The organism is Terrisporobacter hibernicus (assembly GCF_020809405.1).
Classification (GTDB): domain Bacteria; phylum Bacillota; class Clostridia; order Peptostreptococcales; family Peptostreptococcaceae; genus Terrisporobacter; species Terrisporobacter petrolearius.
The window spans coordinates 2,537,545-2,595,215 of record NZ_CP081135.1 but is presented as its reverse complement, the minus strand read 5'-3'; the positions used below and the strand labels follow the sequence as shown (position 1 = coordinate 2,595,215).

Sequence of the window (57,671 nt, the reverse complement as noted above, 5' to 3'; positions counted from 1 at the left end):
TTTCTGTTTTGATTTATTTATTACTAGGCGGAATAGGCTTGCCAGTATTTGCTCAATTTTCAGCTGGCTTAGGTGTTTTATTTGGACCAACAGGAGGATATTTATTAGGACTTCCTTTAATGGTTTATATAGTAGGTTTTGGCAAAGAGAAATTTTCATCACCTATAGTAATTTTTTTATCTCTAGTAATAGGATTAATTAGTGTTTATATAACAGGAACTTTAATGTTTTCAGCAATTACTGGAAATACAATTTACCAAAGCATACTATATTGTGTAGCTCCTTTCGCTTTTGTAGATTTAATAAAATTAGTATTGGCCTACACTATAGGCTTATCTGTTTCAAAGAGAGTATCTTTCAATCCTACATTTTAATAGAAAATAATTTAATCAAAATTTATATATGATATGCTCCCTTCACAGTGACAGTTTTACTATTTCAACTGCCTACTATAAAAGGAGCATATCATTTTTTTATTATTATTTAATATACTTATATTAAAGATTTATTTTAGAAGAGTAACACGATTAAAACTCTTATGCATATATTAAATAATAAGTTAATTAATACTAGGCTAAATATACAATATTTGAACATATAGTTTGCAAATCTAAATAAAAAGTAATATGGAAAGGAGTTTGCTATGAAGAAAGTAGATCCAAAGACTCTTGAAAAATTCGCTAAAGAGAAAAATATTGATAAAAACAAAGTTGAAAAAATAGCTGAAGGTTATAAAGGAAAATCAGAGGATGAACTTATTGATGAACTTGTAAAAATCGGTAAAAACTTAAAGGGTAAAGATGAAGTAGTCTCTAAATTCAAAAACTTCTTAGATCCAAAACAGCAAGAGAAGCTTGACACTATAATGAATAAAATAACAGATGCTGAAGTACAAGAAAAAGTTAAGAAAAATACTAAAAAGACTAAGTCTATTAATAAAAATAATAATACCCAGGTTGAAGAAAGTACACCTGCTACTAAGAAAAAGGTTAAAAAAGTTAAAAGAGTTAAAAAATCATCTAGAGATAGCTCCTCTAACAATTAAATTATCAATAAATAGAAAAATCCAACAATATTTATATTGTTGGATTTTTTATATTATTCCATTAGATTACTAGTTACATCTTATATCCTTAAATTGAAGGATGGGTTTTCTATATTATTCTATTGCACCGTGTACCTTATCTAATATTTTATCTCTTACTTCTTTTCCTTGCTTTAACATTTCTGCACAACTGTCAGCATATTTTTTTGCAAGCTCTTTATTTTCTAAGCCCATAAGGTTAACTTTCACATTTAGTATGGCACCCTCAAGCCCTGTACAAAGCATCAATGTTCCCACACCAATGTCAGTAATAGCATTTTGGTTTCCATTGTCTACTAAAAATTCTAACTCTTTCATTGCGTCTAATGACAATGAAGCTGTCTTATATGGTACTTTTATAGAGTATAATGTTGCATCAGCCATAGCCTGTTGTCTTTCTGTTATTTGTTTAAAAGTATCCTTTGGCATTTTTAAAGCTTTCATAAACTCATTGAAAGACTGAGTGTCTTCATCTATAAGCTTACTCATTTCTTCTCTTATTTTTCCCAATTTATTAAACTTAACTTCAAATTCTTCTTTTACAGCCTGATCTAAAGCTTCGTATTTCTTTTTACCAAAGCTTAGATGAGCCATCATTCTAGAAAGACCAATACCTATATCAGAAGCAAGAGCAGCCACTGAACCACCACCTGGTGCTGGCGAATTTGAATCTACTTCATTTGTAAAGTTTGTAACTGTCATATCTATTAATTTCATATACATCCCCCTAAAAAATTTCCATGCTCATGCTTTTGGAAATGTTTTAATAAACTACATGCTTGTTTTTAACCACAAGTCTTCCTTCTTTATAAACCCTATCTATATGGTTTATTCCAAAGTGGTACATTAAATATTCCACATTTGGTGCATCAAATACAGCAATATCAGCTTTTTTACCTACTTCAATAGAACCTATTTCTGTTGCTCTATCTACACAGTGAGCTGCATTTATTGTTACTGCTGTTAATACTTCATTTGGCGTCATTTTTAAATTTAAGCATCCAAGCTGCATTACAAGTTGTAAGTTTTCACTTGGACAACTTCCTGGATTATAATCACTTGATAAGCTTATTGGAACATTTAAATCAATCATTTTTCTTCCATCTGCAGATGGTTTATTTAGATTAAATGATGTTCCTGGAAGAATATTTGCTATAACACCCTTCTCTGCCATGTCTTTTAGGCCTTGTTCACTGGCAGCCATTAAATGATCTGCCGATATGCACCCAAGCTTAGCAGCAAGTTCTGCTCCACCTATAGGAACAATTTCATCAGCATGAATCTTTAATTTATAGCCCATTTCCTTTGCTTTGCTAAGTATGTAGTCACTTTCCTCCACTGAAAATACTCCTTCTTCACAAAATACATCGCAAAATTCAGCTAAACCCAGTTCTTTAACTTTCGGCATAATTTCTTCCACCAATAATTTAATATATGCATCACTGTTTGACTTATATTCCACTGGTACTGCATGTGCTCCTAAAAATGTATGTACTAAATCTACAGGGTGATCTTTGTCTAATTTATGAGCCACTTGAAGTTGCTTAACTTCTGTTTCAAGTTCTAGACCATATCCACTCTTTTCTTCCACAGTAGTTACGCCAAACTCTAACATTCTATCTAAACTTTTTTTTGCTTTTTTATATAATTCATCAAAGGTAGCTTTCTTTGTAGAGTTTACTGTGCTTAGAATTCCTCCACCCTCTTGTAAAATCTGAATATAAGGTACACCATTTAGTTTTTTTGAAAATTCATTTTCTCTAGAACCTCCATGAACTAAATGAGTGTGAGAGTCAACAAGACCAGGAGTCACAAGCATTCCACTTGCATCATCTATTATAGTATTTTCTCCTACTAAGGCTTTATAATCTTCACCAGTTCCAACTTTGAAAATTTTACCTTCAACTACTGCAATATAAGCATTTTCCAATATTGTTAGCTCATTCATTTCCTTTCCTGTTTTAGGCAAGAATGAACCTTCCATAGTAACTAATTTTCCTATGTTTTTTATAATTAAATCCATTTTCATTTTGATCTACTCCCTTTAACTAGATTATAGTACTTTGTCTAAAGAGAAGTTTTCCAGACCTAAATAATAAGCTGCTGTATCTATTAAAGCTTCCATTGGGCAAAGTCCTACTATTTCACTTCCTGTAACATTTACACCATATCTTCTAGCTTCCATTTTTACAGCTTCAAAAGCTCTATATATGGCAGTTTTACTATAATCAGTTAAGTTCATAGTAACTTGAGTTATATTTCTTTCAGGAACTTCTACTGGTCCTGCTTTTATATATCTATATCCACCACTAGAGTGTCTTATAGTTTTTGCAATCTTACTTGCTATTTCTATATTTGGTGTATCTAGGTTTATATTATATGCTATAAGAGGTTTTCTAGCTCCTATTGCTATGGCACCAGCAGTTGGGTGTTTTTTGTCAGGTCCAAAGTCTGGCTCCCAAGCTGGATCTTTTAATTTTTCATCTAAACCTTCGTACTCTCCTTTTCTAACAACTGCTAAGTTTTCTCTTTCAGGTTTTGTTGCAGAAGCTTCATAAAGAAATACTGGTATATTGTAAGATTGTCCTACCATTTCACCTAATTCTTTTGAAAGAGCAACTGCATCCTCCATAGTCATTCCTTTTATAGGAATAAATGGACAAACATCACAAGCTCCAAATCTAGAGTGTTGTCCCTTATGATTGTTCATATCTATAACTTCTGATGCCACACCTATTGCTTCAAAAACTGCTTTTTTTACAGCTTGTGGCTCACCTATTACAGTAACTACTACTCTATTATAGTCTTTGTCTGCTTCATAGTTTAATAGTTTAACCCCTGGAACTCCTCTAAGTGGGTTTACTATTTTTTCTATTTTTTCTAAGTCTACACCTTCACTAAAATTTGGTACGCATTGTACTATTGCCATATTTTTTTCCTCCTATTTACGATAATTATTTTAGTTAATATTTTATATATTTATAAACAAAGTCTATACTTCTAGTAATAAACTGCATAGACTTTGCCTTATAAACCTAATTAATTTTAAGTAAGATTTATATCTTCAGTGGATAAAGCTTTTATTCAAATATTTTATCTCCAACTAAATCCTCAATCATTTCATCATCTGCTATAAATGGAAGTGTTAAATGGTCTTTTCCTTCACACATTTTATTGTATTCTATAACTGTAGTTATAGAGTTTTCATTTCTAGCCCAAGCACGTCTAGCAACACCACTCATAACATCCCAAGGCATAGAAGTTCTTAGTATATCATCAACTCTCTGAGATCCATCAAGAACCATACCAAAACCACCATTTATAGATTTTCCAATTCCTACTCCTCCACCATTGTGAAGAGCTACTAAACTCATTCCTCTAGCACAGTTTCCTGCAAAGCAGTGAGTAGCCATATCAGCCATTATATTACTTCCATCTTTTATGTTTGAAGTTTCTCTAAATGGTGAATCTGTCCCTGATACATCATGATGGTCTCTTCCCATCATAACTGGGCCTATTTCTCCACGTCTTACCATATCATTGAACTTAAGAGCAATGTTTGTTCTACCCATAGCATCTTGATATAATATTCTTGCTTGTGTTCCCACAACAAGATTGTTTTTAACTGCATCTCTTATCCATATCCAGTTATCTCTGTCTTGATATCTCCTTTGTGGATCTATACAGCTCATAGCTGCTTCATCAGTTTTAACTAAATCTTCATGCTTACCACTTAAACAAACCCATCTAAATGGACCATATCCATAATCAAATAATTGAGGACCTAAAATATCTTCAACATAAGATGGGAATATAAATCCGTCTTTTTCGTCTACACCATTTTTAGAAATTTCTTCGCATCCAGCATCATAAACGGCTTTCATAAAACTGTTACCATAATCAAAGAAGTAAACTCCCCTATCATGTAATATCTTAATTAATTCAAAGTGTTTTCTTAATGTTTCATCCACTAAACGAGCAAATTTCTGTGGATCATGAGCTAGTAATTCTGTTCTTTGTTCAAAAGTAATTCCAACAGGACAATAACCACCATCATAAACTGCATGACAAGAAGTTTGGTCTGACAATAAATCTATATGAATATTTTCATCTACTGCATATTCAAGCAAATCAACTATATTACCACGGAAAGCTATAGCGCAAGGTTCTTTTGCATCCATTTTTTCCTTAGCAAGTTTAAAAGCATCTTCTGGCGAATTACTTACTTCACTTACCCATCCTTGATCAAATCTAGTTTTTATTCTAGATATATCAACTTCTGCAACTATTCCAACACCACCTGCTATTTCTACAGCTTTACCTTGGGCACCACTCATTCCCCCAAGGCCTGAAGTAACAAATAATCTTCCTTTTAAATCTTCATTTTGTGGTATTCCAAGTTTTAATCTTCCTGCATTTAATACTGTTGAGTAAGTTCCATGAACTATCCCTTGTGGTCCTATGTACATCCATCCTCCTGCAGTCATTTGACCATAGTTTGCCACACCTATGGCAGTTGCTCTTTTCCAGTCATCTAAATTATCGAACATACCTATCATAAGTGAGTTTGTAAGTATAACTCTAGGTGCATCTGGTTTAGATTTGAAAAGTCCTACAGGATGACCAGATTGTATAACTAAAGTTTGGTCCTGCGTTAAAACTTCCAAGTATTTTTTTACAAGTTGATATTGCATCCAGTTTTGGAATACTTGACCTGTTTCACCATAAGTTACAAGTTCATAAGGATAAAGTGCCACATCAAAATCTAAATTGTTATCTATCATAACTTGAAAAGCTTTTCCCTCTGTACATCTTCCTTTATACTCATCTATTGGCTTTCCATAAATCCTTTCTTCTGGTCTAAATCTATAGCCATAGATTCTTCCATAAGTCATTAATTCATCTAAAAATTCTGGTGCTAAATCTTCATGATACTCTTCTGGTATATATCTTAAAGCATTTTTTAAAGCTAATTTTATATCAGCATTGCTTAGTTTTGCTTCTCTTCTTGGAGCTCTTCTTATTCCTTTTTCAAATGTGGGTATTTCTTTAGGTATGTCAGTTAATTTGATTGTCATAGCATTTTTAATATCTTCATTATTAAAATTCAAAGTCTTTTCCATTTCGATTTCCCCTTTAAAAGTTTATTTAATCAGAATAAATATATAATTTATTTTTTTATAAAACTATATATTTTCTGATAGCTGTCCCTTTGTTTCTATATCTTCAAATAACAATATTTCTTGTTCTAAAGCTTCTTCAACAGCTTCAACTATCAAATTGTCTTTTATAAGGTCTTCACAAATATTTATATCTTTGTACATTATTCTATCTTTATCTATAAACGGAGTATGTTCCCTTACAATATTGTAAGCAGCTTCTGTTCCTAATCCTAATTTTTTCTTTCCTCTTAAGTCTATTGCTTGAACGCTTGTTAGTATTTCCATGGCAATAACTTTTCTCACATTATCCATAATATCTCTAGCTTTTCTAGCTGCTATTGTTCCCATAGAAACATGATCTTCTTGATTTGCAGAAGAAGGAATAGAGTCTACACTTGCTGGATGAGCTAGAACTTTATTTTCTGAAACAAGTGATGCTGCAGAATACTGAACTATCATAAATCCAGAGTTTAAACCACCATGATTAACTAAAAATGCTGGTAAACCATAACTTAAAGCTGGATTTACCATTTTTTCTAATCTTCTTTCTGCTATATTTGCCATTTCTGCCAAAGCAATTCCAAGGAAATCAAAACTTAAAGCCATTGGTTGTCCATGAAAATTACCTCCAGAAATTATTTTTTGATCTTCTCCTGGGAATATTATTGGATTGTCTGTAACTGAGTTCATTTCTATTTCTAATTTATTTTTTACATATTCTAAGGCATCTTTGCTAGCTCCATGTATTTGTGGCGAACATCTTAGAGAATATGCATCTTGAGTTCTAAGTTGCCCTTGCTTAGTAACCATTTCACTACCTTCCACCATAGTTAACACATTTTTTGCAGTATTGAATTGTCCTTTGTGAGGTCTGACTAAATTAACTCTTTCATCCATGGCACAAGTTATACCATTTAATGCTTCCATTGTTAAACATAAAGATATATCAGCAGTTTTCATTAAATTTAGTGCATCATGAATAGTTATCGCACCAACTGCAGTCATACATTGAGTCCCGTTTATTAATGCTAAACCTTCTTTTGCACCTAAGTACTCAAGAGGTTTTATTCCTGCTTTTTCCATAGCATCTTTGGATTCCATTCTTTTACCTTTATAAATGGCTTCTCCAAGGCCTAACATAGTAAGTACCATATGAGATAGTGGGGCCAAATCTCCCGATGAGCCAAGTGATCCTTTTTCTGGAACTATTGGATGAACTCCTTTGTTTATCATAGAAGTTAATACTTCTAAAGTTTCACATCTTGCTCCCGAATATCCCTTAGATAAAGCATTTGCTCTAAGTAGCATCATAGCTCTTACGATTTCTTCACTTAAGGGGTTTCCCACACCACATGAATGAGACATTATAAGATTAGTTTGCAATTGTCTGCACTCATCTTTTGATATTGCCACATCAGAAAACTTACCAAATCCAGTAGTTATTCCATAAGATATTTGGCCTGCATCTACTATGTCGTCAACTATTTGTCTAGAAGTTTTCACTTTTTCTAGAGCCTCTTTACTTATTTCTACAGGAAAATTGTATCTAGCAACATTTACTAAATCATCTAATGTAAGACTATTGCCATCGATTATTATTTTTTTCATATAAACCTCCCCAAAACCTATAATTAAATCTTATTGTTTATACTACATACTAAAAATTGTTAAATAATATTTATTCTAAATATTCTACATTTTCCGAGAAGTCTCCTTCCATATGTTACCATAATGTTTTTATTTAAAATATAAATTAAAATATATAGGAAAATATACTTCTATCATTTAGGTAATCCCCTTTTAAAAATGCACATTTTATTTTGTCAAATATATAATTAAAAGCTGAAATTTACATATAAAAAGGGTGTATCAAAAAAGATACACCCTTGGATTTTAATATTTAATTTCTATTTTTTTATTACAGATTCTCTTTCCATAATTTGATATGGTAATTCTATTTTCTTCTCTTCTACAGATTCACCATTTATTATTTTAATTAAAGCTCTTATTGAAACTGCCCCCATATCGAATAATGGTTGATAAACTGTTGTCAATTTTGGTCTATATATTTTTGCAAGTTTTGTATCGTTAAATCCTGCTACAGAAATATCTTCCGGAACGCTGTAACCTGAATCAAAGATGGCATTTATTGCTCCAACAGCTGCTTCATCACCTGTAACAAAAACTGCTGATGGTATTATTTTTTCATCTATAAGCTCTTTCATTGAGTTATATCCGCCCTCGTAATCAGTATTTCCATACTTAATTAGTTCATCTCTAACTGATATATTGTTATCTTTTAGAGCAGCTTCATAACCTGTTCTTCTTTCTATTTCTAGTATAGTATCTTCCTTACTAGTCATGATTAATGCTATTTCTTTGTGATTACTTTCTATTAAATACTTAGTCATGTCGTAAGTAGCTTTTTCGTTACTTGTACTTACACTATATATGTCATAATCTCTTGCTGTTTTACTTATGTACACTGCAGGAATACGACTTTCTTTCATAAAGTTTACATGATCTTCATCTAATATCCAAGATATCATAACTATACCTTCAACTTGCTTAGTTTTAAGTAGTCTTATACTATCTAGTTCTTGCTCTTTATCTGAATAAGTATTCACTAAAAGTATATCGTAGTCATACATCTTAGCAACTGCTTCTATTCCGTTCAATATTTCATTAACAAAAGAGTCTGATACTTCCGGAACTATGACTCCTATTAATTTACTTTTTTTAGTAACTAAGCTCCTAGCAAGAGGATTAGGTACATAACCTGTTTCTTTAATTACTTCTAAAACCCTTTGTTTAACTTCGTCCGTTACTGGTTTTGAATCATTTATAACTCTTGAAACTGTTGATATGGATACACCAGCCAGTTTCGCAACATCTTTTATCGTTACGTTATTATTCATTTCGTGCCTCCTATTATTACTATCAGTACGATTTCTTTGTCTAATCTCTTCATTTTAACATAACTTACGTATTTTATAAATACATATTACAATTTATTTCTATGCCAAAATGCTAAAAAACTTTTTGTTAGAATTATCAACTTATACTTATTATTTACATTTAATTTATTAATATTTAAAATCTCATTAATTAAAGAGAATAATAAAACAAAAAATATAAAAAATACTACTAGGAGGAGAACATTATGAACAAAAAATTAATAATCTTAAAAACATCTACCTTTGTTTTTGTAGTATTTTTTGTAGTTATATTTAAACTAATATTTGGTGAAGAAAATACTTTAATTGGTGTTTCTACCATAACAGCCACACTAATGTTTTTAGACCAAGACTTAACATTGTCTCCTGTACGAAGCGCTATAAAGCTTATACTTATTAATTTATTGATTGGTATTAGTTCTTATTTAGTGATTTCCAATATGTATTTAGGAGTTCTACTTAACTTTTTTACCCTATTTATAGTTAGCTATAATTTTTGCTATAATTTTAGAAATCCACTATATATACCATTTACATTACAATATATATTTTTATTATCAAATCCAGTAGATAGCAAGGGTTTTCTTGTTAGAATTCTTGCCTTAATTTCTGGAGCTTTAGTTATTGTACTTACACAAATTTTAGTCAATAATAATAAGTTATCAAAATCAGGAAATAAATTGCTAGAAAATGTATGTGATTCTATAGAAAATAAAATTGAATATAAAGAACAATATGATTTAGTTGATGATGGTATAGAAAAGGTAAATCAGTCTATAGATGCTTTTAGAACTATGGTTTATGACAAAAGAGAACATAACTATTATTTGACAGAAGAAGGACGACTAAAATTAAATTTATCAGTTGCACTTGAAAGTATACATACTATGATTCATGATATTGATTTAAACATTATAGATGAGGATATATTAAATACTTTAGAATTTTTAATAAAAGAAGTTAAAATGCTTCTTATTAATTCTGATGATAATATTAATGAAAATAATATTTCCATTTACATGGAGAAACTATTAAAAATTTGTGAGCAAAAAAATACAAATGACTTGTTAAATTTACAATTGCTAGATAGTATGATTTTATTATCTGATACTATAGAATCTTTAGAACTGCTAGATAAAAAACAGTATAATCTTGTAAATAGATCTCATGAAATATCTGAACTTTTCTCAGATAGTAAAATAAAATTATTCCTTACAGATAGAAAATCCATAAGATTTTGCTATGCTATAAGAGTTGCTATTTGTATAAGTATTGGTTCATTTATTATACAGTATTTTGACTTATCAGAAGGTAGATGGATTTTATTTACTTTATTTTCTTTAATAAATCCTTTATATGAAGTGTCAAAATCTAAGACTAAAGATAGATTATTTGCTACATTAATTGGTGCCCTTATTATATTTGCATTGTTTACTATTTTCAAAGACCCAACAGCAAGAATGTTAATAGTACTTATAGCTGGATATCTAAACGGATACGCTACTGAATATAAATATGCAACTATATTTGTCACAATTTCTGCAATAGGTTCAGCAGCTTTAGTTGGAAATGTGAAGGTTCTTACAATAAATAGAATTTTATTTGTTTTAGTTGGTACAGTAATTGCCCTATTAGCCAACAAATATATTTTCCCTTACAAAGTAAAAGACTCTATGATACAACTTAAAAATATGTATCATGAAACTATTATATCTATGCTTAAAGAAGTGAAAAATTTGATAGAGGGAAATAAGCAACCTACAACTATGAAAAATCTAATTATTTTAACTTCTTTAATAGATGCAAAAGCAAGAACCAATGAAAAAATGACAAACTCGCCACATTATAGTCAAATAATTAGTGGAAGAAGATTTCTCACTACAAGTATTTATGAACTTTATATGTTAATATTAAGGGGCAAAATAAAGTTCCAAAACCAAAAGGAAATCTTAAATGATTTAAATAACCTAATTTATTGCTCTAATGAAGATGTTAGTACAAAAATCAATCATATTGAACAAGGAATAAGCATGTCTAAAGATATTAATACTAAGATAATATTAAGTAGTATTATGATTATATTAAGAGAGTTAAGCTATTTAAACGAATTAAATAAATCAATATAATAAAGAATCTTAAGCTATAAAAGCTTAAGATTTTTATTTGCCAATGACTAATCATTTGACTTTGTTACTCTTCTTGATTCAAATATACATAAAGCAATACATAGTAAGTATGGAATAATAGGAACTAAAAGATTCTTTCCAAAGCTAATATTTGTAAAACTTTCTATTATGGAAGGAATGTACATTAAAAATGGCATCATTAAATACCACGTATCTATTTTTTTTGATACAACAAAACATGCTATAAATAAAACACCAATCATTATACTTACTATTGATTTATTAATAACTATAGATTGTTCCATGTTTCTTCCTATTAGTCCTATAATAACCATAGTTACTATATTCATGAAAAATAATACAAATATTCCTATAGTAAATTTTTTATCCTTAAATGCAAATTTTCTAGCTAAAATCACTAATAAAACAGTCATAATTATATAGTCTAAGGGAGTTAATATCGCTTCCATAATGGACATAGTAACTATTCCACTTTTTATTCCACTTAAAAATATCCATGTTCCAAAACCTAAAATAAGCATTAAGACTGTTTCTATTAATTCTTTTTTACTAAAAGATAGTTCCTCAGCCACAGATTTAGCATATTCTTCAGGTGAATTACCAAAAATATCTTCTACGCTTTTCCCTTCTTTCTCTCCAAGCATTAAATGCTCTTCTGCTTCAGCGATAAACTCCTTAATCTCATTTTCACTTTTTCCTGTACTTATTAAATACATATTTAAATTTAATATGAACTCTTCCCCTTCTTTAGATATTGTGTAATTATAATTTTTGCTCATAAACTACTCCTCCTTATTTCCCTTCCAACAATTTATTTACACTAGTAGATATGCCTTGCCATATTACCATAAAATCATCTAACTGCTCCCTACCTTTATCTGTTAAAGAGTAGTACTTTCTCTTTGGACCACTTTCTGATGATTTAGTAGTTGTTGTAACTAACCCCTCTTTTTTCATTCTTATTAATAATGGATATATACTTCCTTCACTAACCATATTGAATCCATATAACTCTAATTTTTGGGTCATTTCATATCCATATACTTCTTCTTCTGATATAACAGCCAGCAAACATCCTTCTAAAATGCCCTTTAACATTTGTGTTGAATTCATTTTATACCTCCTATGTTGTAGTACAAGATAGCGAGGTAACTTGTATTACAACCTACTATAATTATAATATACTCCACTCTATCTTGTTTTGCAATATAGTTGTAATAATTTTATTATTTTTTCCTTAATACTAAAAAAGTAGAAGATAAAATAATTATCTTCTACTTCATACTTGTCTAGTTTAATACAGTTTTATTATATTCTATTAAGTAGCTTTCTATTAAATCTTCTAATGCTTCTTTTGTGAAAATCTCTGCTGCTTCAACATGTTCTTCATTTACTGCTAAATTGATGTAAGATGAACACAATTCTGATACTGCATAGCCTAAAGCTTGTGTAAATCTCCTTGCAATAGAATTATTAATACCTATAGATATAATAGTAACGCCTCCAGGTATCAATCTTAATATTTTTCCAAGAAGCATTTTGTAAATAAATTTTTCTCTGTTCAATAAAATATTTTCACTTAAAATCTGCTCAGCATCTAAATTGTATTTATTAATTTCCCAAGTATTTAGTATTTTTAAGCACATTTCACTCTCTAAATCCATAAGTATTGAAGAATCTGACATAGATATTGGAGTAGATGCCTTTTTAGCCGCTAATTGTCCGTAGTGTATCAATATATTTTCTTTTATATATTCTTTTTTTGAAGTAAAATCTAGTTCTTTATTTGTATACTTTATTTTAATTTCCACCATTATTTTCCTCCATCTATAGAAAATTAACTTAACTTGAGACAGCTACAATTTATATAGCCAACGAGGCAATTTCGTTACTAATTCAGGCCACCACAATGCTCAAATAAGTTCTTTAGACATATTATTCTATAAATGTTTATAAATACCTTTATTTGTATAAGTTGTTTTATATCACTTGTTTTCTTCCTCACAAATCTCTTCTTTTGTTAAAATCTTTTTCCTAGATATGATCATATTGCACTCCTGGCAATAATAGCTTATACTTCCTCATCCATCTAAAACTTCTAGTTTGCTTTTACAATGTGGGCAGTAATATTCTTTCATTATAAATAGATCTCCTTATTTTTCATTTATACTTTCATAACTTATTTTTTCTCAATATTATTACTATAATACAAAAATTATTATACCCTATTATATATTAATCTAAATTTGTATTTTCATATAAAAAAGACTCTGAAAACATGTTTTAATATGTTTCAAAGTCTTTTTTAACAAGTATTAATTTAATTCATGGCTACATTCTTTTACTATAATTTGGTATACATCTTGATATGGCTTATTGTGTTTTTTGCATAGTTCTATTACACTGTCATACTCTGGATAAATTCTTTTTCCTCTAGATATGTGACAGATTTTTACTGCTACTTCTCCTAGTGAAGTTTGAACTTTTTTAATTTCTCTTTTTAAAATACTTCTTTCCATTCTTTGTTTTCTAATTCCAATAGTTGTAGTTTCTTCAAAGATAATATCTTCTAATTTAGGTACATCTTCTTCTTTACAAACAACATTTAATTGATAAGCAGGACGATTTTTTTTCATAAATACTGGCATATAGTGAACATCTCTAGCTCCTGCTTTATATAAACGTTCCATTACATATCCTAAAGCTTCTCCTGAACAATCATCTATATTACTTTCTAACTTTACAATAAAGTCCTTATATTCACTTTCATCTTCTATAAGCATGGCTCTTAATATACTTGGTCTTTCGTATGTTCTTTTACCTGCTCCTAAACCTATTTTTTTAATAGAAAACTCTTTTGGGAGCTTATCTTCAGTTTTAATAGCTGCCACAATAGCAGCACCTGTAGGTGTTACTAATTCTGCTTCTATATTTGTAAGACGAAGTTTTAGATTATTATTTGCTACAATTTTAGAAACTGCTGGCACTGGAACTGGTATTACCCCATGTTGGCAACGAATAAACCCACATCCTTCATATAGTACTGGTACAACTACTTCTTCTATTTCTAAATTATCTAAACACACTGCTACAGCTATTATATCTACTATAGAATCCACTGCCCCAACCTCATGAAAATGCACTTCATCTATGCTAACTCCATGAGCTGCTGCTTCTGCTTCCCCTAATATATTAAAAATCTTCACTGCAATTTGTTTTGCATTATTTGTAATATCAGCTTTTTCAATAATAGAAATTACATCTGATAATCCACGATGTTCATGATGGTGGTCATTGTGTTCATGAGAATGTTCCTCTTCATGACTATGATGATGATCTTGTTCATGTTCATGGTGATGGTCATGACTGTGGTCATTGCCACCGTAAAGGTAGTTCATATCATGATCATGGTTTTCATGTTTATCATCTAATATTACGTTAAAGTCGCAAGCGTCTAATCCACTTTTTATTACTCTACTTATTTCTGTTTTAAAACCTTTAACTGGTAAACTTTTCAAAGCTTTATTTAAAACCTCTTCACTAGCCCCCAAATCCAATAAGGCTGCAACTGTCATATCTCCACTAATTCCACTGTAACATTCTAAATACAATTTATTACTCATTGTCTTCCCCCTAGTTTGTTAATCTATATTGCCATTTTATAATTTTTTTAGATTTTTTTCCACTTTTTTATTCATTAAATTTTAATTCATTGGCAATTTCTTTTAAATATGTTGTTATTGGAAGATGTTGCGGGCAAACATTTTCGCATTGTTTGCATTCTATACACTGTGATGCATCTCTATGTTTTTCCTTTAAGTTTTCATAGCACACCAGTGAAAAGTTAAGTTGTAATGATCCAAACCTTTTAAGATTATTATATATTGAAAAACATTCAGGTATTGCAACATTTTTAGGACAATTTTCTGTACAGTAATGACATGATGTACAAGGAATTGCTATACTTGACTTTATTATAGCACCTGCTTTTTCAATAATTTTTTTCTCCCTTTCACTCAATGGTTGAAATTCTTTCATATAACTTATATTATCTTGGAGTTGTTCTTTATTACTCATTCCACTTAATACAACCATTACATTATCAATGGATGCTGCATATCTTATTGCCCAAGATGCTGTGGAAAGTTGACTATTCTCTTCCTTAAATAGTTTCTCTGCCTCTGGTGAAATATTAGCTAAAGAACCTCCTTTAATTGGCTCCATAACAATTACAGGCTTATTGTGTTTTTTCGCCACTTCATAACATTTTCTTGATTGAACAATATCGTCTTCCCAATCTATATAGTTAATTTGTAATTGTACATATTCCACTTCTGGATGATTCCTAAGTATTTTATCAAGTACTTCTGCGCTATCATGAAAAGAAAAACCAATATGTTTAATTTTTCCTTCTGATTTTTTTTCTTTAATAAATTCAAAAGCACCCATTTCTTCTGATAATAAATATGTTTGGTCTCCTATTCCATGTAACCAGTAGTAATCAAAATATTCTACTCCACATTTTATCAACTGCTCATTAAATATTTTAGGGATCTGAGACTTTTCATTTATCATAAACATTGGTAATTTATCTGTAATAGTATAAGCATTCCTTGGATATCTTTTTACTACTGCCTCCCTAAATGCTATTTCACTATTTCCATTATGATAAGGATATGCTGTATCAAAATAAGTAAATCCATTTTTCATATATTCATCTATCATAGAAGTAAATTTGACCATATCAATGCTTCCCTGGTCATCCTTATCAATAAGTGGCAAACGCATAAGACCAAATCCTAGTTTTTTAGTTTTCATTATACTACCTCCAATTGCTTATTTTTTATTATCCGTATTATAAATAGTATTCATTTAAGTTCTATACAATTCAAAATATGCCTTTAAAAATAAACATATGGAAAGAGCCTCGATACTTAGTAGCTAGGCTCTTTAAATTATTGATTTTTTTCTCTTAATTCTTTTTCACTCATTATTAAACCTTTTTCATATAAATCAATTTTGTAATCTAAACGTTCTAAGGTTTTGTTCATTTCTTCTATTTTTTCAGCTAAAGCTCTACGTTGGTCTATTAGTAATGCTTTTCTCTCATCAACAGTTGAATCCCCTTGCTGAAACATAGTAACATAATCTATTAAAACTTCTATTGGAAGTCCTGCTCCTCTCATACATTTTATAAACTCAACCCAGTTGCAATCTTCCTGAGTATAATCTCTTATACCACTTTTATTTCTATTTACTGTTGGTATTAGCCCCACTCTTTCGTAATATCTTAGTGTATCTGCTGATAATCCATATTTTTTACTTACTTCTGTAATTGTCATAAGCATGTTCCTTTCATATTCTTATAATTTACATATTTTATAATTTTTTTCATAACTTTAATTATTTATTTTATCACTTTATAAAATTTCACTATTTTAATTTTATGATAACCCTTGGAGTAGACTCCAAGTCAAGGTAAATTTATATAAAAATTAAAACCCGGCTAAATAGATTATTTATATTATCTACTTAGTCGGGCTTTTATAAAAAAATATATGATAATGTATATCTACTTTTTACCAGATTCACCTATTAAAAATCCAATTGAACTACACATTAAATCTCTAATTTGAGATATAGTTTGCATATTTTCTAAATTATTAGTTAGCATTAAAATACTTAAAACAGATATACATATTATAGATATTCCCAGTGCTATAGTTATTTGAACTAGATTAATATCTTTATAACTGTAATATGGTTCTAATTCACATTGTGTATTTTCTTTTCCTAAATCTTCATCTAAATTATCTAGTTCTTGTTCTAGCTTGTTTAGTTCACCTTTTATCTCTTCAATTTTTATTTTTTTCTCTTTTTTATTAAACTTAATATTAGAACTTAAGAGAAATCCAAATACGGAGGCTAAAGTTGATCTAAATACTACTTCCAATGAATTTTTAACTCCATTACCTCCATCACTAAAAAAAGCAATTAATACTACCACTAAAAATAATACTATTCCCACCATAATTAGTGATTTAAAGGATATATTTAGTTCATCCCAATCATGTTTAAATTCTTTAATCAGGAGATTTTTTCTATTACAATTTTTATTTGACATAATATATCACCTTATTATTTAGTAGCCTAATTATATATACTACTAAATAGTAAATAATGTGACTAAATTTGTCGTATATATTTTTATTTATCCAGCTTGCCAACCACCTTTGCTTAAATAGCAAATCAAACTATAATTTTCTAACATATAAAAAAGAGTGTAAATTACTCTACACTCTATCAGTACTATACTAAATATTTGTTTATTATTTTATCTAAATCTTCTCTATTATTTTTTATAAATTCTTCATATGTTGTTTTTGAATTATCTATTTCCAAAGCTAAATCATATAAGAACTTAGGAATATCTTCTTTTATTATATCTCCAACTTTTTTACCTAAAACTGCTCCATCTTTTCCATGTCTTCCATCCATATGAAGTTCAAATGCTTCTTTTGAAACATCATTGACTCTTTTTTTCTTACCAGCAAAACCAAGAGTTCCTATTTGGTGTGTTCCACATGAATTGTTACATCCAGAAATACGAATTGATGGTAATATATCTTTTTCTAAACCTTTTGATTTAAAATACTCTAATATTTCATTTAGTAAGTATTGACTATGACCAATACCTATTTGACATGTTGGTACACCTATACATGCTGTACTTTGAGCTAATAGAGTTTCTCCACCTAAGTTTTGAGTAGTTTTTATTAATTCTTTTGCTTCAATTCCATTTAAGTTTCTTATATATATACCTTCACTCATTGATAGTCTTATTTCAACATCTTCTACATTTTCTATATTGTGGATTATTGATTTTAGAGTATCTAATTTTAAGATTCCTCCAATTGGATGGAAGTAAACTGTATATAGTCCTTCTTGTTTTTGTTCTATTAATCTAGGATGAACTAAATCAGTTTTTATACCTTTTTTGTTGTATTCTTTTTTATTTACAATTAAATCTAAATTTTCTTTTTCCATAACCTGAGCTAAATGTTTTTTATAACACTCTATTAATGCTTCTTCACCCATTCTTGCTTGTATATATCTAGTACGAGCTTTATTTTTATTTGAGTAATCCCCTTGTTCAATAAATAAGTTAGTCATAGCTTCTACATGATATAAAACTTCCTCTGGTTTTATTAACTCCCCAAATTCAGCTGATTTAAGAGGATTTTTTCCAAGTCCACCTGTTAAATAAACTTTAAAAAATTCTTTGTCATCCTTTTTAGTAGCTATAAATCCTAAATCTGCTATTTGAGCATTACCTCTATCACTTTCACTACTCGAAAAAGATACTTTTAACTTTCTAGGTAATTTGTAAGTAGTTATTTTTTTCATAAAATGCTCGTTTACTGCTTTAGCATATTGGCTTACATCAAAAGCTTCTTCTTTATCAACTCCACTTAGGGGTGAAATAGAAACATTTCTTGGGAAGTTTCCTCCTCCACCTCTTGTATACATGTTGTGTTGAAGTGCTTCTTCCATTATATCGCAAACTTCGTCCATACTTAAGCCATGTAATTGAACAGCTTGACGTGTAGTAGTATGTACACTATCTAAGTTTCTTTCACTGGCAAATTTATAAATTAATTTTAGTTGCTCAACGTTTAATATTCCAGATGGTATTCTAAGTCTTATCATGAACTCTTCTCCACCACGATGTGCATATACACCCATTCCACCTGAAGTACCCTTAAATTCTAGGGCAGATATTTCTTTTCTTTCAAATCTGTGACCCATTGATCTAAAATCAGCTATTTCAGCTAATAACTCTTCGTTTAAATTATTCATTGCGTTCACTCCCTTTTATAGTCCAGTTTACTTCAATTAGTAAATTATACCATAGCACACCCCCTATTTTCACATAAAAAAGGATATTTATACATCGTAAGTTCTTATGACTATTATAGGTTTTACCTATCATTAATTTTGTGTGAAAACAAAAAAATAATGATGATAATTAAAAATTATCATCATTATTTTTTATATTAATTCATCGTATAGATTTTTAACTGTTGGATAGATTTTTTTAAACTTATTATATCTATCTTCATATTTTTCTACTAATTCTTTTTCTGGTTCTATAGTCTCTGTTACTTTTACTAATTTATTAACTGCATCTTCAATACTATCAAACTCATTACAAGCTACAGTTGCAAGTATGGCCCCACCTAAAGCTGGACCTTCTTCACTTTCTATCATATCAACTTTTAAATTAAGTACGTTTGAAATAATCTTCTTCCATAATGGACTCTTTGCTCCACCACCACAGATTTTTGTTCTTTCTATATTTATACCTAGTGATTTTGCCACTTCTAATGAATCCCTAAGAGCAAAGGCAACACCTTCAAGAACTGCTTGAGTCATATCACTTCTAGAAGTATCCATGCTCATTCCTATAAATGTTCCTCTAGCATTTGGATTATTGTGAGGAGATCTTTCACCCATTAAATATGGTAAGAAGTAAACATTGTTTTCTCCTAGTTTAGTAATATCTTCTTGCTCCTTAGCATAATCCTTTGTATTTAAAATTTCTTCACTCCACCATTTATTACAAGAGGCTGCACTTAACATACATCCCATCAAATGATAATTGCCATCAGCATGATCAAAAGAATGTAGAGCATTATTTGAATCTACCCCAAAGTTTTTAGAAGATATAAATATAGTTCCTGATGTCCCAAGAGATATATTACATCTACCATCTCCCACAGTACCTGTACCTATGGCTGCCGCTGCATTGTCCCCAGCTCCTGCCACAATTTTTACTGTATTTGGTATTTCTAGCTCTTTAGCTATTTCATCAGTTACATTTCCCACAACTTCATAGCTTTCATAAACTTTTGCTAACTGCTCTTCTTTTATTCCACAAATGTCTATCATTTCTTTTGACCAACATCTATTTTTTACATCAAATATTAACATTCCTGAAGCATCTGACACATCTGTGCAGTGAACACCACTTAATTTGTAAGCTATGTAATCCTTAGGTAACATTATCTTTTTAATTTTTACAAAGTTTTGTGGTTCTTTATTTTTCACCCATAATATTTTAGGTGCAGTAAATCCTGTGAAAGATATGTTTGCTGTATATTTTGACAAAGTTTCTTTACCTATTACTTCATTTAAATAGTCGCATTCTTCTTTTGTTCTTCCATCATTCCAAAGAAGAGCTGGTCTTATTACATCATCATTTTCATCTAAAATAACAAGTCCATGCATTTGCCCTCCAAAGCTAATTCCACCTACCTGGCTTTTATCTATATCTTTTATTAATTCTTTTAAGCCTGCCATAGTTTGTGCATACCAATCTTCTGGATTTTGTTCAGACCATCCTGGCCTTGGAAAATATAGTGGATATTCTTTTGATACAATATTGCATATTTTGCCACTACCATCCATTAAAAGCAATTTTACTGCTGAAGTTCCCAAATCTATACCTATATAATACATAAGCATCCCCCTGCACATTATTTTCTAAAGTTTTACATTCTAAATTTATATTACTTAATTTTACCTAATTTCCTAATAAATAAAAAAGGTTGTAGTAAAGAAAGCAGAAGCCATATTTATTACAACCTTTAAAATACTTTACTATTTAGTTTCCATTATATATTGATTTAGTCTACTTTCCAATAATTCTTGTCTTCCTGAAACATTTGGAGTTACTCCATTTTCTAGAGCATAAGCTTCTAATTCTTTAAATCCAACTTTTCCATCTATTATATCTTTTCCTAAACCTTCTTTATAAGAAGCATATCTTCTTTCTTTGAAATCTTCAAACACTCTATCTTCTATTAGTCTAGCTGCAACTTTTAACCCTCTAGCAAAAGCATCCATACCTGCTATATAAGAATAGAATAAATCAGATTCTTCAAAAGAAGCTCTACGAACTTTGGAGTCAAAGTTTAATCCACCTTTGTCAAATCCTCCGTCTAATAATATTTCATACATAGCTAATGTAGTATCATAAATGTTTGTTGGGAATTGGTCTGTATCCCATCCTAACATTAAGTCTCCTTGGTTAGCATCAACACTTCCTAATACTCCATTTATTCTACATTGATTTAATTCATGTTGGAATGTGTGCCCTGCAAGTGTAGCATGGTTAGCTTCTATATTTAATTTAAAGTCATTTTGTAAGTTATATTTTCTTAAGAATGCTAAAACTGTTGCAGTATCAAAATCATATTGATGTTTAGTTGGCTCTTTTGGCTTTGGTTCTATTAATAATTGTCCCTCAAATCCTATTTCTTTCTTATAATCTACTGCCATTTGTAAAAGTCTTGCTAAGTTATCAAGTTCTAATCCAGTATCAGTGTTTAGAAGTGTTTCATATCCTTCTCTTCCACCCCAGAATACATAGTTAACTCCACCTAATTCCTTAGTTACATCCATAGCTTTTTTGATTTGAGCTGCTGCATAAGCAAATACTGTTGCATTGCAAGAAGTTCCAGCACCATGAACAAATTTATCATCACCAAATGCATTTGTAGTTCCCCATAAACATTTGATTCCTGTTCTTTTCATTTCTTCTTTTATTACTTCAACTATTTCATCAAGGTTAGCATTAGTCTCTGCTAAAGTTTTTCCTCTTGGAGCTACGTCCACGTCGTGGAAGCAGAAGAATGGTATTTGCATTTTTTCCATAAATTCAAAGGATGCATGTACCCTTTCTTTTGCTATTTCCATAGCATCTTCTCTTTGATCCCAAGGTCTATGCATAGTTGCTCCACCAAATGGGTCATTTCCCATATATGTTAATGTGTGCCAATAACTCATAGCAAATCTACAGTGTTCTTTCATTGTTTTACCCATCACCACTTCATCTGGATTATAGTATTTGAAAGCTAAAGGATTTTTGCTTGTTGGCCCTTCATAATTTACTTTTTCAATTCCTTTAAAATATGTTTTTGTTTCCACTATTGTACTCATAATTAACATTCCTCCATTTGTTTATTGATTGAACTAATTAAATAATATTTTAAAATATAATACTTATTTATAAGATATTGAAATCTTTTTTGCCCTTTACTTGCTATTTTCTAATTTATCCTATATACCTTCTTTATGTGATAAAATAATATTAAACATTATATTTAGTAAAAGGAGATTAACATGGCTGCTGCAAGTCAAGAATTAATTAGAAATATTAATAACAATCTTATACTTGAGTCTATTTTAAACTATGGTCCCATATCTCGTGCAGATCTTTCTAAGAAGCTGAATTTAACTAAAGCCACTATTTCTGCAATTGTACAAGATTTGATTGATCATTCTTTAGTAATTGAAATTGGAAGTAAAGATACTCACGTGGGTCGTAAGCCTATACTTTTGTGCTTCAACCAAAAATGTGCTTATGCTATTTCCATAGATTTAAACGCAGAGTATATTGCTGTATGTCTTTCAGATTTAAAAGGTGAGAAAATTTACTCTTCTCATTATAAAAATAATTTAGATTCTGAAACACTTTTAGAAAAACTTAAAGCCATAATAAAACATATTATAACTTTAGTTCCTGATTCAAAATACGGTGTTGTTGGAATAACTGTTGGTATTCATGGTATTACCTTTAATAATGAAATTATATTTACACCTTATTACAATTTAACTGGACTAGATATAGCTTCTGATCTAAACAATACTTTTAATATTCCTGTGTATATAGAAAATGAAGCTAATCTATCTGTTATAGGTGAAAAAGCTTTCTTCAATGATTATTCCAATATAGTAAATATAAGTATACATACTGGAGTTGGTCTTGGTCTAATTATAGATAATAAACTTTATACAGGTTATAATGGTTTTGCCGGTGAGTTTGGTCATTCTATTGTGGTCCCAAACGGAAAACCTTGTCCATGTGGTAATAATGGTTGCTTAGAGCAATATGTATCTGAAACATCTCTTCTTCGACATTACTCTCAACTAAAAGGTTCAGAGATAAAAGATATTGATGTTCTAATTTCAGATTATTTATATGGAGATATAGAAGCTAATCAAGTTATTAAATCTTTTATTGATTATATGTCTATAGCTGTAAATAATATTTTAAATACTTTCAACCCTCATATTATTATCATAAACAGTGCCGTAACTACTTATCTTCCTAACATAATAGAAAAGATAAAAAATAGTATGAACAGCCGTATGTCTAAGTATATAAACATAGTTCCAACAACACTTCAAAATAATTCTATTTTATTAGGTGGCGTTTACATTATTAGTAAAAACTTCCTTAAAATTGATAACTTAGCTCTAAGTAGCAAATATGATTAATCATATTTGCTACTTAGATTCTTTTCTTTTCTTAGATATAACATCAAATGCTACTGCTGCAAGTAAAACTAAACCTTTTACTGCTTTTTGCATATTGGCATCTATACCCATTATTGACATACCATTATTTAATACACCCATAAATATAGCACCTATTACTGCTCCTCCAACTGTTCCTGTTCCACCATAAGCTGATGCTCCACCTATAAAACAAGCTCCTATTGCATCTAATTCATAGTTCATACCTGCTGTAGGTGCAGAAGAGTTAAAACGAGCAACACACATTAATGCAGCCATTGCACTTAAAAATGCCATATTTACATAAGATTTAAATAATACTTTATTTGTATCTATACCACTTAATTTTGCAGCTTTTTCATTTCCACCAACTGCATATAAGTATCTACCATTAACAGTTCTTGATGTGTAATATGAGTAAATAAGTACTACTGCTGCTAATAAGATTAGTATAGTTGGTATACCTTTATGATTTGCTAACTTGTATCCTGCAAATACTATTAATGCACAAATTACTACTAATTTAATTAAAAGTTGTGCCATACTTCCTGTACAATAACCTTTTTTAACTCTATTTTTTCTACTTATAAGTTCAGCACATACCAAGACAACACAAACTACTATAGCCACTATCATACACATCATGTTGATCTGACCACCAAAAGGATCTGGTATATAACTATTAAATAAATTCAAATATTTTTCTGGGAATGGTGAAATAGTTAATCCACCTAATATCATTAAGGCTACACCTCTCCAAAGTAACATACCTGATAGTGTTACTATGAAAGCAGGTATTCTAACGTATGCAATCCAAAATCCTTGCCATATACCTATCAATATACCTACTGCTAAACATATGGCAATAGCTAAATATACATTCATGCCTTTAGTTACTATTAATGTTCCTGCCAATGCTCCAACTAAGGCTACTATAGAACCAACAGATAAGTCTATGTTACCGCCTGTTAGTATACACATTAACATCCCAACAGCAAGTATAACAACATAACCATTTTGAGATATTAAGTTTGTAACGTTTCTTGGTGCTAGAAGTGTTCCTCCCGTTTTAACTTGGAAAAACAACGTAACTATAACCAAAGCTATCAGCATAGTATTTTTTTTCATAAAAACTTTCAATTTGTCCATACTATTAAATTCTTTTGCTTTTTCCATAACTCTACGCTCCTTGACTTGATTTCAAAATACATGACATTATAATTTCTTGGTCTGCTTCTTCTTTGTTAAGCTCTCCCACAATTTTACCTTCATTCATAACATAAATACGATCGCTCATTCCTAGTATCTCTGGTAATTCAGACGAAATCATAATTACTGACTTTCCTGCTGCAACTAATTTATTGATTATACAGTAAATTTCGTATTTTGCTCCCACGTCTATACCACGAGTAGGTTCATCAAGTATTAGAATATCTGGCTCTGCAAACATCCACTTACTCAATAATACTTTTTGTTGATTTCCTCCACTAAGATTACCTACGTTTTGTTCTATAGTGGTGCACTTTGTTTTCAGCTTTTGTTTATATTCTTCAGCTACCTTAACCTCTTCATCTTTATTTATAACATTGTGATTACTAATTTTATCCATTCTTGCCATAGTTGTATTAACTCTAATAGGATTTGATAATATTAGTCCATTTCCTTTTCTATCTTCTGACACATATGCTAATTTGTTATAAATAGCATCTTTTACAGTATTTAACTTAACTTCTTTTCCATTAATAAAAATTTGTCCACTAATATTGGTTCCATAACTTTTTCCAAAAACACTCATTGCAAGTTCTGTTCTGCCAGCTCCCATAAGCCCTGATATTCCTACAACCTCACCTTTACGTACATTTATAGAAACATTATCTACTACTTTACGCCCCGAGAATTGTTCATGATGTACGTTCCAGTTTTTCACTTGAAAACAAACATCTCCAATTGGAATATTCTCTCTTACGGGGAATCTATTAGTTAAATCTCTACCAACCATTCCTTTAATTATTCTTTCTTCACTAAAATCATCCAATTTTTTATCCAAAGTTTCTATAGTGGATCCATCACGAATAATTGTTATCTTGTCGGCAACATAAGATATTTCATTCAATTTATGTGAGATTATTATGGAAGTCATTCCTTTTTTCTTGAATTCCAATAATAAATCTAGTAATTTTTGAGATTCTTGTTCATTTAATGATGCTGTTGGCTCATCTAATATAAGAAGTTTAACACTCTTTGATAAAGCTTTTGCTATTTCAACTAACTGTTGCTTTCCTACACCTATATCTTTTATTAAAGTTTGTGAAGATTCTTGAAGTCCTACAACTTCTAATAATCCTTCTGCATCGGAATAAGTTTTATTCCAATCTATTGCCATTTTTTTGCCTTGTTCATTACCTAAAAATATGTTTTCACCTATACTCATATAAGGTACTAGCGCTAGTTCTTGATGTATAATTACTATACCTTTTTTCTCACTATCTTTTATTTCTTTAAAATTACAAACTTCACCTTTATAAACTATATCTCCCGTATAACTACCATAAGGGTACACACCACTTAGTACATTCATTAGAGTAGATTTACCAGCTCCATTTTCTCCAACTAAAGCATGAATTTCTCCTTCCTCAACTTGAAGGTTTACATTATCTAAAGCTTTAACTCCAGGAAATTCCTTGGTAATATTCCTCATTTCTAATATTATTTCAGCCAATTACCTCTCCCCTTTAACTTAGAAGGGTAAATATAATGTCTTATATCTACCCTATTTTATTTGTCCTATAGTAATAAATTAAAAATTATCTGCTTTATGAATAATTTTTAATCCTAGCCTTATCTACAGCAAAGCCAATTTTATTTTAATTTATCTTCAGTGTAGTATCCTGAGTCTATTAATAACTCTTTATAGTTTTCTTTATCTGCGAATACTGGCTCGCATAAATAAGTTGGTACTACACCTTTTCCATTGTCATATGATTTTTCATCATTTACGTCTACTTTTTCACCTGACATTATTTGTCCAACCATTTTAACAACTTGAGTTGCTAATTTACGAGTATCTTTGAATACTGACATTGATTGAGTTCCCTTTAATATATTTTTAACAGAAGTTATATCACAGTCTTGTCCTGTTAATACAGGGAAGTTATCTTTTGTATATCCAGCAGCTTTTAAAGCATTTGTTACACCATTTGCAACAGAGTCATTAGAAGATAATACAACGTCTACTTTTTTATCTCCTGTGTAGTTTGCTGTTAATATGTTATCCATTCTTTTTTGAGCTTCTTCAGTTGACCAGTTTGGAGTAGCAACTTCTTCTAATTTTGTTTGTTTAGATTGAACAACTAATTTTCCCTCATCTATGTATTTTTGTAATACCTCCATAGCTCCACCAAAGAAGAAGCGGCAGTTATTATCATCAGAAGAACCAGTGAATAATTCTAAGTTAAAAGGTCCTTTTTCTTTATCTAATTTTAAAGTATCAACTATATACTGACCTTGTATTTGGCCAACTTTGTGGTTATCAAACGTAGCATAATAAGATACTGCATCTGTATCCATTATTAAACGATCATATGCTATAACAGGGATTTCTTCATTTTTAGCTTCTTGTAAAACTGTACTTAAAGAACCACCATCTATAGATGCTATAACTAAAAGTTTGCATCCACCAGTTATCATATTTTCAATTTGTGAAACTTGAGTAGCTATATCATTATTTGCATACTGTAAGTCTACCTCATATCCTGCTTCTTCTAATTCTTTTTTCATGTTTTCACCATCTTGGTTCCAACGTTGTAAATCTTTTGTAGGCATAGCGACACCTATTTTTCCACCTTCTTTTTTGTCTCCAGATCCTGAACCAGAACTAGAACATGCAGTTAGTGATAATACTAGCATCACACTCATTGATAATGCTAATATTTTCCCAAAAATTTTTTTCATCAGTGCTTTCCCCCTAAATTTTTTAATATTTTATAATAATAGGTTATTTTATTTGACTAATAACTAATTTAAAATATCTTTTCCTAATTAAAACAACCTATTTTATACTTATTTATTTGTTTATAAATTTATAAATAGTGGTACTTTTATACTTATCTCCTGCTTTTAAAATAGGAGATTTGAATTTTTCATTGTTAATTGAATCTGGGAAATATTGAGTTTCTAAACAAATGCCACATCTGTCTTCATATACTGTATTGTCCTTTCCTGTGGGGCCTCCAGAAATAAAGTTTCCTGCATAAAACTGTACCCCTTCACTATCTGAATATACTTCCATAGCAATATTTGTAGTTTCATCATAAAGTTCTGCTATTTTTTCTATTCCGTCTTCTTTCTTATCTATTACAAAGTTATGGTCATAGCCACCACAAAATAGTAGTTGATTGTAGTTTTCATTAATCTGTGAATTTATTTTTTTAGGAATTGTGAAATCCATTGGTGTCCCTTTTACAGACTTAATTTCACCTGTTGGTATGGCTTTACTATCTTTTACTGGTGTAAAGTATTTCGAATTTATCCATAGTTGTTGATTAGTTGCATCTTTGCTCTTATGTCCTGACAAATTGAAATAACTGTGATTAGTTAAATTTACAACAGTATCTTTGTCACTTACTACTTCGTAAGATAATTTCAATTCATTGTCTTCAGTTAGAGTATATCTAACTTTTACCTCTAAGTCACCTGGAAATCCTTGAGCTCTATCCGGGTTAAAATGAGTAAATTCAACATAATTTTCTCTTTCACTCATATAATAATTCCACACAACATTGTGAAATCCTTTTCCACCACTATGTAAATTATTGTTATTATCATTTTGTTCTAAGTTGTACTCTATATCATTTAAAATAAAGGATGCATTATTTATACGATTACAATTAGGTCCAATAGTTGAACCAAAAAATTTTGGATTTGAAATATAATTTTTTAGATCGTCGTATCCAAGAACCATGTCTATTTTTTCATTGTTCTTAGAAATAGTAAGACTTATTAATGTAGCTCCATAATTAGTAACTACAGCTTCCATATTATTACTATTTTTTAATTTAAATGCGAAAACGCTATCCCCAACATTAGTTGAGCCAAATTGCATTTTTTCTATATTCATATCATTCTCCCTTGAAATGGTTATTTTATAGATCTTATTATAAAATATTACTCCTTCTTATGATTTAGTTTATTGACTAAACTAAGTATTTATATTTATATTGTAAAAACATTCTGATAGTTTGTCAAATACTTATGTAAAATATTATAAATTTTTTTGATGAATTTTGTAAAAATAAGTAACTATCTTATTTACATAGTATTAATTGTTTTTTTAATCTCATCATAATGAAAAAAGATGCTTTAGTAATAATTTCTACGAAAGCATCTCTCTCAATTTTTTATTTAATTTTTCTCTGCACTTTTTATAGCACTAAAAATATTATTATAGAATTTTACTTCTTTAGAACTATCTATATGCAATCCATCAGAAGTACTAATAAGATATCCTTTACTATCAACAAAATCTTTTGTAGCATTTATTAGCTTAACATTTGATTTTGTTGAGCAAAAGTCTTTAAGTTGTTTATTATACTCATTAATAGCTTTGTTGTGACTTGTTGGGCTATTTTCTGTAAAGTTTTTACCCACAGGAAATACTTTTTGCACATATATAGTTTTGTCTGGATATTTTGCAACAAGTTGATTTATAAGAGCTTTTGTATCTACTATATTTGTGGAAACAGTCACTCCATTTACCCCTATTAATAAAGATACACTATCAATACTATTTTTATCAGGCATTTCATCTACTTTGTCTAACCAATAGGATGGTCTACTTCCTCCTTGGGCATGAACATAAACCATTTCATTTTTACCTTTTATAGTTTTTTCCATTCTTGCAGTAAATGAATCCCCAACAAATAAAAAGTCATTTAAATTTTTTCTATTAGCTAAGTTAGAATTACTTAACTTTACATAGTTGCTGCTAACATAAGCATCTGAATCTTTATATCTAATTTTGTACCATCCATTTGATTGTTTTTTTATTATTTGAACTCTAGATCCTTTATATAGGCTTCCCAATTTAGTTGATGATGTAGAAGCACTCTTTCTCACATTTACAGATGTGGCGTTAATAGTTCCTCTACTAATAACTTTAATACTTGGAGTAAGTTTTATGTAACTTCCTTTTACATAAGCATAAGAGTTTTTATATTTGATTTTGTACCAATTTGTTGAAGTGGCTCTTACAATATTCACCTTTGTATCTTTTGGTAAATATCCTAAAACTTTTGAACTTGTTGAGCAACTTTCTCTTACTGTCAATTTTTTAGCATTATAAACTGTTCCTGTATTTAATACATTATCTACAGTTTTTGTATTGCTAAGTTTTATAAAACTTTTACCCACATATGCATAAGAGTTTTTGTATTTAATTTTGTACCAGCCATTATTAGTTTTCTCTACTATTTCCACCTTATCGCCAGTACGAAGGCTACCTAAGTATTTTCCACTGGCTGAATTTTTACTTCTTACACTAACTCCATCTATAGTTGCCTTTCCCGTGTCAATTACTTTTACAGTAGATTTTTGTAGGGATGCAGTTGTGTTGCTTATTTCATTTGCATCAATTATTGTTCCACCCAAAAAACTACTTATCACAGTCCCTGCTAAAAAAGTAACTATGTACTTTTTAAATCTTTTATTTACCATTTTCATCCTCCGTATTACTAGGTTATAGGTATATATTACCTTTATTTCAAATAAATACAACCTGTTTCCTGAAAATTAAATTACTTCAATGAATGAACTTCATGAAGGCCTTTTTATCTATTTTATTTTAGACATATTTTCTTTTACTACATTACAAGAATGTTTGAACTCTTTTAACTCTTCTTCTGTTAAATTAAGTTCGTATTTATCTTCCACTCCATTTTTTCCTATAACTACTGGAATACTGATGTATAATCCTTCTTCACCATAGTGACCTTCTAGTAATGTTGATGCTGTTGTTACAAATTTTTCATCATGATAAATTCCTTTTATAAATCTAGCTGCTGTGGATGCTATACCAAACTCTGTGCACTTCTTACCTTCATAAGTAAACCATCCACCCTTTATTGTTTTGTATGTTATATCTTTTTTATCTAAACTTCCGAAAGTTTCTGGTCTTTCTTTTTCCAATTCACTTAGTGGTTTTCCACCTAAATTTACAGCTGACCAAGGAATCATTTGAGAGTCTCCATGTTCCCCTAAAGAATATCCTATAATAGACTTATGATCTATTCCTGTACACTGAGCCATAACATTTCTAAATCTAGAGCTATCAAGACCTGTTCCTGTACCAAAGACTTGATTATGAGGAAGACCTGTAACCTTTTGTATATGATAAGCTATTATATCGCAAGGATTTGTAATATTTATTATTATGCCATTAAATCCAGCATTCATCACTTTATTAATATATGAATCAACCATATCCACACTTTGTTGAAGTTCATCTAGTCTGTCTCGAGACTCTGTAATTTTTCCCACACTATTTACTATTATGTCGCAGTCTGCTAAATCTTCATATTCTCCTGCAATTACATTTATTCTATGTGGTAGATATGTTGTAGCATCTAGTAAATCATGTCTTTCACTAATAGCTTTTTGTTTATTACTATCCACTAAAACAAGTTCATCTACTAGTCCTTGAGTTACTAGTGAAAAAGCCACATGAGCACCAACATGACCAACGCCAATTATCCCAACTTTTCTTAATTTTATTTCCATTTGTATTATCCCCCTTTGTAGAATGTAAATTTTTACAATATCTAAAATATTTAAGTTAATAGTAGCACAATTGTATACAGTATGGTTTTTGATTATTAAATTTATTTTCCATAATACCATGTCAATTTACATATTTATACATATTATATTGTAGGGTTTTATATCCAAATTTAAATGCAAAGGAGGTTTTTATCATTACTTTGTCAGATTTATTAAACAAAATAAAAAATTTCTTTATAAAACCAAAAGTCTCTTCTAATGATGTTGATAATATTAAGTTAAATATTTTGTCTAATGGAATCGTCGAATCTCCACCTGTAAGTTTTCAACTTATTTTTAAAGTGTATAAAGATAAATTAGATTCATCTATTGTTAAAGCAAAAAGTCTACGACTTAATCTTAATAATATATATCTTGATGATTATTATTTAGGAGTATCAAGAGAAAAGGAGTTTGTTCCAGTTGACAATCCTTGCGGTGCTGATTTACCTCAAATAACTGGTTACTACTTTTGGGATAAGAAGTATGTTTCCACGGGAGTTTATTTTAATGCAGCTCTTTTAAATGATGTGGATTTTCAAAGCGCCAATCCAGTAATAGAAGTATATGATTTTACTGAAGGCGGCTTTTCTATACTACCTTTTGAATATTGCTCAACTCAAGTACCAAATCCTACAAAGTACGATTTTTTAGTTGATATAAAGTCTGCAACTACATTATTAAATCCTATAGAGTCTGAAGAGGATGTGGATTATTATTTATACACAGCTGATTTAGAAGGAAAGATATATTTAGCACCTTTAATTGAAATAACTTGGGATTCATATACATTACAACAGTTAAATGAAGCACTTGGAAAAGATGTTTCTAATACTATGTTTTCTCATAAGGGATTAGCTTCTATTAATTCCTTAGAATACAATGATATAGCTAATCTTAGTTTAAACTTAGATAACTTCAAATATTTTACTAATTTATCAAAACTAACTATAAATAGCTGTGATTTAGATAATATCCCAGATGATATAGCTAATTTAAGCAATTTACAAGAAATTGTTCTTAATAACAATCATATATCTAATTTATCTATATTTAAAAACAGAAATTTATCTGTAACAGCTTTGGGTCAACAGATTAATTTACCACCTATATCGGGATATACATTGAGTTTAGATTTCTTGCGTGATGCAAATAACAACATTCCAGAAATAGATTTTATTGATTGGAATGGCAAGCGTATAGGAGATTCTATTGTATGGGGTTGGGATTCTCCTCCTCCTCTAGTTGGTACTATATTAGGCTTTTCCTTTTCAAGTAATTCTAGCTTATGTAAATTCTCTGGATTTGTTATTTCCGAGTTTGGCAATTAATTTTAAAGGTCATATCATTTTTGATATGACCTTTTGATTTGTTATTTTATCTATTCTCTACTATAAAATTATACTCTAGAGTATTTTTTATTCCTAGGCTTATCCACTTATTATCTCTGTATTCTTCTTTTTCTAAAGTAACATAAATCATATATTTACCATTTCTGTTTACATAGATATCCTCAGAATAACCATCTGCAAATTCAGTAGTTACATTATTACATTGATAACAGAAATACATATCTTCTTTGTATTCCTCACACTCAAATACACCTTTTCCACTTTCTCTCATCACGCTATAACTAAATGGTTTCCATCTAATATCACCTATGACTGGGTCATCATTATCCATTCCTGCACCTTCTACTTGAAAGTTTGCTTTTATTTTTCTAGGAACTTCATCAAAATCATAAGTTATAGTTACTGTTGTTTCATTTATATCTGGCTTTACTGGCTCATCATCATTATATTCTACAACAATTGACTTACCTTCCTTATCAAAGTCAATGTTTTTTCTTAGCTCTTCTTCTTCATTTAATAATAATTTGGTACTGCTAAAAGTAGTTAGATCATCTCTATCAATTACTCTACTTTCAATAACATTTTCATTTTCGTCTAACAATTTTGCTAATAAGCGTCCATTTAGTTTTTTCAATGAATTATTTTTTACACCAATATCTCCTTGTGAATGATTATTTAATATTTTATGGTCTATTGATATATTCAGTCTTTGTGCATTTTTATTTAATAAGCTTTCAAATACACAGTAAGAAGTATTGTTATTTAAGTTAATTTCAGGAAGTACATATTCTTTATTATCTATTGTTTCTTTGATCTCAGCTTTTATATTAATTTGTAAATTTCCATCAGGTATTTCTACATCTTGACCTAAATAATCTTTAATATTAAAATCAAACACTGTTGTATAGTAACCATTATCTATTGCTTTTAAGTCTTCCATATTGTTTATAATTAATTGATTTTGTAGCAGCGTATTTTCATCATTATTTTTAAATTTAATATAAGTCATAGGTTTTGTAAATTCACTATCTTCATATACTCCAAGAACTACACTTCTATTTGCTTTAGCTAGACTACAATCAGATCCATTGTATAAAGTAACTCTAACGCTTCTTATACCATTTTCTTCACTTATAATTTCTGTTTTTGATATTCCTACATCAGGATAATCCAAATACAATGTTTCATATTCTATTATTGTTTCATCATTTATAGTTTTTCCAGTTATTATTATTGGAATATTACTTATTTCTTCTCCTATTTCATATACAAGTGATAGTTCAATCTTTTCGTTAGGATTTAGAAGTAGGTTTTCAAAATCATAGGATGTTTCATTTAACTCGATTGTAATTTTAGTAATAATGTCCATACCTTTATTTTCCAATGTTAATAAAACTAAAATAGGCATATTAACTTTTACTGTAGTAAAATCAACGTAAATATTTTCCACATTTATTGAGTTTTCTAGATTAGAACTTAGCATATATAAATTTGATACAAAGGTGCTTACATAAACTAATCCCTGTTCAGTAATGACTTCTTTGTAAGTTGAAGGATCTTGTAAATTTATCTTAGAATAATTATTTCCCAACAATATACCATTTATTTTAAAGTTATCGGAAGGATCCATATAGCAGTCAAAAGCATCCACTAATGTTCTATCATCCATTACTCCAACTTCCATAGGTGCTGAAATGCTTATTCTTTCATTTATATCCTCCATAAATTTTACTACTTTTAAAACATCTTTATCTGTATTTTGTTTTCCTGCTTCATCTATGCTTAAATATGCTTCTATCCACATTAATGCTAAGTTTTCCAAATTATTTTCTTGCTTATTTACTTTAACAAATTCAAAGTTTTCACTAATCTCTACCTTATCTTCTCCTGCTTTTTCACTTATTGCTTCTATGGCATTAACATCTATATTTCCTTCTCTATCAATAAATGATACTTTTATATCATTTAATATATTTTCTTCGCTTTCTTTTACAGTATGATAAGCTATTACAAATTTTTCTATTTCCACTCTTCCTTCTGGTATGGTAACTGTAGATACTTTTGGGTTGTCGTTTAAATATTCATCATTTGTAAGTCTTACTGTTTTGATTATTTCATTATTTGGACTTATAATTGAGTAGAATATTTCATGTTCACTTGATAGATTGTTGTTGCTTAAATCAAGTACATAAGCTACTAAACAAGTACCATCTTTTAGCATTGCCACATCCATACCTTTTACTGTACCATTTGAACCATTGTATAAGTTATGTGTTTCGTTTATTTCTAAATTATCTTTATTTATTCTAACAAAATCTATATTGTCCTTTGTAGTAAAATCTAAAGGATTTGTATCATTATTACAATAAACATTACGCCAAGCAAGTAGTAAGGAATCTCCATTAGTTGTTACAACTGGAGCCAAATCTGGTGTAGTATCTTCTGTTACTCTAATAGAGTGCCATAAACTATTTTTATAAATACTAAGCATTATTTCACTGCTATTTAACATAGCCAATTGATCATAGTCTGATAGTTCACTACCTTCAGTAAGGTTAACTTGTTCTCTCAGTCTTATCCATGTGGCTACAGCAAAATCTTTATTACCGTCTATCTTAGGGTTAGAATCTCCAAATCCATCAAATATAACATGTGTATTACTTGTAGACGGTGGTATTACAATTCCAGGGTCAAATTTTCCCTCTTCATTTCTAATACTATAACAAAGTCTTGTATCACTAACATTTGTACTATTTCTGTCACTTAAATATATTAAAATTGAACCGTCATTTGATAATCTAGGATTTGATCCTGGATAAGCATTTTGTTGAAGTATTGATATATTATTATTTGATAATAAAGCAAAGTCACTTGAACTTGCCCAAAATCTTTCGTAATTTTCAAGATAACTTCTTCTTTCAATAAGGCGTTTTGAGCTTACTTCTTCTAAACTTATGTCTTTGTTTTCAAAATCATTGTTGGCTAACACATTTGAGTTTTCATTCCAATAATCATCAATTTTATCCCAATCATTAAAAGCAAAGTTCTTACCCCAAGATTTGGATGCCAATACTTTTTCATAACTTATAAATAAAATTGTTACTGCAAATTCTATTCCTATTGTTCCAAGCAATCCTAAATATTGACCATTTAGCTCTCTAAGGCTAGTGTCATTTAAATAATTTCTAGATAAAAATGCTGTTTCAAAACTTACATCAACTTGACCAAATATACCTATTCTTAAAGCTATAACAGAATAGTCAAAACCTATTCCTACAAAAGCTCTAATATATACATTTGCATTTATTCTAGTTAAATAGTCATTTGCTTTCTTTGATGGGTAATTTCCTGCCCACGGATATGCTGGTAACTGGCTACGTCTAACTGCCACATTAAAGTTTGCTCCTATTCCTCCACCAAACTTAATATAGGCAGTAACTGGTATAGGTCCAACTTGAGTATTATAAGTCCATTTGTATTCCATACTAGCTGTAGCAGTAAACCCTCCACTTAATAAACAAAAATCCCATTTAGTAATGTCATAATCAAAGTCAATTTCTCCTAAGAAATATCCTCCAAGACCTACAGAAAAATCAGTTTGAGAGCTAGTCTTTTTAGTACTATTAAGATTATTATTTAGTGTGTCTTGTTGTTCCTTCATATAAGTTCCTTTTGCCATGGATACTAAGTCGCCTATTTCAGGTACAACTCCCAGACCTCTGCCTTCTAGTTCATCTAAGACAACAATACTTAGATTGTCTGGTATATTTAATCCTGCATCTGTATTTCCTGCCCATATAAATACTCTATATATGGAAGGATCTTGTGTTGATGATATTGCCATTTTGAAAAATTGACCTTGCATTCCTATAGCAGAAATTATATCTAGTCCTACTTGAATTAATTTATCTCCCATGTCTTTTTTTGTTCCACTAATAGATGTGGTTTCTTTTAATTTATCAAGTTGTGAAGTAACTTCACTAGACTGTTCAACAGCTTCAATTCCACACATATTTACTAATTGCACTGGGTTAATTAAGGATTTAGTGATTAGATTATTTTTGTCATACAAATCAAATTGAATAGTTGTTTTTTTCAGCTTATCAATCCATATTGCGTCTTCAGATAAGTTCACTGTATTTCTTATTAAAATAAACTTAGAGAATGGATATTTTATCACATTGCTACTTTGCACAATTTGAGAGTTTTTATTTTTATCTTTACATAGAAGTTTGTAAGTTGCTGCCTCATCAATATTTGTTCCCCACATCATCACATCTGTATTTAAATTTATTTGTAAATGTTTATCGCTTGGTCCCACCTTTGTTATATCATCAGTTAACAGACGTGATATATTGCTATCTGGGTATAAGATACTTTGATTAACAATGAATGGATTATTCGTTTTATTGTCTTTTATTTTTCTTAAATTAACTATTCCTTCACCAAATCTTGCTATATTATCAAGACTTTCATTACCATCTAGGTATATAATTGTTGGATAATAAGCTGAGTTTGATGGATATATTTCTAATATAAATTTAAGTTTGTCTGATGGTATCAATTCTACATACTCATCTTCTCCCAAATCTTTTGACCAAAATTGTGTGGAGTCTAAGTTAAGTCTTATATGACCATTGTTATCTACTTGAACTTCTATTCCTACTTTTCCATCCTTATTGTTAATAAGTGCATTTTGGCAATAGCCACCGTTTTTGTATACTCCACCATAAATTTTCACTTTTTCATTATAAGGAGAACCATCATCTTTTTTCATATTAATATCTATAACTGCTACTTTACGTAAATTAAAATAGTTTATAGGATACAGTGCATTTATAGTTACGTCTTTTTCTCCAGATAATAAACTTATTTTTAATATGGTTCCAAGATAAATCTCATTACTATATTCACTCTTAACATATATATCTGAGTTAATGCTATTTGGCTCGTATAAAGCTAACATTCCTTCATCATTACTTGTAACACTTCTTTTATTATTTTTACTGTCTGTATAATTTAGAGTTGTTTTGCACTTTGGATTAAATTTAAATAAATAAAATTTATCTTTTAGACTTGAAATATTAATTTCTACTTCATCTAATCTATTTGTTTGAGCATGAGTTGCAGTAACTATTACTTTTCCGTCTTGTAATCCAGAAAGTAAAAATTGTTTACTTGGTGTGAAATATTTGTATATTGTTTTATCTATATCTTGATAATTAACCCCATTAAAATAATTAATAGTTAATTTGTTTTGATCAGAAGTACTCCAACTTAGTAAATCATCGTATTCATTAAAAGTTGATGATTTTATATTTGCATTTGCTTTTAAATTCAATTCTTTTCTAAGTTTTTCAATATCATCTGAATTCAATTTTTGTAAGTCTAGGTCACTAATATAATCGTAATTATTCATATCATAAGTTTTTTTATCTTCATTATTTATAAGTATTTTCATACTGCTTGCTGAGTAGACATTAATTATTCTTGAATCAAAACTGTATTCTTTATTTCCAAGATTTTTACCTTTTATAGAAATAGTATAAATGTCTTTTGGAGTATGCTCATCTACATTTGTAATTTCCAAATTATAGCTTCCAGTATATTTGTTATTTGGTTGTTTTGTCATGTCCCCAAATTCTTTTATACTATCTAATAACACTCCTCCATTTTTATCAACCTTAAACAGTACCTCTGCTCCATTTACTTCATCTATATTTTCTATTTCCCAAGTAATATTTATTATGGTTTTCTTACTTGGTTCATCACTATTATCAATATAAGTTGTTTTGTCTCCACAATTTAGATCAAATTTAATTTGTTTAGCTATAACTGTTATATATGCAATATCTGATAATATTTCAGTTTTATCATAAGGGTTTACTGATTTGACAAGAATTGTGTATTTTGGTATGTTTTCTTTTGAAGGTCCTAAAGTAAGCAAATTGGATGGAATTATATACTTATTTTTATCAGGTGAATTTGAATTTCTTGTAAATTCTATTTCGTGCAATGGTTGTTCATTTTCCAGGGCTTCCATTGTATAGTTTCCTGCATATATATTCAAATTAAATTGAATATCTCTGTCTTTAAAAGATTCTGTTAAATTTTGAATATATCTTATTGTTGCATCACTGCCATCTATTATTTCCACCTTTGAAAAAGACGTAGGTATAATAAGAGTTGGATCATCTTTGTGTATTATTTCTATTATATTAGAATATACGCTTATATTTTTATCAGGTTCAACTTTGCCATTTGTTGCCGTAAGTTTTACTTTTATATTTCCTGCAGAAATAAATTCTATTTCATTATTTACTATTGTGGCATCACCTTTGTTATCCACACTGACAATACTCCAATCAAAATCTCCTGCACTGGCAAAAGTAGCATCTCCATCATACTTGTAATCTACTTTTACCAATTCTTTATTCGTATCGTAAATTACATTTTCTTCTCCTGATGGCCAGTATTTTTCATTTTCTGGTCCATTGTTAGGGATAATTAATGTTAGATCTGTTTCTTCTACAAATTCTATTGGATTAACTAAAAAATCAAATGTTTTTCCATATAGTGGTGCATAATCACTTTCTACATTAGTTCCGTGTTCACTATATCTATCCCTCACATATAGCTGAACACCATATTTATGATCTAAAATTCCTGTGTTTACCTTCATTTCACAGCTACCAGATAAATAATAGTTGTTTTCAGAGTCTTTGCCATAAACTAATTTTACATTATCTACTACAGTTTCATTGTTTTCTTTGTCAATTATAGCTGCATATACAGACTTGGATGTTTTGTCAGTTATAGATAAGATGTCGTTATTATAATAGTCATTATAATTAAGATCTCCATTTATTAAATTTACTTTTATATTTACTTTGTTTTTGTAATTATCAAAATCAATTTGATGATCTACTTGCAAATCTTGAATAGCATCATACATTCTTATGGGAACTAAGGTACATGGCATGATTTTATTTATTTCTTTACTACCATATATATATTGACCATCACATTCAATTTTTTCTATTTTAAGCTGAGTTGAACTATTATTTTTTACTGGATAATAAAACATTAATGTATAATTATTGTCAGAAGTATATGATAGTTTTTGATTATTTACTGTAAGAGTAATAGTTGCGTACTGTAAATTCAAAAATTCCTTGAATTTAACTATAATTGGCACTGAATTATTGCAAAAATATGCTCCATTATCGACTATTACTTTGTCAAATATATCAGCAACATCCACTCTTGGTGTATAAGTTAACTGAGTACTTACATCCATTCCAGGATTATCATTCATTATTTGGTTAATATCTATAACTCCATGGTTTTCGTTTATTGTTCCTTTAAGTGTAAATTTAAGATCTTCTAAGTTTGACATTGGTACATTATTATTTATATAATACAAACCACCTGTCCTTACTCCTCCATAGTAGCCTGTTGGCATCCAGTACTGTTCATTAGATATATTTACAGCTTCATAATCTTTTCCTATTTCTTTATGCTCTACATATTCCCTATAAGTTATTTTAAATCCATTGTTATCTCTAATATAATATTTAACTGCAAAATTAGTTGATGTATATTCCCAAAGTATATTCTTACTTATTAAATATTTAAGCAAATCTAAATTTTCATGAAACCCAATGGAAATATTATTTGATGATACATTGAAACATTCACTTTTCCTATAACTCTTTTTAAGTAACATAGGCCAAGATGTGTACAATCTACTATATATTTGAAACTTATAAAAATTATCTATCTTTATATTATTACTTGCAAAATAGTCTCCGATTATATTACAATTTATAGGGTTTATGGCTTGCATCTTTATAAATCCATATCCTGAAAAATCCATTTTGTCTATTCTTTCTTTTTGCTCAGGAAAAGTCCAACTATTCCCATCTTTAGCAAATGTAAAAACACATGTTAATCTTTTTGTAGAATTTGTAGTAACAGTTCCCTTTGGAAAAGTTATTGTTTTTTCTATTTTGTCAGTAATTGCTGCTGGATTAAATCTACTTATCTCTACATTGTCCAGATATAAAATACACTCATAACCTATTAAATTCCCAGTAAAAAAAGTTTCTATGCCCTTTGTAATAGTTAGGGTAAAATAAGCATCTTCTTTTAACTCATATGGATTGTTTGAATTATCATCCATATTAATAAGAGTTATATATATATTAGTATTATTAAACTCTATATCATTACCAATTAAAATACCTGGATTAGTGTTTATAGGTGTCTGGGACATCCTAATCACTTCCTTTACATTTTTCGGCCATAATCGACCTATTATATTCTATGATTTAGACTATAATAAGTGATTGTATGCCATATTAATTTTAATCTATATTTTATTGTAAAGCTTTAAATGCCCATAAATCTTTAGCTTCTTTTAGGAATATATTTATATCCCAAGTTTTTTTACTTCTTAGTTTACTATCTGGGTCATTTACTATTATTTTGTTGTTGGTATTTACTCCTGTTAACACAATATAATGTCCTGATGTTGTAAATTCTCCCGGTCCCATACTAATTATTATTGGTTGTCCTTTTCTTAAAGTTTCCAATATTGATTCTTTGCTTAAAGGTATTTCTCTACCTGCTATTTTAAATTTTCTAGCACCATATGTCATCAAATCCCAATTTGTTCCTACTCCTTCTACTAGATATCCATTGTCCTTACTATAATCAGCTACTACTTTAGGATTTATTTTTGTATTTCCAGTAAGTCCTACAGCTACCATTGCTAAAGATGTTGGTCCACATCCATTAATAGCAATGAAATCTGAGCCATATTTCTCATAGCCCCATCTTTCATCCCATTGGATAAATAGTGGTATTTCACCTTTTTTATAGTCTTTTCTAACAGATGCCTTCATTTCATTGTAACCCTTGTAGTCAGTATAATCTGCCACAAAATTTAAAGCTTCTTCTTTTTTAGATGCTAATTCTAAAAGTTCTCTAGGATATAAGTCTACATTTTCTAAAATTTTATATGTATTTGGATTGTTTTTATTATTTTTTAGTATTAGTTTTAAAACATGATCATTGGACTGTTTTATTTTTTTTGATATTTCTTCCATATTTTCATTCATAGCAACTTGGTCATAATCTTTGCTATATGCTTTTATTGTTTTTCCAGCTATTTTACCTATTCCTATTAAAAACACTATAGATAATAGAATTAAAAACACTGGTTTTTTCTTATGTCTTTTTCCCCTCATAACAATCTTTCCCTTTTCTTTTTTTATAATATTTTATAATTTATTTTTTCATAAATGTAGTACTTGTTCCAAAGTTATAATTTCCTAATATGTAAAAAATCCTGTAGGTAGATTTGTTTAAATCTATCTACAGGATCCTTTAAATACATTTTTATGATAAAGTTTTGAATTCGTATCCATTATCTTTAAAGTATTTTATTATATCTGGTAAAGCTTTAGCTGTTTCTTCTTTTCCATAAGTGTCATGCATTAATAAAACTACCATTTCTTTTCCTTTTGAAGTTTTAATAGCATAGTCAAGTAGCTCTTGAGCATTTTTTCTTTTTCCTTCAGCATCTGCATTTAAAGATGACCAGTCAATAGATACCATATTATTTTCGTCTAAATACTTATCTAAAGGTTCCATACCCTTCCAAGACATATACCCTCCTGGGCATCTTATTACTCTTGTTGAGAAGTACTTACCTAATATATCTTGTAATAGCTTATCATTTTTATCAAAGTCTTCTTTAAATGCTTTCATATCTAAAGTTCTACCTGGGTATAACTTTTTAACATCATGAGTATATGAATGGTTTCCTATAGCATGACCTTCATCAAATTCTCTCTTTACAAGATCTTTGGCCACTTGTCCACCATTTTCTATGTTTTGTCCAGTTAAGAAGAATGTTGCTTTTACATCTTCTTTCTTTAAAGTCTCTAATACTTTTGGTGTGTTAGTTTTAGATGTACCATCATCAAAAGTTAAAAATACTATTTTTTTACCGTCGTTAGTATAATCATACTTACTTAATTTTTCTGCTACTTTCTTTGCATCATAAGAGTATTTTTCACCTTCATGACTAACTCCAACTACATATTTTTTCTTTTCTTCTTCTTCTTTTCTTTTTTCTTCTGCTATTCTAGCTTGCTCTGCTTTGATTTGTCTTTGATTATCCACATATGCCAATGTTCTATTTAATACCCCAAATACTGTTAATCCTGCAACTAGGACAACCAATGCCTTTTTCTTGTTTATTCTTCTATTACTCATAACTCTCAACTCCTACCTCTACTAATTCAAAGCTATATTTTATCGCTTTTAGTGTTTTTACGTAACAATTTGTCGACATACTAAGTATATACCCCTTAGGTATCACTATTCAATAGGTTTTTTATTACAAATCTGATATAAAAAAGTTTATTTTTTTCTAAAACTTTTTATAATGCCAGGTGTAGGAGTTATCCACAATTTATTAAGTTTTCTTAATAAATGTGTTCATGTAAAAAAGGGCATTTCTGCCCTTTTAGGTTTTTGACTTTTGTAATTTTCATACAAATCTATTTCATAAGTTTCTTAGTAACATCTTTAGGTATAGTAAATTCCACTAAACCAGATGATCCTGGAGCAACTTCGTATTTATCAAAACATATAACTATTTCATTTTTATCATTTATATAAAATCCTTGATCTTTCTTTATTTTGGTAAAGTCTTCTATTTCTCCATCAATCCAATATACATCTTCTGGATTCTTTTTAGTTCTTTCTCTCATTTGACTTATAATATTTTTGCTTATAGCATTTACATAGTCACTTCCTTTAAACATACCTTCCAATGTTAAAACTGTTTGATTTTTCTTATCTATATTATAAAACTTTCTAGTTGTGTTAGATGAACCTTGTGCGTAGTAATTATAGATTACTAATGATAAAACATCATCATTTTCATTTATTACTTCGTACCAAGATTCTCCATATTTTCTGCCTTCTACCCCTAGCTCCTCTAAATCTTTTACTTCATTTAAATACTCATCATATAGTTTTTTGCCTTCAGCTTCAAATTCTTTGTTTAGCTTATATTCTAATTCCTTATCTTTCAATCCTTCTATTTTAGGTACATCAATAGATACATCATACCCATTTTGATTCATCTTATAATTCTTGAAATTTATAATTTTTATTACATTTCCTATTACAGGTATATTCTCTAGAGTATTTGCAAATGCTGGACTTAAATTAACAGCACCAATTATTACACATATTGATGCAGCCACAGTAGACCACCTAGCAATCTTGTTTCTTTTATTTGTATTTTTATTGGTATTTAATGCATCATTTACTACATCATTCAGTTTGTCTGGTATTTCTATATTGTTATAGTTTTTCTTTAAATTTTCTATCTTTTTATCTTTTTTCAAAACTTTCACTCCTTCTCTTCAACGAGATCTATTTTCAATTTTGATAACCCTTTATAAAGTCTTGTTTTTATGGTGTTTTCATTTTCATTTAGTATCTGGGCTATATCTCCTATTTTCATGTCTTCAAAATATCTTAGCACGATGACAATCCTGTACTTTTCAGGTAATCTTTCCAAAGCTTCTTGTAAGTCTATATCTTCATATGTATCATACCCTATTGCCTTTTCCTCTTGTATTTCATCACTTATTGCCACATATTTTTTATTTTTTCTAATATAATCTATTGCACAATTTGATACTATTTGATAAATCCAAGGTTTGATGCTATCTATGTTTTTGAGAGTGTTTATATTAACCAATGATTTGCAGACAGCATCATGCACTATATCCAGTGCATCATCTTCATTTTTTACATAGGTGTGAGCAAATCTATACAAAGATTCTTTATTATCAACTATATATTTCCTTACTTGTTTTTCTTTTTTTCTTTCTACTAAGCTTAGTAATTTCATTTCATTTGTTCACCTCTCATATATTAGACGTTTTATATAATTTAAAAAGTTTTGTAATATATATACTTTATTATAAATTTTTTTATATTGCCATATTTATATTTTTCGAAATATAAAAAGGATTACTTCCTTATTGAAGTAATCCTTTTTATTTTATACAATCTTTTATTATTTACTATATTTCATGTATTTGGGTATAGCTCCTCTTACTCCACCTGTTGGGTCTATCACATCTCCAGTGAATCTAGGCATTAAATGTATATGAACATGAAAGACTGTTTGTCCACCAGCTTCATTTACATTGACTCCCACATTATATCCATTGGGACTATATTTTTCATCTAGCAATTCTTTGCCTTTATCTACTAAGTCAAAGATAGCTTCTCTTTCTTCCTTTGTTATATCAAAGAAGTTTGCAACATGGCGCTTTGGTATTACTAACATATGACCTGGTGTTGCTGGAAATTTATCGAAAATAGCATAAGCAAGGTCATTTTCCAGTACATAATCTTTTATTTCACAAAATATACAACTCACTTTAATTCCTCCTTACTTTTTCTATTTAATATTTCCAGTAAATATTTTATCAATTTATTCTACTCCACTATTTATTTCTAAGTCTGATTCATTACCACTATTCTCCCCACCGCTACCTTCTTCTGGGTTAGGGTCAGGTTTTGGTTTTTCTTCTCCTCCAGTATTTGGCTTATCTTCTTCTGGATTAGAAGATTCTCCATTATTTTCCTCAGGTTTCGGTACTACTGTATTATTACCATTACCACTGCCATTACCACCAGTATTGTTTCCAGTATTGTTATTATTATGATTATTGTTGTTATTGCTACTGCTATTATTATGATTATTGTTGTAATTGTTATTTACATTGTTACTATTATTAGTATTTTCGTCTGAATAATAATCATTTTGGTATTTATCTTCATCATTTGATTGAATATCTGCTGCATCAGTTGCTACATCAGCTGCTTCAACTTCTGTATTTTCTTCTGGTTCTACAGGTTCCTCTTTTACTGGCTCTTCTTTTACTACCTCTGTAGTTGGTTTAGTTTTAGCACTTTCTTTTTTGTTCTTGTTAAGTAACTCTATGCCTTTTACACCTATTACTAAAAGTAGAAACACAGCTGCACAAGCACATACTTTCTTAATTAGTCGTCTTTTCTTTAATTTAGAATCATACTCTTGTACACTTTCTTCTTGTACACTCTCTTCTTCTACATTTTCTTGCTCTACATCTGAATCAATTTCGTCTAATGTTTCTTCAACATCCATTGGTAGGCTTTCTAGATAAGAACTTACATCTAATATAAATTCATTTAAGTTTTCATACATATAGTCTGCTTTATCAGTAATTGCACTATATATAATACTAAATATTTCTTCATCTTTAATTTTTTTCTTTAATTTTCTTGAAGTAAAATCAAGATCCCTAGTTATTAACGTGTATAAAATAATACCTATAGAATAAATATCTTCTTCTTTTCCAGCCTCAAAGTCCTCTTCATCAATAAGATTTCCTGACTCATCGTATTTTTGCTCTAAATATGATAACACATCAACTTTTACAACACCTTGGGAATCTATGAAAATGTTTTCTGTGTCTAGATTTTCATGACTTAATGATTTATGATGAAACTCCTTTAATCCTTCTGCTATTTGATTAATTATATTTAGACTTTGTCTATAAGTCAGTTTGCTAAATACTATCTTATTCCATAAGCTTCTACCTTTGAAATACTCCGTTTCTATATAGTAATAAATATAATTTCTTTCTACAAAACTAAATATGCCATTTATTCCTATTAGATTTTCATGTTTTAAATCTTTTAACATATTTATTTTTTCTGTTATATCTTTTATGAATCTTTTATGATTGCTTTCTTTTCTTAGAACTTTTAGACGTACTTTTTGCTGTGTTTCATTATTTATGGCCACATATACTTCAGCCAATTCGTCTTTTTCTACAAGCTGAATATCCGTATATTTACTCCTAAAATCTTCCATTCACTATTCCTCCATAATATATTCCTTTTCCCTAACAATAATTAAGTTAATTATACAGAATTTATAAGTAATTATCTATATTTGTGTCTGATTTTTTTATATTATTGTCACTTTTTGGAATAATAAAAGAGTGTATTATTTTTTAATACACTCTTTCCATTCATAATTAATACTTATTTGTTCTATAAATCTACTTTTTTTTCTATATTGTAATAAGAATTAGTAACCTTGGCAATTAGTCTCTCACTATCATCCCATATATCCACCTCATAAACTAGAACCTTCTTACCAAATTTGATTTCCTTGGCAATAGCTGTTAGCTTTTTTGATTCTATGGCAGGATTTAGATAAGTAATATTACTAGAAGTAGTTACCACGTAGTTACCTCTAGACCATGCTGCAGTTCCTCCCACCGTATCTGCCAAAGTAAAAATACATCCTCCATGAACAGAATTTCCAGGATTTAAGTGACTTTCATTTATATCAATTTCTCCCTTAGCATAACCTTTTGAGATTGCTGTTATTTTTATTCCTATATCTTTTGCAAAACCAGTTAAGCTATTTCTGTGTTCCATCATTTTTTTGTAATTTACTTTATCTATAATATCTAGTTTTTCCAATTTATTTTGCCCCCTTAATTTGCTGTTTTCAATAAGTTTTATAAATATTTTACCACAATATTATAATATCTCTATTATGAAAAAATATAAATAGAAGTTCTTATTTTGTTAAGTTACTATATCACTCATTTTTTATAATGAATCAGGATTAAAATTTTTACTTCCAAATAAAAAAAACAGCTATTTAATAGCTGTTTTTCAGTAATAATAATTAACATATTTTCAGTTAGTCTTTTATTGTGAGCAAAAGCATGCTCTTTTTAAATCAAATATATTTGCCGCACCTGCAATAGTTGTTCCAAAGAACACAACTTCTTTTTCTATATCCATAAAATTGACTAAAGATCCATTGCATAAAGTACTACCTGTGCAAAGTACCACATCACTCCAGTTAATCACCACATCTTCGTAATCTTTCGCACCATCTTCTACAAGCACCCCATATTTCCTTTTTCCTACCATATCTGGATTTAAGTCTAATACACGTATATTATTTTCTTTTGCTAAATGTTCTAATATGGCTGGTTGATATCCTATTAGTGCTATTTTTTTATTTTCAAAGTTTTCTCTCACATAATCAGCGAACTTCTTTGCACAAATTTCTGTATCATTATTTTTACAGTGAATAGTATTTGTAGCCATATTTAATTTGCACATAACTGCATTTAAACTTGCTAAGAAAAGTCCCCTTCCATGGGAATCATTTAATAAATCCAGCTGAAGTATTTCTTTTAGGTTTCCTCTAAAGGCTGATGGTGAATCTGTAAATGCTTGTCCAATTGCACCTTGAAATTCAGCTTGAACCATTACGTCTTTTCCCACTATAATTGGAAAGTCTTTTCTTTTTACAATACCTATTGCCTCTTGTGGAGTCAGCGTTTTAGAATTAATTACTATATCACTATCATCTAGATTATTTTCTTTTATTAAATCTTCAAAATACTTATGTAATGTTTGAAATAACTCCTCTTTTGTCATAATATTTCCCCCTTCTTATTCCCAAAAATTCATTAATATCTTCATCTTTATATTCATCAAATAATTCTTTACTTTTTCTCACTGATTTTAGTTCACCACTTTTTAAAATACCTATTCTATCTGCCATTATTTGAGCTTCATTAAAATCATGAGTTACAAAAATTATGGTGCATCCAAATATTTTATGTATCTTTTTTATTTCATCGTACATACTTAATTTTGTTGTAGGGTCCAAAGCTGAAAAAGGCTCGTCCATTAATAGAATTTTAGGTTTTAAAACTACAGATCTTGCTAAAGCTGTTCTTTGCTTTTCTCCTCCACTTAAAGTTCCTGGATATTGATTTAATATTTTTTCTATGGATAAAATCTTGCAAATTTCTTCCACTGTGGATTTTATGATTTTCTTATTAATTTTCTGTATTTTAAGACCATAGGATATATTATTAAAAACAGTCATATGAGGAAATAAACCATAATCTTGATAAACAAATCCTATTTTTCTATTTTCTAAAGGTATTTCATTTATTTTTTTATCATAAATTTTTATACTTCCTTCTTCACTTTTGTAAAAACCTGCTATAGATTCCAAAAGTACAGTTTTGCCTGAACCAGTCTTTCCCAATATAGCAAAGATCTCATTTTCGTAAATTTGTAAATTTATATTTTTTAAAGAGAATGAACCTACGCTTACAGAAAACTGCTCTATATCTATAAAACTTTTCACCTTCCTACCACATCCTTCATTCTATCTCTTTGCAAATCTTTGTTTGTAAAATAATTGGAAGCAAATAATGAAATTGATGAAATTAAAAGAAGTATTAATGCAGAAGCCATGGCCACTCCATTGTCTCCCGTTGCCACATTTAAATATATACTTCCAGGAAGTGTTTCTGTTTTCATCCTTGTAACTCCTACCAACATGAGTGTAGCCCCAAATTCACCAAGTCCCCTAGACCAAGTCAAAATCAACGCTCCTATTATGGAGTTTTTTGCAAGAGGAAGTGTAATAGTTAAAAACCTAGTAAACTTGCACGCTCCCAAAGTACCTGCTATAAACTCCAACCTACTGTCCACCTCCAAAAAAGCTGTTCTCAAAATCCGAATAGCATAAGGTAAATTTACCACAACTTGGGCTATAATTATGCCTAACTGGCTATATATAACTTTTATTCCAGCATGTTTCAAAGCTTTTCCAAAGGGTGATGAAAAAATAATTAGCAAACTAAAGCCCAATACCAAATATGGAAGGCACAAAGGCAGCTCTATAATTATTCTCATATATTTATTTAGTTTATTGTTTTCTCTCGTCAAAGTATATGATGTTGGTATAGATAAGAACATACAGATGATAGTTGATATGGTTGTTGTTATTAAACTAAGTTTTAGTGAGAATTGTATTTCTTTTGAAACAAATGCTTCTTTTATATATGGAATTCCTTTTATTACAATGGTGAGTACTATTGAAGACATAAATACTACCACAAAAACGGTGATTGTATATGAGATAATATTAAATAAATTATTTCCTTTATTTTTCATATAAGTTTTCTAATTTAATACTTCATATCCAAAGCTTTTCCATATATCCTTTGCTTTATCATCATTTAAGAATTTAATAAAAGCAGTTAATGATTCTTTATTTTCACTGCATTTTAAAGAAGCTGCTGGTACTGTTTTTATATATTTATCCAAATCCTTTGTGTTTACTATTTCTATATCTTTACCTTTTACATTTTCTTTCCAAACTATAGTTGCATCACATTCCCCACTTGTAAGAGCATTTGTAAGTTCTGGTGCTGTAGAAGTATTTGCAACTACATTTACCTTTTTAAATATTTTTGCATCTCCTAGTGCTTTTTTAGCTATTTTTCCTATTGGTGTAGCTTCATAATCACCTAAAACAACTTCTACACCATCTTTTGTTAAGTCATTAAGACCTGTAATTTCATTAGGATTTCCACTTTTAACTGCAAGTACTGGTATATGTTTTACAAGATCAACACTTTCTTTTACTTGATCCTTTACTGGTTTTAATTCTTCTGAAGAACCTGCTATAAATAGGTCTCCTTCCTCAGATGTATTTATTTGTGTTTGTATTTGAGCTGCATTAGCATAAGTTACCTTTATGTCACAACCTGTTTCTTTTTTGAACTCCTCTGCTATTTTCTCAAATGGTTTTGTCATTCCTGCCCCACAATAAACTGATAAACCTTTCCCCTTTAATGCTAAAGTTTCTTCTTTCTTTGTTGTGTCTTTATCTTCTTCTTTGTTTTGTGTTGAAGTACATCCTGTAAATAATGCTGATAGTATTACTGCTGTTGTTAGTAGTAAAGATAGCTTTCTTTTCATTTGTATTTCTCCCCCTTAGATAAATGGTTTACTTAAGACAAGTTTAGCATATACTACTATTCATTGTCATGTTCTAGTTGGTTTTATCATGTTTTATTATGTTTCATAAATATTAAGGGTAAATTGAGTTAAAAATAATAAAGTAAATGCTTTAAAATAATTTAACTTATTTTGGAAAAACACTTTACAAATATAGTAAGATATATTACTATTTAATTATAAATGATAATTATATTATGAAAATATAAAAAAGTCAGAAGGCTTATACCTTCTGACTTTTTCTTTTTAACCCTTAGAAAAAGGTAGCTTTGTTTATCATAAGAATCATAATATACATAGTATTCTACTTTCCCCAAGTATGAATTATGTTATTAAAAGATGGCCTTGCCATCTTTTTTTTTCGTTCAGTATATTAATCATTTCTCACAATTAGTTTTCCCATGATTTCCAAAACAATTAACTAGAAAAACACTTTAAATTTGTATTATTTATGGTATCTTATTGTATGAGGTGATATTTTGAAAAAGACAATTAAAGTAGTTGCTGCCATAATAGAAAACGAAAATAATGAAATATTATGTGCTCTTAGATCTCCAGAGATGACTCTTCCCAACCAATGGGAGTTTCCTGGTGGAAAAGTTGAGCAAGGAGAATCTTTATTCGAAGCAATAGAGCGAGAAATAAAGGAAGAGTTAAACTGTACAGTAAAAGCTGTTGATGAGTTTGACGAGAATACTCATGAATATGAAAAAGTTATAGTAAATCTTATAGGAATTAAGTGTAAATTAGTAAAAGGTACTCCTGTTGCTAGAGAACATTCTAAGCTAGTTTATCTGAAAAAAGAAAATCTAAATTCCTTAGTATGGGCTCCCGCTGATGTGCCTATTGTGGAAAATCTTATTAAAAAATAGAGGACAAACTGCCTCTATTTTTTTATGCTTAAATCTTTTCAACAAACTCTCTATAAATCTTTGTAGGAACTTCATTTTGAAGTTTTAGTTTTACAGTAATAGGCTTTTCTCCTTCATACTCTACGGTATCACCTTTTCCAATATAAATATAAGGTTGAGCCTTTTTATCTATTTCTTTGTATTTTCTCACAAATAAATGCAAATTAACATTTCTATCTTTGTTGAAAATTATATTCTTTCCTCTGTCTGAGTTTTGTTTAGTTGAATTTGGACTTTGCCATTGGAAGTAGTTTTCACTTAAAAACTTGTCCTTATAGTTGATTCTCTCTTCTATTCCTTCTTCTTTGTGAAGGTCTATAAATAAGAAATACTCCTTTCCACTTGATAAAAGTCCAACTCCTCTAAATGAGGAATGTTTTTTTCTGTGGTTAGATAATAAAGCTACTCCTGGCATTTTATACTGCTCATATAGTTTTAAAAATGGCACACCATAGTACTCTTCTTGGAATTCTTTTTCATATCTAAAAATACCATAATTGATGGCATCTTCTATATATTTTCTGTATTCTTTCTTGTTTATTATAGCTTCAAATCTATCAGTTCTATACAGAGTATCTTCTTTATACTCTATCAACTTCACTTTTTGCCTAATCATTACAGAGTCCCAGTACTGATGATCTAAACATTCAAAAGCATGTCTTACACTATCTTCATCCATATAATTTATATATTTTAAAATCTCATTTTTAGCTATTTCCAGAGAAATACTATCATGATTTAACAAATATTTTAATATTACAAATTCATTTATTCTTTTTAAAGGTAAACTTGTGTTAAGCTCTTTTAATATTTTTTCAAAATCATCATTTAATAATAATTCTTTTAGCTCATCATCTTTTTCTGTTTTTGCCACAAATCCTAAATAAGTTCCTTCTTTATCAATAAACTTAACAGGATCTGGCGCGCCATCATATTTTACATAATCAAGTAACATATATGGAATTTTTCCACCACATAAAATCTTAAACTGATTATATTCTTCTCTTAAATATTTCAAATCCCTAAAGTTTTCTTTATCAATTTGCTCCAAAATTCTATCTTTTGATATTTGATCTATTTGAATATGAGTACATCCTGGCACATCAGCAAAATCAGTAGCTACAGCCACCTTTAGACTGTCCTTGTCATAATATCTAGCTCCATTTAATGCTATGGCAATTAAAAAAGTTTTGTTATGATTTCCTATAAAATCAAGAACAGTTAAAAACTCTTTGCTGCCGCTTTTTCTAAGTCCTCTACCTAATTGTTGAATAAAAATAATAGGTGAATTAGTAGGTCTTAACATTAAAACAGTATTTACAGAAGGTATATCCACACCTTCATTGAAAATATCTACTGTAAAAATAGCTTGTAAATCATCTTTATTACTTTCTAATCTTTTTATATATTCATCTCTTTTAGCAACAGTATCCTCACCACTTAGAGCCACACTGCTAATTCCTCTTTTATTAAATTCCTCAGCCATATATTTAGCATGTTCTATATTTACACAAAAACCTAGTAGCTTTCTAAAGTTTCCGTCATGACCGTAGAAATTCATTTTTTCTATAATAAAATCAACTCTTCTATTTATCATTAGACGCTGTGCCAACTGTGATTTATCGTCTAAATTAACATCTTCCAAGTCCACCCCTTCTATATCAGTAACACCGAAGTAATGGAATGGTATAACCAAGTCTTCATCCAAAGCCTCATGTAGCCTAACTTCTAGGGCCACATTGTTGTCAAATAATTCAAAGACACTAAGGCTGTCGCACCTTTCTGGTGTTGCAGTCATTCCTAAAGTAAATTTTGGTTCAAAATGACCTAGCACATTTAAATAAGAATCGCTGGCACCATGATGAGCCTCATCAATTATAATATAATCAAAATAATTCTTATGAAAGTCCTCATAATATCTGTTCATAGTCTGTATAGTAGCAAATAAATAATTGGCATCTCTATCCTTTGCATTACCTGTAAACAGACCAGTTTTTATATTTCTACCTTTTAGTAATTTTTCAAAAGTCTCTTTAGCTTTCTTCAGAATTTCTTCTCTATGAACTATAAATAACATAGTCCTAGGCTTATATTGCATTACATCAAAAGCTGACATATAAGTTTTTCCCGTTCCCGTAGCTGCAATAACCAAAGCCTTCTTTTCTCCATGGGCTCTAAGTCTTTCTAGATTTTCCATGGCTCTTTTTTGCATTTTATTAGGACTTATAGGTTTTAAATTTTCAAAAACCATTTGTCTTCTTACTTCTGTCCTTTTGATTTCATTTAAAAACAACATATATCTTTGTAGTACTTCATCATTTAGCTCAGAACTCATATCCCATAGATTGTTGTACTCTTTCAGTACATGTTCAATAAATGGAGCTCCCTCTTTGGAAAGAACTTTAACATTCCACTCCACATTACTTTTTAGTGCGCTTTGAGTAAGGTTCGATGATCCTATGATTATTTTGTAATCATCTTCATTTTCAAAAATATATACCTTTGTATGAAAGCCTACTTTGTTGTCTGCTATAAATATTTTCATATCTATATTTTCGAATTCTTGCATTCTTTCCAATGCTTTTGGTTCTGTAAAGTTCAAATAAGTTGTAGTTATTACTTTTCCTTTTACCCCTTTATCTTCTACTTCTTTTAATGTATCTAATAAAAGTTGCAAACCACTGTAGTTTATAAATGCTACAGAGAAATAAAATGATTTACATTCTTTCAAGCTTTTTTTCAATTCGTTTAGCAAGTTGTTATGTTTTGAATTTATTATTAGTTCGTTTGTTTGTTGGATTAATTTCCCCCTGATTTTTGTAAGTATATGATTGAATTATATCATAAAAATTCGCTTCCCTCATGTCGCCAACGATATATCTTTGCTTCGCTTCAGATATATCCGTTGCTCAAAAAATAATCCATAGACCTTAGGACTATGGATTATCATTAGTAATTATTTCATTATTCTGTATAATTTTGACAAGCACTATTTGCTACAGAAACAGCATTGTTAACTGCGCTTAAAGCCTTTTCTATTTCTTGTTTATTGTTTGGTTTTTCAACTGTACTCATAGCTTGATTTAAAGCATTTTGAGCAGTTGATAATTGAGTGCAAGCACTTTGTAATTGTTCTTTTGCATTCATTTGCATATATATCACCTCTTAAATATATTTGTACTATGTATGTACGATATTATTATTACAATAAAGATGTATTCTTATTCATAATATAGCATTGTGTTTTTTAGTACTATATAGTACTATATTTTTATACTAATTATAGGAGTAAATATTATGAACAATAAAATAGGTGGATTATTAATAAGTAAAATAAATTTTTTGTCTGGTAGATTATTTACAAAGATAATGAAATCTACTACAAAGCCAAACATAAATCATGCTCAAGGTAAAATATTATTTACTTTATATAAAAATAATGAAATGGCTATTAATGATTTATGTACTGAACTATCCCTAAGTAAATCAACATTAACAGGTATGTTAGACAGACTATATTTAAATGGATACATATCAAAGCAAACTAGCACAACTGATAAAAGGATAACTTTAATCTCTTTAACAAATAAAGCAATTCCAGAGATTAATATTTATAAAGAAGCAGTATCTAAAATGGAGAAAACATATTATAAAGATTTTACTAATGAAGAAATACAACAATTTGAAGATTATTTAAAACGAGTTTATAAAAATTTGGAAGAGATAGATTAAGTATGGAGGATATTATATGAGTAAAATAGTAGCATTTGTAGGAAGTCCTAGAAAAAATGGTAATGTGGATACAATAATTGAAAAAATTTTAGATGGAGCTAACTCTTCAAACTCAAACATAAAAAAATTTTATCTAAATGATATGAATATAAAGGGATGTCAAGGATGTCTATACTGTAGAAATGTACATGATTGTGCAGTTAAAGATGATATGCAAACAATTTACAGTGAAATAAAAGATGCTGATTATGTAATAATAGGATCCCCCGTGTATATATGCCAAGTATCAGCCCAAACTAAACTTATGCTAGATAGGTTATATCCACTGACTACAATAGACAAAGGCAAGCATATACCTAGGTTTGGGAAAAAGAAGTTAATAATGGTTTATACTCAAGCAGCTCCTTTTCCATTCTTATTTAAGAAATATTTTAGATACACTTCAAAACATCTAAAAGGAATGGGACTTGAACACTATAAAACATTAATAGCTACAAAAGCATTTGATAAAAACTCTACCAAGTCAAATAAAAAGTTATTAGATAGAGCTTATAAGCTGGGTCTTAGTATTTCAAATAAATAAAATTATTTTTGGTAAAACACTTTACAATTACATGGAAGTGTCTTACCATTTAATTATAAATGATAATTATATTATGAAAATATAAAAAAGTCAGAAGGCTTCCACCTTCTGACTTTTTTGTTTTTTAACCCTTAGAAAAAAGGTAGCTTTGTTTTATCATAAGAATTAAAACTTACATAGTATTCTACTTTCCCCAAGTATGAATTATGTTATTAAAAGATGGCCTTGCCATCTTTTTTTCTTTTACTCTTTTACATATTAGCTTTCTTAATACTACCCTATTATTTAATTTAATATTTGGTGTTGGGTTTACTCTTTATCATTAGGCTTTCTTATCATGCAATATTGTGTTAACTTTTCATATTGTTGCTTCTTTACTACTTCAAAACCAAAATGTTTGTATATATGAACATTCTGAGGATTTTGTGTTTCCAATGTGACCACTATATTTTCCTTGTCTGCCTCTTCAAAAACACTTTTTATTATTTTTTTAGCTAGTCCTTTATTTCTATGTTTTTCATCCACAACTATTAGGTCTATATGTATAAATTCACCTTTTACAAATTCATCTATCCATGCTGATGAATTGTTGTATATGGCTTTCCCAAATCTTATAAATTCCTTCATTGATATGTGCTTCGTCATTGATATAAGCTTTGTTGAGTATTTTATTAAGTTATATAGTTGGGTTGATTTTTTTATATTGTGTTTATTGTAGAAGATGTATCCTATGGCCTGGGCATCTTTTGATGGTGATACTATGGTTCCTGTTGGGTACATATTTGTGTAGCAATAAAAAAATTCTTCCAGTGCTTTTAATCTTGTTTTGTCATTTGGCAGTATGTAAGTGTATAGTGTGTCATCATAAAATTCTTTTGCTAGTATTTTTGATATATCTCTTTTTGATATGCTCAAATCTTTTTCTGTATATAAAATAATTCCAACTCCTTATTGTGTTTTTAATTTCAATTGTATGGTAAAATACATTTTTTCTTATTATTTGTATTGTAAAATATGATTTTAGGGTGGTATCTTTTTTGATACACCCTTGCACATGCGGTTTATAGCTGCTCTACTTCAACTAATCTGTCGTTTAATCTAATATCTCCATTATCACAAACTTTAATAAAGTTTTGCTCTAAATAAAAACCCTCTTTAAACTTTTTCAAAGTCAAAGATTTATTTTTACTTATTCTTTTCAATATTTTATAAACTTCAATTTCTCTTCTGCTCTTCAGTCCAAGTTCATGTATTGTACTGGCATTTTTCAATAAATATAATGTAGTATAATTTACACTAAGAACACCATATTCTACTCCTGTAATAGGTCCAACTTTTTCAAACTTTTCTAAGTCAAATCTAAGATAAATATCTTTTTTCTTATCTTCATCACAATTCAATTCAACACAATTACCTCTTTCATAAGTGTAGCTATCTTTTATTTTGGCATAGTAGTAAATTCCACTACCTTGGTCAAACTTGCTCGACTGATAAAAAGCAAGATACTCAACACCTATTTTTACATTAGATAAAGTCTTCTTAGGAATGTGATAAAATTGATTTTTCCTGTATATATTTAAGTGCTCCTGATCCTTAGCATTAACAATCATCACATTTTT

General features: G+C 29.2%; 46 protein-coding genes (2 of these 46 only partly in view). 8 read left to right on the top strand and 38 right to left on the bottom strand.

Annotated elements, in window-relative coordinates; all coding sequences use genetic code 11:
• Together JW646_RS12610 and JW646_RS12605 are read left to right on the top strand one after the other, a co-directional pair.
• On the top strand, positions 1-374 hold the 3' portion of the coding sequence (locus tag JW646_RS12610; RefSeq protein WP_228415361.1) for a biotin transporter BioY. Its footprint begins 166 nt before the window's first position; only the last 374 of its 540 coding nucleotides appear in the window; the start codon falls outside the window, past its left edge; it ends in the stop codon at positions 372-374.
• A gap of 269 nt (positions 375-643) precedes the next feature.
• Complete coding sequence (locus JW646_RS12605; RefSeq protein WP_074914615.1) at positions 644-1,045, top strand: hypothetical protein; 402 nt, start codon at positions 644-646, stop codon at positions 1,043-1,045.
• A gap of 114 nt (positions 1,046-1,159) precedes the next feature.
• Here JW646_RS12605 and JW646_RS12600 read toward each other — a convergent pair whose 3' ends face one another.
• The 6 genes from JW646_RS12600 to JW646_RS12575 form a co-directional block, all read right to left on the bottom strand.
• Complete coding sequence (locus JW646_RS12600) at positions 1,160-1,801, bottom strand: cyclodeaminase/cyclohydrolase family protein (RefSeq protein ID WP_074914613.1); 642 nt, start codon at positions 1,799-1,801, stop codon at positions 1,160-1,162.
• Between the two features lie 46 nt (positions 1,802-1,847).
• Positions 1,848-3,113, bottom strand: coding sequence for an imidazolonepropionase (gene hutI, locus JW646_RS12595; RefSeq protein ID WP_228415360.1), 1,266 nt, complete (start codon positions 3,111-3,113; stop codon positions 1,848-1,850).
• Between the two features lie 24 nt (positions 3,114-3,137).
• Positions 3,138-4,013 (bottom strand): glutamate formimidoyltransferase, encoded by an 876-nt coding sequence (gene ftcD, locus JW646_RS12590; protein WP_228415359.1) that lies wholly within the window; start codon positions 4,011-4,013, stop codon positions 3,138-3,140.
• Between the two features lie 151 nt (positions 4,014-4,164).
• Entirely contained in the window at positions 4,165-6,207 is a 2,043-nt protein-coding gene (locus tag JW646_RS12585) for a urocanate hydratase (protein WP_228415358.1), read from the bottom strand.
• A 63-nt stretch (positions 6,208-6,270) separates the two neighbouring features.
• Complete coding sequence (gene hutH, locus JW646_RS12580) at positions 6,271-7,854, bottom strand: histidine ammonia-lyase (RefSeq protein WP_074914605.1); 1,584 nt, start codon at positions 7,852-7,854, stop codon at positions 6,271-6,273.
• A gap of 299 nt (positions 7,855-8,153) precedes the next feature.
• Positions 8,154-9,164 (bottom strand): LacI family DNA-binding transcriptional regulator, encoded by a 1,011-nt coding sequence (locus tag JW646_RS12575; RefSeq protein ID WP_074914602.1) that lies wholly within the window; start codon positions 9,162-9,164, stop codon positions 8,154-8,156.
• A gap of 245 nt (positions 9,165-9,409) precedes the next feature.
• Between JW646_RS12575 and JW646_RS12570 the strand changes: the two genes are divergently transcribed.
• Positions 9,410-11,329 carry an FUSC family protein gene (locus JW646_RS12570; protein WP_228415357.1) on the top strand — a complete coding sequence of 640 codons (1,920 nt, stop codon included), beginning with the start codon at positions 9,410-9,412 and terminating at the stop codon, positions 11,327-11,329.
• A gap of 47 nt (positions 11,330-11,376) precedes the next feature.
• Here the strand turns inward: JW646_RS12570 and JW646_RS12565 are convergent, their stop codons facing one another.
• From JW646_RS12565 to xylA, 10 genes are all read right to left on the bottom strand, one after another.
• On the bottom strand, positions 11,377-12,129 hold the full coding sequence (locus tag JW646_RS12565) for a hypothetical protein (RefSeq protein WP_228415356.1): 753 nt from the start codon (positions 12,127-12,129) through the stop codon (positions 11,377-11,379).
• Between the two features lie 13 nt (positions 12,130-12,142).
• Complete coding sequence (locus JW646_RS12560) at positions 12,143-12,463, bottom strand: PadR family transcriptional regulator (protein ID WP_074914594.1); 321 nt, start codon at positions 12,461-12,463, stop codon at positions 12,143-12,145.
• Positions 12,464-12,639: 176 nt separating this feature from the next.
• The gene (locus JW646_RS12555) at positions 12,640-13,164 is read right to left on the bottom strand and encodes a hypothetical protein (protein ID WP_074914591.1); all 525 of its coding nucleotides are present in this window, start codon (positions 13,162-13,164) and stop codon (positions 12,640-12,642) included.
• A gap of 501 nt (positions 13,165-13,665) precedes the next feature.
• Positions 13,666-14,973 carry a nickel pincer cofactor biosynthesis protein LarC gene (larC, locus tag JW646_RS12550; RefSeq protein ID WP_228415355.1) on the bottom strand — a complete coding sequence of 436 codons (1,308 nt, stop codon included), beginning with the start codon at positions 14,971-14,973 and terminating at the stop codon, positions 13,666-13,668.
• Between the two features lie 67 nt (positions 14,974-15,040).
• Positions 15,041-16,168, bottom strand: coding sequence for an aldo/keto reductase (locus JW646_RS12545; protein ID WP_228415354.1), 1,128 nt, complete (start codon positions 16,166-16,168; stop codon positions 15,041-15,043).
• Between the two features lie 137 nt (positions 16,169-16,305).
• Positions 16,306-16,692 (bottom strand): MerR family transcriptional regulator, encoded by a 387-nt coding sequence (locus JW646_RS12540; protein WP_074914584.1) that lies wholly within the window; start codon positions 16,690-16,692, stop codon positions 16,306-16,308.
• 230 nt (positions 16,693-16,922) lie between these two features.
• On the bottom strand, positions 16,923-17,474 hold the full coding sequence (locus tag JW646_RS12535; protein ID WP_074914581.1) for a hypothetical protein: 552 nt from the start codon (positions 17,472-17,474) through the stop codon (positions 16,923-16,925).
• A 185-nt stretch (positions 17,475-17,659) separates the two neighbouring features.
• Complete coding sequence (locus JW646_RS12530) at positions 17,660-19,210, bottom strand: nitrite/sulfite reductase (RefSeq protein ID WP_228415353.1); 1,551 nt, start codon at positions 19,208-19,210, stop codon at positions 17,660-17,662.
• 192 nt (positions 19,211-19,402) lie between these two features.
• Positions 19,403-20,872: a xylulokinase gene (gene xylB / locus JW646_RS12525; RefSeq protein ID WP_228415352.1), complete on the bottom strand. Its 1,470-nt coding sequence runs from the start codon at positions 20,870-20,872 to the stop codon at positions 19,403-19,405.
• A 141-nt stretch (positions 20,873-21,013) separates the two neighbouring features.
• Positions 21,014-22,354 carry a xylose isomerase gene (gene xylA, locus JW646_RS12520; protein ID WP_074914573.1) on the bottom strand — a complete coding sequence of 447 codons (1,341 nt, stop codon included), beginning with the start codon at positions 22,352-22,354 and terminating at the stop codon, positions 21,014-21,016.
• Positions 22,355-22,537: 183 nt separating this feature from the next.
• Between xylA and JW646_RS12515 the strand changes: the two genes are divergently transcribed.
• Positions 22,538-23,695, top strand: coding sequence for an ROK family transcriptional regulator (locus tag JW646_RS12515; RefSeq protein ID WP_148556043.1), 1,158 nt, complete (start codon positions 22,538-22,540; stop codon positions 23,693-23,695).
• 9 nt (positions 23,696-23,704) lie between these two features.
• Here the strand turns inward: JW646_RS12515 and mmsB are convergent, their stop codons facing one another.
• The 6 genes from mmsB to JW646_RS12485 all read right to left on the bottom strand — a co-directional run bounded on the left by mmsB (position 23,705) and on the right by JW646_RS12485 (position 31,486).
• The gene (mmsB, locus tag JW646_RS12510) at positions 23,705-24,889 is read right to left on the bottom strand and encodes a multiple monosaccharide ABC transporter permease (protein ID WP_148556042.1); all 1,185 of its coding nucleotides are present in this window, start codon (positions 24,887-24,889) and stop codon (positions 23,705-23,707) included.
• 4 nt (positions 24,890-24,893) lie between these two features.
• On the bottom strand, positions 24,894-26,432 hold the full coding sequence (gene mmsA / locus JW646_RS12505; protein WP_074914569.1) for a multiple monosaccharide ABC transporter ATP-binding protein: 1,539 nt from the start codon (positions 26,430-26,432) through the stop codon (positions 24,894-24,896).
• A 140-nt stretch (positions 26,433-26,572) separates the two neighbouring features.
• Positions 26,573-27,664: a multiple monosaccharide ABC transporter substrate-binding protein gene (gene chvE / locus JW646_RS12500; RefSeq protein WP_074914566.1), complete on the bottom strand. Its 1,092-nt coding sequence runs from the start codon at positions 27,662-27,664 to the stop codon at positions 26,573-26,575.
• Positions 27,665-27,776: 112 nt separating this feature from the next.
• Positions 27,777-28,829, bottom strand: a complete 1,053-nt coding sequence (locus tag JW646_RS12495) for an aldose epimerase family protein (RefSeq protein WP_228415351.1) — start codon at positions 28,827-28,829, stop codon at positions 27,777-27,779.
• Positions 28,830-29,113: 284 nt separating this feature from the next.
• Positions 29,114-30,424 carry an SH3 domain-containing protein gene (locus tag JW646_RS12490; RefSeq protein WP_228415350.1) on the bottom strand — a complete coding sequence of 437 codons (1,311 nt, stop codon included), beginning with the start codon at positions 30,422-30,424 and terminating at the stop codon, positions 29,114-29,116.
• Between the two features lie 117 nt (positions 30,425-30,541).
• The gene (locus JW646_RS12485) at positions 30,542-31,486 is read right to left on the bottom strand and encodes an L-lactate dehydrogenase (RefSeq protein ID WP_074914562.1); all 945 of its coding nucleotides are present in this window, start codon (positions 31,484-31,486) and stop codon (positions 30,542-30,544) included.
• 200 nt (positions 31,487-31,686) lie between these two features.
• Between JW646_RS12485 and JW646_RS12480 the strand changes: the two genes are divergently transcribed.
• Entirely contained in the window at positions 31,687-32,856 is a 1,170-nt protein-coding gene (locus JW646_RS12480) for a hypothetical protein (RefSeq protein WP_228415349.1), read from the top strand.
• 46 nt (positions 32,857-32,902) lie between these two features.
• Here the strand turns inward: JW646_RS12480 and JW646_RS12475 are convergent, their stop codons facing one another.
• From JW646_RS12475 to modA, 12 genes are all read right to left on the bottom strand, one after another.
• Positions 32,903-41,155, bottom strand: a complete 8,253-nt coding sequence (locus tag JW646_RS12475) for a hypothetical protein (RefSeq protein WP_228415348.1) — start codon at positions 41,153-41,155, stop codon at positions 32,903-32,905.
• Positions 41,156-41,258: 103 nt separating this feature from the next.
• Complete coding sequence (locus JW646_RS12470) at positions 41,259-42,131, bottom strand: C39 family peptidase (protein ID WP_228415347.1); 873 nt, start codon at positions 42,129-42,131, stop codon at positions 41,259-41,261.
• A 151-nt stretch (positions 42,132-42,282) separates the two neighbouring features.
• On the bottom strand, positions 42,283-43,164 hold the full coding sequence (locus JW646_RS12465; protein ID WP_148556036.1) for a polysaccharide deacetylase family protein: 882 nt from the start codon (positions 43,162-43,164) through the stop codon (positions 42,283-42,285).
• 287 nt (positions 43,165-43,451) lie between these two features.
• Positions 43,452-44,318: an anti-sigma-V factor rsiV gene (locus tag JW646_RS12460; RefSeq protein ID WP_228415346.1), complete on the bottom strand. Its 867-nt coding sequence runs from the start codon at positions 44,316-44,318 to the stop codon at positions 43,452-43,454.
• Positions 44,315-44,821 (bottom strand): RNA polymerase sigma factor, encoded by a 507-nt coding sequence (locus tag JW646_RS12455; RefSeq protein ID WP_228415345.1) that lies wholly within the window; start codon positions 44,819-44,821, stop codon positions 44,315-44,317. Before JW646_RS12455 ends, JW646_RS12460 begins: the two co-directional genes overlap by 4 nt.
• A 168-nt stretch (positions 44,822-44,989) precedes the next feature.
• Positions 44,990-45,358 (bottom strand): HIT family protein, encoded by a 369-nt coding sequence (locus JW646_RS12450; RefSeq protein WP_074914524.1) that lies wholly within the window; start codon positions 45,356-45,358, stop codon positions 44,990-44,992.
• Between the two features lie 54 nt (positions 45,359-45,412).
• Positions 45,413-46,840, bottom strand: coding sequence for a protein kinase domain-containing protein (locus JW646_RS12445; RefSeq protein ID WP_228415344.1), 1,428 nt, complete (start codon positions 46,838-46,840; stop codon positions 45,413-45,415).
• Positions 46,841-47,022: 182 nt separating this feature from the next.
• Entirely contained in the window at positions 47,023-47,460 is a 438-nt protein-coding gene (locus JW646_RS12440; protein WP_228415343.1) for a PaaI family thioesterase, read from the bottom strand.
• Between the two features lie 234 nt (positions 47,461-47,694).
• Positions 47,695-48,438 (bottom strand): Rossmann-like domain-containing protein, encoded by a 744-nt coding sequence (locus JW646_RS12435; RefSeq protein ID WP_228415342.1) that lies wholly within the window; start codon positions 48,436-48,438, stop codon positions 47,695-47,697.
• Complete coding sequence (locus tag JW646_RS12430) at positions 48,404-49,162, bottom strand: ATP-binding cassette domain-containing protein (RefSeq protein ID WP_228415341.1); 759 nt, start codon at positions 49,160-49,162, stop codon at positions 48,404-48,406. The genes JW646_RS12435 and JW646_RS12430 overlap by 35 nt, the downstream gene beginning before the upstream one ends.
• Positions 49,159-49,977: an ABC transporter permease gene (locus tag JW646_RS12425; protein ID WP_074914514.1), complete on the bottom strand. Its 819-nt coding sequence runs from the start codon at positions 49,975-49,977 to the stop codon at positions 49,159-49,161. The genes JW646_RS12430 and JW646_RS12425 overlap by 4 nt, the downstream gene beginning before the upstream one ends.
• A 9-nt stretch (positions 49,978-49,986) precedes the next feature.
• Positions 49,987-50,787 carry a molybdate ABC transporter substrate-binding protein gene (gene modA / locus JW646_RS12420; protein WP_228415340.1) on the bottom strand — a complete coding sequence of 267 codons (801 nt, stop codon included), beginning with the start codon at positions 50,785-50,787 and terminating at the stop codon, positions 49,987-49,989.
• Positions 50,788-51,305: 518 nt separating this feature from the next.
• On the opposite strand from modA, the gene JW646_RS12415 reads away from it, so the two are divergent.
• Positions 51,306-51,698: a (deoxy)nucleoside triphosphate pyrophosphohydrolase gene (locus tag JW646_RS12415; RefSeq protein WP_228415339.1), complete on the top strand. Its 393-nt coding sequence runs from the start codon at positions 51,306-51,308 to the stop codon at positions 51,696-51,698.
• 28 nt (positions 51,699-51,726) lie between these two features.
• Here JW646_RS12415 and JW646_RS12410 read toward each other — a convergent pair whose 3' ends face one another.
• Both JW646_RS12410 and JW646_RS12405 read right to left on the bottom strand, forming a co-directional pair.
• Positions 51,727-54,480, bottom strand: a complete 2,754-nt coding sequence (locus JW646_RS12410; RefSeq protein WP_331478018.1) for a DEAD/DEAH box helicase — start codon at positions 54,478-54,480, stop codon at positions 51,727-51,729.
• Positions 54,481-54,701: 221 nt separating this feature from the next.
• Positions 54,702-54,890, bottom strand: coding sequence for an EscE/YscE/SsaE family type III secretion system needle protein co-chaperone (locus tag JW646_RS12405; protein ID WP_148556009.1), 189 nt, complete (start codon positions 54,888-54,890; stop codon positions 54,702-54,704).
• Between the two features lie 144 nt (positions 54,891-55,034).
• Between JW646_RS12405 and JW646_RS12400 the strand changes: the two genes are divergently transcribed.
• On the top strand, positions 55,035-55,469 hold the full coding sequence (locus JW646_RS12400; RefSeq protein ID WP_228415338.1) for a MarR family winged helix-turn-helix transcriptional regulator: 435 nt from the start codon (positions 55,035-55,037) through the stop codon (positions 55,467-55,469).
• A gap of 16 nt (positions 55,470-55,485) precedes the next feature.
• Positions 55,486-56,052 (top strand): flavodoxin family protein, encoded by a 567-nt coding sequence (locus JW646_RS12395; RefSeq protein ID WP_228415337.1) that lies wholly within the window; start codon positions 55,486-55,488, stop codon positions 56,050-56,052.
• Between the two features lie 309 nt (positions 56,053-56,361).
• Here the strand turns inward: JW646_RS12395 and JW646_RS12390 are convergent, their stop codons facing one another.
• Together JW646_RS12390 and JW646_RS12385 are read right to left on the bottom strand one after the other, a co-directional pair.
• On the bottom strand, positions 56,362-56,967 hold the full coding sequence (locus JW646_RS12390; RefSeq protein WP_228415336.1) for a GNAT family N-acetyltransferase: 606 nt from the start codon (positions 56,965-56,967) through the stop codon (positions 56,362-56,364).
• A gap of 146 nt (positions 56,968-57,113) precedes the next feature.
• Positions 57,114-57,671: the end of a DUF2357 domain-containing protein gene (locus JW646_RS12385; RefSeq protein WP_228415335.1), read on the bottom strand. It continues 1,752 nt past the right edge of the window; only the last 558 of its 2,310 coding nucleotides appear in the window; its start codon lies off the right edge, out of view; it ends in the stop codon at positions 57,114-57,116.

Bases quoted from the DNA above. Each gene is read 5' to 3' on its own strand.
- JW646_RS12475 (WP_228415348.1), bottom strand. From the start codon at position 41,155: ATGTCCCAGACACCTATAAACACTAATCCAGGTATTTTAATTGGTAAT.
- JW646_RS12490 (WP_228415350.1), bottom strand. From the start codon at position 30,424: ATGGTAAATAAAAGATTTAAAAAGTACATAGTTACTTTTTTAGCAGGG.
- hutI (WP_228415360.1), bottom strand. From the start codon at position 3,113: ATGAAAATGGATTTAATTATAAAAAACATAGGAAAATTAGTTACTATG.
- JW646_RS12535 (WP_074914581.1), bottom strand. From the start codon at position 17,474: ATGTCAAATAAAAATTGTAATAGAAAAAATCTCCTGATTAAAGAATTT.
- JW646_RS12485 (WP_074914562.1), bottom strand. From the start codon at position 31,486: ATGGAAATAAAATTAAGAAAAGTTGGGATAATTGGCGTTGGTCATGTT.
- chvE (WP_074914566.1), bottom strand. From the start codon at position 27,664: ATGAAAAAAATTTTTGGGAAAATATTAGCATTATCAATGAGTGTGATG.
- JW646_RS12565 (WP_228415356.1), bottom strand. From the start codon at position 12,129: ATGAGCAAAAATTATAATTACACAATATCTAAAGAAGGGGAAGAGTTC.
- JW646_RS12515 (WP_148556043.1), top strand. From the start codon at position 22,538: ATGGCTGCTGCAAGTCAAGAATTAATTAGAAATATTAATAACAATCTT.
- JW646_RS12455 (WP_228415345.1), bottom strand. From the start codon at position 44,821: ATGAAATTACTAAGCTTAGTAGAAAGAAAAAAAGAAAAACAAGTAAGG.
- JW646_RS12575 (WP_074914602.1), bottom strand. From the start codon at position 9,164: ATGAATAATAACGTAACGATAAAAGATGTTGCGAAACTGGCTGGTGTA.
- JW646_RS12600 (WP_074914613.1), bottom strand. From the start codon at position 1,801: ATGAAATTAATAGATATGACAGTTACAAACTTTACAAATGAAGTAGAT.
- mmsB (WP_148556042.1), bottom strand. From the start codon at position 24,889: ATGGAAAAAGCAAAAGAATTTAATAGTATGGACAAATTGAAAGTTTTT.
- JW646_RS12425 (WP_074914514.1), bottom strand. From the start codon at position 49,977: ATGAAAAATAAAGGAAATAATTTATTTAATATTATCTCATATACAATC.
- JW646_RS12530 (WP_228415353.1), bottom strand. From the start codon at position 19,210: ATGAATAATTTAAACGAAGAGTTATTAGCTGAAATAGCTGATTTTAGA.
- JW646_RS12540 (WP_074914584.1), bottom strand. From the start codon at position 16,692: ATGACAATTACAGAAGTAAGTAAAAAATATGGATTATCAGCAGATACA.
- JW646_RS12465 (WP_148556036.1), bottom strand. From the start codon at position 43,164: ATGAGTAATAGAAGAATAAACAAGAAAAAGGCATTGGTTGTCCTAGTT.
- larC (WP_228415355.1), bottom strand. From the start codon at position 14,973: ATGAGTAATAAATTGTATTTAGAATGTTACAGTGGAATTAGTGGAGAT.
- JW646_RS12560 (WP_074914594.1), bottom strand. From the start codon at position 12,463: ATGAATTCAACACAAATGTTAAAGGGCATTTTAGAAGGATGTTTGCTG.
- JW646_RS12435 (WP_228415342.1), bottom strand. From the start codon at position 48,438: ATGACAAAAGAGGAGTTATTTCAAACATTACATAAGTATTTTGAAGAT.
- JW646_RS12495 (WP_228415351.1), bottom strand. From the start codon at position 28,829: ATGAATATAGAAAAAATGCAATTTGGCTCAACTAATGTTGGGGATAGC.
- JW646_RS12570 (WP_228415357.1), top strand. From the start codon at position 9,410: ATGAACAAAAAATTAATAATCTTAAAAACATCTACCTTTGTTTTTGTA.
- ftcD (WP_228415359.1), bottom strand. From the start codon at position 4,013: ATGGCAATAGTACAATGCGTACCAAATTTTAGTGAAGGTGTAGACTTA.
- JW646_RS12545 (WP_228415354.1), bottom strand. From the start codon at position 16,168: ATGAAAACTAAAAAACTAGGATTTGGTCTTATGCGTTTGCCACTTATT.
- JW646_RS12555 (WP_074914591.1), bottom strand. From the start codon at position 13,164: ATGGTGGAAATTAAAATAAAGTATACAAATAAAGAACTAGATTTTACT.
- xylA (WP_074914573.1), bottom strand. From the start codon at position 22,354: ATGAGTACAATAGTGGAAACAAAAACATATTTTAAAGGAATTGAAAAA.
- xylB (WP_228415352.1), bottom strand. From the start codon at position 20,872: ATGTATTATATAGGTATAGATTTGGGAACTTCAGCAGTAAAATTGCTT.
- JW646_RS12470 (WP_228415347.1), bottom strand. From the start codon at position 42,131: ATGAGGGGAAAAAGACATAAGAAAAAACCAGTGTTTTTAATTCTATTA.
- JW646_RS12395 (WP_228415337.1), top strand. From the start codon at position 55,486: ATGAGTAAAATAGTAGCATTTGTAGGAAGTCCTAGAAAAAATGGTAAT.
- JW646_RS12445 (WP_228415344.1), bottom strand. From the start codon at position 46,840: ATGGAAGATTTTAGGAGTAAATATACGGATATTCAGCTTGTAGAAAAA.
- hutH (WP_074914605.1), bottom strand. From the start codon at position 7,854: ATGAAAAAAATAATAATCGATGGCAATAGTCTTACATTAGATGATTTA.
- modA (WP_228415340.1), bottom strand. From the start codon at position 50,787: ATGAAAAGAAAGCTATCTTTACTACTAACAACAGCAGTAATACTATCA.
- JW646_RS12585 (WP_228415358.1), bottom strand. From the start codon at position 6,207: ATGGAAAAGACTTTGAATTTTAATAATGAAGATATTAAAAATGCTATG.
- JW646_RS12400 (WP_228415338.1), top strand. From the start codon at position 55,035: ATGAACAATAAAATAGGTGGATTATTAATAAGTAAAATAAATTTTTTG.
- JW646_RS12405 (WP_148556009.1), bottom strand. From the start codon at position 54,890: ATGCAAATGAATGCAAAAGAACAATTACAAAGTGCTTGCACTCAATTA.
- JW646_RS12605 (WP_074914615.1), top strand. From the start codon at position 644: ATGAAGAAAGTAGATCCAAAGACTCTTGAAAAATTCGCTAAAGAGAAA.